The organism is Micromonospora phaseoli, from assembly GCF_900109115.1.
Taxonomy (GTDB): Bacteria; Actinomycetota; Actinomycetes; order Mycobacteriales; family Micromonosporaceae; genus Micromonospora; species Micromonospora phaseoli.
Window position 1 is genome coordinate 511,332 of record NZ_FNYV01000004.1, and the last position, 57,671, is coordinate 569,002.

Genomic DNA, 57,671 nt, shown 5'->3' on the forward strand with positions numbered 1-57,671 from the left:
CTGTTAACCGGGGGCCCCTGCTCTACCCCAGACGTTAAGAGGGGGCCCTTCCTTACTCCTGACGGCAAACCAGTACCACCACCAATAGCAAGGAAGGTGAGACGAGGATGAGACGACCAGTCACCCTGCGACTCCTGGCGACACTGGCCGCGACGGCCATGGGAGCCACGGTATGCGTGGCCCTGACGTCGCCCCAGGCATCGGCGGCGGTCGGCAGCGCCACCGGCTTCGCGACCCGTAACGGTGGCACCACCGGCGGGGCGGGCGGGCAGACGGTGCGGGCCACCACGGGTACCCAGATCCATGCCGCCCTCTGCAACCGGGCCAGCAGCAGCACCCCGATCATCATCCAGGTCGAGGGGACCATCAACCACGGCAACACCACCAAGGTGTCGGGTTCGAGCTGCAACACCGCCGCCGACGTGATCGAACTCAAGCAGATCAGCAACGTCACGATCCTCGGGGTCGGCAACGGGGCCGTCTTCGACCAGTTGGGCATCCACATCCGCGAGGCCAGCAACATCATCATCCAGAACGTGACGGTGCGGAACGTCAAGAAGTCGGGCTCCCCGACGTCCAACGGTGGCGACGCCATCGGCATGGAGGCCGACGTCCGCAACGTCTGGGTCGATCACGTCACCCTGGAGGCGTCGGGCGGGGAGTCCGAGGGCTTCGACGGCCTCTTCGACATGAAGGACAACACCCAGTACGTGACCCTGTCGTACAGCATCCTGCGCAACTCCGGCCGGGGCGGCCTGATCGGCTCCAGCGAGAGCGACCGATCCAACGGCTTCGTCACCTACCACCACAACCTGTACGAGAACATCGACTCCCGGACGCCCCTGCTGCGCGGCGGCGTCGCGCACATCTACAACAACCACTACGTACGGCTCAACGAGTCCGGCATCAACTCCCGGGCCGGCGCCCAGGCCAAGGTGGACAACAACTACTTCCAGAACTCCAAGGACGTGCTCGGCACCTTCTACACCGACCAGGCCGGCTACTGGCAGGTCAGCGGCAACATCTTCGACAACGTGACCTGGTCGAGCCGCAGCGGCGACAACAACCCCGCCGGCCCCAACCCGACGTCCAACACCAGCGTCAGCATCCCCTACTCGTTCAGCCTCGACTCGGCGAGCTGCGTGCCCAGCATCGTCAGCCAGACGGCCGGCGCCAACAAGGGGATCCGGACGTCGAACGGCAACTGCACCCCGCAGAGCCCGACCGCGGGCCCGACCACCCCCACCCCGGGCCCGACCACCCCCACGCCGGGCCCGACGAGCCCCACCCCGACGCCGAGCCAGCCCAGCGGAACCAACCTCAGCATCGGTGCCGGCTCCGACGGATCCAGCAAGGCCAGCGGCACGAGCTACGGCGACGTGCGGGACGGCAACATGAGCACCGCCTGGTCACCGAGCGGCTCGACCGGCTCCATCTCGATCAAGTGGGGTTCCGCCACCAGTGTCTCCCGGATCAACATCCGTGAGGCCTCCGGCGCCACCGGCAACATCCGCAACTGGCGGGTCGTCAACCACGACAACGGCGCCGTACTGACCTCCGGAACCGGGGCGGGCGTCATCACCTTCGCACCGACCTCACTGCGCAAGATCACCTTCGAGATCACCAGCTCGTCCGGCACGCCGAGGGTCGCCGAGTTCGAGACCTACGCCGGGTAGCACCTACGCCGGTCAGCGACGGTCTGCCGTCCCGACAGAACCGAAGTGACCGCGGAACCGCACCCGTGGGTGGGGCCGTCGAGGCTGACGGCCCCACCCACTGCCGTCGCCGTGCCGTCGGAGGGGGAGAAATTGGGTGGCCAGCCACCGGCCTCTGGCGCAACGATCCCGGCGTGACGTTGCACCAGAACGAGGTCCCGGTCGACGAGGAGACGATCCGGTCGCTGCTGACCGAGCAGTGCCCGCAGTGGGCTCGGCTGCCGCTGTCGCCGGCCGGCGCGGGCACCGACAACACCATGTACCGGCTGGGTGACGAGCTGCTGGTACGGCTGCCGCGTACCGCCGACAAGGCGCGGTCCCTGCACAAGGAGCAGACGTGGCTTCCCCGGCTGGCGCCCCTGCTCGGCTGCCGGATCCCGCAGCCACGGCATGCCGGCCGACCCACCGCCGCGTTCCCGCTGCCCTGGTCGGTCTACCGGTGGATCGACGGCGACGAGGTCAGCCCGGACACCGTCAGGGACTGGGCGGCGTTCGGCACCGATCTGGCCGCCGTCGTACGGGATCTGCACCGCGGCGACCTGATGGGTGCGACCCGCACGGGCGACCTGAGCTGGTACCGCGGCGGAGAGCTGCGCGCCTGCGACGAGTGGGTCAGCGGGGCACTCGCGGACTGCCGGGCCACCGTCGGCCAGGAGATCGACGTCGACACCCTGGAACGGATCTGGCGCGCGGCGCTCACCCTACCCGAGCCCAGCGCACCGCACGGGTGGCTGCACGGCGACCTCAGGCCCACCAACCTCCTGGCGCGACACGGCCGGCTGCACGCGGTCATCGACTTCGGCGCACTGTCGGTCGGCTCGCCCGACGCCGAGCACGCCCCGGTCTGGGACCTACCGCCCGCCGCCCGACACGCCTACTGGGCGGCGCTCGACCTCGACGACCAGACCTGGCACCGGGCCCGCGCCTGGGCCGTCGCGGTGGGCGCGGCCGGCATCTCCTACTACTGGCACACCTACCCCGCGTTCGTCGCCGAATGCCGGAGCCGCCTGACCGCGATCGTCGCCGACGCCGCGCGCTGAACCTCCACGATCAGCACAGGTGCCCGGTTCCGGTCGGCGCCCGGCCCACCTCGGCGGAGCACGACCAGAATTTCCGGTCTAGGAACTGCCCCACTGCCCTCGGTGGATGACCGCGCCGACGTCGCGCCGACGCGCCGCGACGGCGGGATTCTGCGGCGGCAGGTCCTCGGCGCGGTAGCCGACGCAGATGCCGCCGATCGGTGCGTACTCGTCGGGAATGCCGAACTCGGCCTTGAAGGCGGCGGTGTGCGCGGGTACGTCGACCTCGGGCTCGAAGTCATCACCCGCCGCCGGCGTGATGCCGAAGAAGCAGGCGCCGAGGCCCTCGTCGACGGCGGCGAGCAGCATCATCAGCGCGGCCATGCCGGTGTCGACGTACCAGTACGGTGCCGGCCAGCGGGCAACGGACCGATCGGTCCAGCCCTTGTCGGTCTCGGCGTACCGGGCGAGGTAGGCCGCCTGGTGCGCGAGCGGCACCACCACCAGCGGCGCGTACTGCATGGTCGGCGTCTGCGCGACCCGGGTCGGGACGAAAGGCCAGAACCTGGCCCGGTCCGCCGGCTCGGTGAGGGCCAGGAAGGCCCAGCCCTGCGAGAAGCCGGCCGACGGTGCGCGCAGCGCGCTGGCCAGGATCTTCTCGACGGTCTCGGCGCTGAGCGGCCGGTCGGCGTAGTGCCGCACCATCCGACGGCGACGGATCACCTCTGCGAACTCCATGCGATGGATCTTGCCATTCGGGCAGCGGCGGCGCGATGTCGGGCGCTACCACCGACGACCGGCGCGCTGGTGAACACCAGGCGGTCGATCGCGACGTCCTGGTCCGGAGCGTCGGCCATCCCGACGCCGACGCTCCAGACCAGCACGCCAGTCACGGTGGGCGGGGAACCAACCCGAGCACCGTCAGCGGAGCGCCGCAACGGCGTGCCGCTCGCCGAGGATCAGCGCCATGGCCTCGCGCACCAACCCGACCGCGTCGTCGCCGGCCACGAGGTGCGTCCCGGCCCGCAACTCGATCGCCAGCCCGGACGCGCCGATGCCGACGTGGAAGTCGAGACCGAGGCACGGCGAGTCCACCTGACCGGCCCAGACCGCCGGACCGTCGCCGGTCGACAACCGGGGCACCGGCGCCGGCGGCAACTCGTCGACCGGTACGACGTTGACGCTGGGCGGTACGACGGTCGCGTGCCGGCGGCCGCTGTCGAGGGCCGGCATCCGTTCGGAGAGTTCGTCGCCGTCGTAGTAGGCGTGCCGCATCGCGTGCAGCGTCGCGGACCAGGCGGCCGGCGCCACGCCGGCGAGGTCCCCCGGGTCGGTGACGGGCACGACGAGCAGCCCGCTCTGCGCCAGGGAGCTGACGCTGCGGGCGTACCCGGGCCGGTGCCGGTTGGCGATGCGCATCGTCATCGGCACGACCTCACGGTCGAGGTGCCGGGCAAGGGTGCAGGCGACTGCGGCGACCGCGACGGCGACGGCGCTGGCCTGGGTGGCGGCGCCCAACTCGGCCAGTCGCGAGGCGCCGCCGTCCACCACCACCCGGGTGAGATGCAGCTGACCACTGGGCGGCCCGGCGCCGGCACGCAGCCTGGTCAGCGACTCGCCGAGATCGTCGTCGTGGCGCAGCCAGTGTCCGAGCGCGCGTTCGGTGACCTGCACCCCGACCGTCGACTGCTCGAAGTTCGCCAACTCGACCGGCTGCCGGTCCGCTGGCGGCAGCGGCAGGCACAGCTGCCGTACGGCGGCGCGTACCGCGTCCAGCAGCTCGGCGCAGAGCAGGTCGAAGGCGTACTGGTCAGCGGCGATGTGATGGACGACGAGCAGCACGCCGAGGACTCCGGGCCGGACGGGCCCGACGGCCGCCCGCAGCGGCCACTGCGCGGCGATGTCCAGGTCGCGCCCCTGCGACCAGGTCCGGGCGTGCGCCGCGTCGTCGAACGCACCGAGCTCGTACCGGGCGTCCTCGGCCGGCCACACGGTCTGCAGCGGTACGCCGCCGGACGCCGGCACGGCGAAGGTGCTGCGCAGTACGGTGTGCCGGGTCACCAGCAGTTGCAGGGCCGCGCGCACGTCATCGGTACGGGCACCGTCGGGCAGCTCGACGAGGCGGACCAGGTGCAGGCCGGGCGACCGCTGCCCGGCCGGCAGCTGCTGCTCGTGCCAACTCCACCGCTGCCCCCAGCACAACGGGGCCTGCCGGTGGGCCCCGTCGACGAACTGCCCGCCGTCGAGCCGCGCGACCTGAGTCCGCAGACCCTGGATCCGTTCCCGCATGAGCACCTCGACCGTCACCATCTGGGAAAGATCACCGATTCGGCGGTGATGGTACGGTCGCCGCCGTATCAACCATGCACAATCGGTGTACAAGTGAGTGATGCAGCTCCGCTTCGATCTCCTCGGCCCGCTGACGGTGTACCGGGACGGCCAGCCGCTCGATCTCGGTTCGGTGAAGCAACGACTGCTACTCGCCTTCCTGCTGGCCCGCCCGGGCGAGGCTGTCCTCGCCGATGAGCTGGTGAACGCGCTCTGGGGCGACCAGCCGCCGGCATCCGCCGGGGCCAACATCCGCACCTATGTGCGTGGTCTGCGGCAGGCGCTCGACCACGACGGGCGGATCGTCACCACACCCGGCGGCTACCTGCTGCGGTTGGCACCGGACGAGCGCGACCTCGACCGGTTCGACGCCGCAGCCGGACGCGGGCGGGACGCCCTCGCCAGCGGCGACCCCGAGCGGGCCGAGGCCGATTTGGCCGAGGCACTGGCCCTGTGGCGTGGCCCCGCGCTGGCCGGGCTGCCGCTGCCCAGGCCGCTGTCCCGCTGGGTCGAACAGCTGGCCGAGCGACGACTGCTGGCCGAGGAGGACCACGCCGGCACGAAACTCGCGCTCGGCGCGTCCGCGCAGGTCATCCCCCGGCTCCGCACCCTGGTCGACCGGCACCCGCTACGGCAGCGCGCCTGGGGGCACCTGATGACCGGTCTCTACCACAGCGGTGACGTGGCCGGAGCGTTGGCGGCGTTCCGCCGGGCCCGGCAGGTCCTCGCCGAGGAGACCGGGATGGACCCGGGGCCCGAGCTGACCCGACTGCACGACGACATCCTGCACCACCGTTGTCCGCCCGCCGTGCCGGCACCGCGCTCCGACCGACCGGCTGCCGGCGCGGCCCGCCCCCGACCGGAGCAGCTGCCGATCGCCACGCCCGGCTTCGTCGGCCGGCAGGCGCAGCTCGCCCGCCTCGACGCGGCGGTCGGCGTACCGGCCGACGGACCGACGACGGTGGTCATCTCCGCGGTGTGCGGGATGGCGGGTATCGGCAAGACCGCGCTGGCGCTGCACTGGGCGCACCGCGTGGCGGACCGCTTTCCCGACGGCCAGCTGCACGTCAACCTGCGCGGGTACGACGGGGTCGAGTCCGTCTCCCCCGCCGACGCTCTGCTCGGCTTCCTCGAGGCGCTGGACGTGCCGCTGGGCCGCATACCGAGCAGCCTGGACGCCCGGATCGGCCTCTATCGAAGCCTGCTGGCGAACCGCGAGATGCTCATCGTGCTGGACAACGCCCGCGACGCCGACCAGGTACGTCCGCTGCTGCCGGGCGCCGGCCGGTGCGTCGTCATCGTGACCAGCCGCGACCAGCTCAGCACCCTGGTCGCCAACGAGGGCGCCCGACTGCTGACCCTCGACGTGCTCACCGACACCGAGTCGATGCACCTGCTGCGCAGCCGGGTCGACGCGGACCGGCTGGAGGCCGAGCCCGCCGCCGTCGCCGAGATGATCGAGGCAGCCGGCCGCCTTCCGCTCGCCCTGTCGATCGTGGCAGCACGGGTGGCCACCAGACCGACCTTCCCGCTCGACGCGATCGCCGCCGAGCTGCGTCCACCGGGAACCCGACTGGAGGTGCTGGCCGACGGCGACGTGCGGCGGGTGTTCTCCTGGTCGTACCAGGCCCTGAGCCCGGACGCGGCACGCCTGTTCCGCCTGCTCGGTCTGCATCCGGGGCCGGAACTGAGCGGCGCCGCCGCGGCCGCGCTGCTCGGCTGGCCCCGTGCCGCGGTCACCCCGGTGGTCCGCGAACTGACCCGGCTGCACCTGCTGACCGAGCATCACCCCGACCGGTACGCCTTCCACGACCTGCTGCGCTCGTACGCCGCCGAACTGGCCCAGCGGGCCGAACAGGCCGACGAAGGACACCAGGCCCACCGCCGCCTGTACGACCACTACCTGCACAGCGCCCACCCGGCCGCCCGCCTGGTCCAGCCGCAATGGACACCCGTGACGCCGTTGCCGGCACTTGCCGGCAACATCCACCTGCCGATGGCCGACCAGGATGCCGCGCTGGCCTGGTTCGCGGCCGAACGTCACGTGCTGCTGCGGGTGATCCGGCAGGCGGCCGCGACCGGCTTCGATGCGTACGCCTGGCAGCTGGCCTGGGCGCTGACCACCTTCCTCGCTCCCCGGGGACTCTGGCAGGACCAGTTGGCCGCCCAGCAGGCCGCGCTCGACGCGGCCGAACGCCTGGGCGACCTCGACGCCCAGGCCACCGCCAACCGGTTGCTCGGGCGGGCCGCCTCCCGGCTGGGCCAGCACGACGCCGCCGGCAGGCGGCTGATGCGGGCGATCAGCCTGTACCGGCAGCTCGGCGACCAGGGCGGACTGGCGCAGACCCTGCACAACTACACCGAGCACTGCTTCCTGCTCGGCCGCCGCGACGAGGCGCTGACGCACGCCCGCGAGGCCCTGCGGCTGTGCCGGCTGGCCAGCAACCGGGCCGGCGAGGGGCGGGCGCTGAACGCGATCGGCTACATGCACGCCGTCGCCGGCAACCATGCGCAGGCCATCGCCGACTGCACGGCGGCGCTGACCCAGCTACGGCTGATCGACGACCGCAACGGCCAGGCGGCGACGCTCGACAGCCTCGGCTTCGCCTACCACCGGCTGGGCGACCACCACCAGGCGGTGTCCTGCTACGAACAGTCCATCGAGCTGTTCCGCGACTCCGCCGACCGCTACCACCAGGCCGAGACCCTCACCCGACTCGGCGAGACCCGGGCCGTGATGGGCGACGTCGCCGAGGCCGCCGAGGCCTGGCACCTGGCCTCGGCGATCTACGACGAGTTGGGCGACCCGGCCGCCGACGACGCCCGGCGCAGGATCGCCGAACTCGACCTCGAACCGCAGTCATGATCTAGGACGGCGACGGTCGTAATAGCATCGTCGGGTGCAGACAGCGACCGGGTCCGGCGGCCAACGGACGCTGCTCGACGTCCTCCTCGACGCCGCGGACCGGAGACCCGACCAGGTCGTCGTGCACCTGCGCGAGGACGGCACGGAACGAACGGTCACCGTCCGCGAGCTGCGCGACGAGTCGCTGCGGGTGGCCGGCGGCTGCCACGCCGCGGGGATCGCTCCCGGCACCCCCGCGATCCTGCTCGCCGACGCCGGGGACGACTTCCAACCGATGTTCTGGGGAACGCTCGCCGCCGGCCTGATCCCGGTGCCACTGCCGCCCGAGCCGTCCCGGGTACGGGCGGTCCGTGACCTGCTCACCGACGCGGTCGTCGTCACCGACGACGCCACCGCCACCACCGTCGACGGACTGCCCGGCCCGGTGCTGCGGCTGGCCGCCCTGCGCGCCGGCACGCCACCGGACGAACTGCCCAGGCGCACCCCGGACGACGTGGCCTTCCTCCAGTTCTCCTCCGGCAGTACCGGCGCCCCGCGCGGGGTGGAGCTGACCCACGCCAATGTGCTGTCCAACGTGGAGCAGGCCCGGCTGGCCAGCGGGGCCCGGCCCGACGACGTCCTGGTCACCTGGATGCCGTTCTTCCACGACATGGGGCTCATCGGTACCCACCTGACCCCACTCGCCATCGGCTGCAAGCAGATCCGTATCCCACCGCTGGCGTTCGCCAAGCGCCCGGCGTTGTGGTTCACCGCCGCACACCGGCACCGCGCGACCCTGCTGTCGGCGGCGAACTTCGCGTTGGCGATGGCGGTCCGCCGGGTACCGGCGGACACCCTCGCCGCCCTCGACCTGAGCCGCGTGCGGTGCCTCGTGGTGGGCGCGGAACCGATCTCGGCGGCGGTGTGGCGGGCCTTCCTGGACCACACCCGCGCGGCCGGGCTCGACCCGGCCGCGCCACGGCCGGTGTACGGGCTGGCGGAGGCTACCCTCGCGGTGACCTTTCCCCCGGCCGGGGAGGTGGCGGCGCCGCTGGTGCTGGACCGGGCCGCCCTCAGCCTGGGACGGGCGGTGCCGACCCAGCCGGGTGGGCACGCGGTGGAGTTGATGGACCTCGGTCATCCGGTGCACGGCTGCGAGATCCGTGTCGTCGACGACCGGCACCGACCGGTGGTCGAGAACCGGGTGGGCCTGATCGAGGTGCGCGGCCCGAACGTGGCCCGCGGCTATCATCGGGCACCACAGGCCAGCCGGGAGACCTTCGTGGACGGTTGGCTGCGTACCGGTGATCTGGGTTTCCTGCGCGCCGGCCGGCTCTGCGTCACCGGCCGGGCCAAGGACGTGGTCTTCGTCAACGGCCGCACCTTCCACGCCCCCGACCTGGAGGCGGTGGCCGCCGCCACCCCCGGCCTGCCCACCGGGGTGACCGCGGTGGTCGGCTGCACCGACCCGGACTCCGGCGGCGAACGGATCGTGGTGTTCGTGGCGTGGGCCCGCCCACCGGCCGGCGCGGCCGGCGTGCTCGACGCGACGCGGGCCCGGGTGGCGGAGGCGGCCGGACACCACGACGTGCGGGTGCTGCCGCTGCCGCCGGGCGCGTTCGCCCGGACCACCAGCGGGAAGTTGCGACGGCGACGGATGCGCGACCGGTATCTGGCCGGCGACTTCGCCGACCGGGAACACCGCTGGCATCCGCCGGCCCCGGTGACCGTCCCGGCGCCGGCAAGCACGGCGGCCGAGCCGCCGGCAACTACGCCGGCCGGGCCGCCGACCGGCGACCCCTGGCGGTTGCCCCGCCGGGAGGTGGAGCGGATCGTCCGGACGGTCTGGGCCGGTGTGCTGGACCGGCCGGCCGACACGATCGGCCTGGACGACCGGTTCCTGGCCATCGGCGGGTCGTCGCTCAAGGCGATGGAGGTGCTCGCCGGGCTGGAGGACGCCCTGTCCACCACGTTCGCCCCGGCCGATCTGCGGGACTGCCCGACCGTCGCCACGCTGACCGACCGGATTCTCGCCGGCCCGGGCGTGGCACCGACCCGGCCGGCGGCCGCCCCGACCGGTGGGTACGCCGCACCGATGGCAGTGATCGGGATGGCCTGCCGGTTTCCCGGCGCGGACGACCCCGACCAGTTCTGGCGTCGCCTCGTCGACGGCGTCGACGAGGTCCGGCCGGTCCCCGCGCACCGGTGGACCCCCCAGGGCGACCACCCCCGCTGGGGTTCCTTCCTCGACGACCCGATGCTCTTCGACGCCGAGTTCTTCGGGCTCACCGAATCCGAGGCCCGGCTGACCGACCCGCACGCCCGGCTGTTCCTGGAGATCGGGTACGAGGCGCTGGAGCGCGCCGGATACGCCGGCCCTCGCCGGCAGGGCCGCCGGATCGGCGTCTTCGCGGCCGTCGGCGACAGCGCGTACCCCGAACTGCTGGCCGCCGACGGACCGGTCGCCGCGCCGGCGGCGCTGGTCGGGAACCTGCGCAATCTCGTCGCGGCCCGGTTGGCGCAGACCCTGGACCTCACCGGTCCGGCGATCGCCGTGGACACCGCCTGCTCCTCCGCGCTCGTCGCGCTGCACCTCGCGGCGCGCAGCCTCGCCGCCGGCGAATGCGACATCGCGGTGGTCGGCGGGGTCAACCTCAACCTCACCGAGACCGCCTACCGGCTGCTCGACGCCGCCGAAGCGCTCTCCCCCACCGGACGCTGCCGCGCCTTCGACGCCGACGCCGACGGCTTCGTCCCCGGCGAGGGCGGCGCGGCGCTCGTGCTGTGCCGCCCCGCCGACGCCCACGCCGCCGCAGACCCGGTGCTGGCCCTGGTCACCGGCACCGCGGTCGGCAACGACGGCCGGTCGCTGAGCCTGCTCGCCCCGAACCCGCACCGACAGTGGGAGGTCATCGCCCGGGCGTACGCCGACGCGGGCATCGACCCGGCCGCCGTCTCGTACATCGAGGCCCACGGCACCGGCACCGGCATCGGCGACCCGGTGGAGGCGCGGTCGCTGGCCGCCGCGTTCCCGCCCCGCCCCGACGGAACACCCCGCTGGCTGGGCTCGGTAAAGACCAACCTGGGCCACCTGCTCAACACGGCCGGCATGCCCGCGCTGCTGAAGGTGGTGCTCGCCCTGCGGCACCGGCAGCTGCCACCGTCGCTGCACCACGTCCGGCCGTCCACCCGGTACGACCTCGACGCGACCGGCTTCGCGGTGGTCACCGCGACCCGCCCGTGGAGCGCGCCCGGACCGCTGGTCGCCGGGGTGAACGCGTTCGGTTTCGGCGGCACCAACGCCCACGCGGTACTCAGCGAGGCGCCGCGCCGGCCGCCCACACCGGCACCGGCCGACGGCCACGTCGGCGGCCAGCTGGTGACGCTCACCGCGCACTCCGCGCCCGCGCTGCGCCGCAGCGCCCGCGACCTCGCCCAACACCTGCGCGCCCACCCGGAGCTGGCCGCGGCCGACGTGGCCGCCAGCGCCAGCACCGCCCGCGACGACGCCCCGTACCGGCTGGCCCTCGTCGCCACCGCCGACCTGGCCGACCGGCTGGAGGAGGCGGCGGACACCCTCGCCGACGCGCCGGTCCGCCGCCGCCCCCGCACCGTGTTCGTCTTCCCGGGCGACGGCACACCGGTACCGGCGCCGGTCGTCCGGGACCTGCACGCTCGGCTGCCGGTCTTCCGGGGCCTGCTGACCGATGCCTGTGCCGCAGCCGGCCCGCTGGCGGGGCGACCCCTGCTGTCCTGGTGCCTGGCCGAGGACACCCCGGCCGACCGGGACCGGCCCGACCGGCAGGTCACCGCGACGGTGGGCGTGGTGGTCGCCCTGGCGCTGGCCGGGCAGCTCACCGCGTGGGGGGTACGGCCCGACGCGGTACTCGGACACGGGGTGGGTGAGTTGGCGGCGGCTGCGGCCAGCGGGACGCTCAGCGTCGCCGAGGCGGTCCGGCGGACCGTCGCGCTGACCGGCACCGAACCGGGCGGCCCGGCCGACGAAACGGTGCGGGTAGAGATGCGGGCGGCGCTGCGCCGGTTGCTCGACGACGGGTACGACACGGTCGTCGAGCTGGGTCCGGCCGGCGATGCCGCCCGCAGCTTCGACGGCAGGGCTGCCGGACCGGTCCGGGTGGTCACGCTGCTGGACGCCCCCGCGCATCCGGCCGACGCCGGTGCCACCTCGCTGCTGACGGCGGTGGGAGGGCTCTGGTCCCGGGGTGGGCCGCTCGACCGGCTCGCCCTGCATGTCGGCCGGCGGCGGGTCCCCGTGCCGACCTACCCGTTCGAACGCCGCGCCTACCCGCCCCCGGCGGCAGCGGAGGCGGCCGTACCGCTGTATCTCCCCGCCTGGCGGGAGGTGCCGCCGGTGGCCGGCGACCGGCCGCCGACGGTCCGGCTGCGCGGCCCGGGGGTCGACGGCCGGTTCGCTGCCGCGTTGACCACCGCGCTCACCGCCGACGGGATCGAGGTCCACACCGGAGAGCCGGAAACGGCGGTACCGCCGACCGGTCGCGGGTCGATCACGGCCCGCCCCGGCGACGGCGCGTCGACGGCGGAGGTGACCGTGCTGCTCGCCGGGGCGGCGGTCGACCCGCCCGACGCGACCGCCCTCGACGCCGCCGTGGCCGACCAGGTACGCGCCGTCCGCGCCCTGCTCGACGAGGGGCTCGACCACCCGGGACGGCTGCTCGTGGTCACCGAGGACGTACACGTCACCGGCTCGGCCGCCGAGCGGCCCCGCCCGGTGCAGGCCGTACTGGCCGGGCTGACCACCGCGCTCGCCGACGAGCGTCCCGGCCTGCTGGTTCGCCCGGTGGACCTGTCCAGCCTCGACGGCGAGGCGGCCCGGGTCGACGCCGTCCGCAGGGAGGTGCGCGGGTTCGTCGACAGCGGGACGTCCGACACCGGTCGACGTGCCGGCGCCACCGGGCCCCAGGGCGCCCCGCCCGGCCCGGTCGCGGCGATCGGCGTGGCCTGGCGCAACGGGCGCCGCCTCGCCCGGTTCCTCGACCCGGCACCGACATCCACCGACCCGACGTCCGACGGGCCCGGCATGACGGGCGATGCCCGACGGCCCGGGGCGGGTGGCGTCCACCTGATCGTCGGCGGCGCGGGTGGCGTGGGCGCCGCACTGGCCCGTACCCTCGCCCGCGCCGACCGGCCGACCCTGCTGCTGGCCGGCCGGTCGGACCGGGCACCGGCCGAGCTGCTGACCGAACTGACCGAGCTGGGCGCGGCGGTGACGTACCACCGCTGCGACGTGACCGTCGCCGCCGACGTCGACGCGCTGCTCGCCGGGGCACCACGGCTGGACACCGTGTTCCACGCCGCCGGCACGGTCCGGGTCGGCACCCTGCGGGTGAAGTCCACCCGGGACGTGCTCGCCGTGCTGGCCCCGAAGGTACGCGGCAGCTACCTGCTCACCGAGGCGCTGCGCCGGCACCGCCACGACCGCGCGGCGCTGGTCGGGTTCTCGTCGGTCAGCGCGGTGCTGCCCGGCCTGGCCGGGGCGATCGGGGACTATGCCGCCGCCAACGCGTTCCTCGACGCGTTCGCCGCCGCGCACCGGGCCGCCGGCCGCCGCGTCCAGGCGGTCGGCTTCGCCGCGATCACCGACATCGGCATGGCGGCCCGCACCGGCGGCACCGGCACCGGGGCGTTGCCCGTGCGCGACGCGTTGCGCGCGCTGGCCCTCGCCCGCCGCCTCGACGCCGCCCACCTCGTCGTCGCGGACCTGCGCCGCCGAGCCGATCCCCACGCTCCAGCATCCACTGCCCCGACGTCCACTGCCCCGACGTCCACCACCCCGGCGTCCACCGCCGTCGCCGGCCGCACCGCCGGCCGGCCGCGGCCCGACGCCGCCCACGACGGGCCGAACCGGGACGAGGTGGCCCGGCTGCTGCGACGGCTGCTCGCCGAACCGCTGCACCGCCGGCCCGACGAGATCGCCGACGACGCGTCGTTCCTCGCCCTCGGCCTGGACTCGCTGGCCGCGGTGGACCTGGTCAAGCGGTTGGAGGAGGAGATCGGCCGTGATCTGCCGGTCACCCTCTTCTTCGAGTACACCACCGTCGCCGAGCTGGCCGCCCACCTGACCGCGACCACCGACGCCGCGTCACCACCGGCTGCCTGCACAGTGGAACAGCCGGCACCGGTACACGAACCCGGGCCGCGACCGTCGGCGCACGGCGAGCCGTTCCCGCTGACCGCCGTGCAGCGGGCGTTCCACGTCAACGAACGGCTGCACCCCACCGTCGCCAGCTACGCCTTCGTCCAGCAGACCATCACCGGCACCATCGACGCGACGTTGCTCGGCCGGGCCCTGGCCCACCTGGAGACACAGCACCCGATGCTGCGCGTCCGGTTCGTGCCGGGCACCGGGGCCGGTACGCCCCGCCAGGTGATCCTGCCGCCGACCGAACAACCGGCGCCGGCCTGGTACGCGGTGCAGCCGCTCACCGGCCCGCTGGGCGCCCTTGCGGAGCGGCTGTGCAACACCCCGGTCGACCTCACCCGGCAGCCGCCGCTGCGGGCGGTGCTCGTCCGGGAGACCCCCGACCGGGCCCACCTGCTGCTGGTGCAGCACCACGCCGCCGGGGACGGGTTCAGCCTCAACCTGCTCAGCGAGGAGCTGTGGTCCGGCTACACCGCGCTGTGCCACGGCCGGACACCGCCACCATCACCCGCGCCCGGCTTCGACGCGTACGCCCGCGCGGTCACCCCACCAACGGCGCAGGACCTGTCGTACTGGCAGGACCGCCTCTCCGGGGACGGCTGGACACTGCCGCTGCCGTACGACGGCGACCGGGCTGCGCCCCCCGCACCGCCGTACCTGACCCACCAGGGTGACCTGGACGCGGACCTGGTGGCAGCGCTGCGCGACCGGGCAGCCGCCGCCGGCGTCTCCCTGTTCCATCTGCTCCTCGCCGGGTACGTCCGGTGCCTGTCCCGGTGGAGTGGGCAGCAGTCGGTGCCGGTGACCGTGGCCCGGGCCGGTCGCGACGCCCGGCTGCCCGCTATCGGGCGGATCGTCGGCCCGTTCGCCGACACCCTGCCGCTACGCATCGACACGGACCCGGACGAGCCGACCGGCCAGCTCGCCGACCGGCTGCGGGTGGCCTGGTCCGCCGCGCAGCGGCACGGCTCGGTCACCAGCCTCGACCTGGCCCGCCTGCTCGACCGACCCGGGGCCGGCCCGCGCACCGCGAGCCCGGCCGGCTTCAGCTTCGCCCGGTTCCCGGTCACCCGGGATCCCGACTGCCCCGTCACCGTCACCCCGACGGCGGCCGGATCCGCGTCCGCCGCCACCCGACTCAGCCTGCTCTGCTGGGAGTCGGGCGCGGGCCTCGGCCTGTCCTGGAACTTCCCGCTACGACTGTTCACCCGGGCGACCGTGGCCCGGCTCGCCGCCGAACACCGGCAGGAACTCGTCGCGCTCGCCGCCGGGCGGCGGCAGCCCGCACAGCCCGGTGCGGCCGCCGGTGGCGATGTCACCGCGCGGATCCGGGCGGTCTGCCGGCGTACCCCCGACGCGGTGGCGGTCGACACCGGCGACGGCAGCCTGACCTACCGGGCGCTGGACCTGGCCGCCGACCGGGTGGCCGGGCTGCTCACCCGCCAGGGGGTACGCCCCGGCGACCGGGTCGGCCTGCTCACGGCACCCGGACCGCAGACGGTCGTCGGGGTGGTCGGGATCCTGCGGGCGGGCGCCGCCTGGGTGCCGCTGGACGCCGCGCACCCGCCGGCCCGGCTCACCGACCACCTGGTTCGCGCCGGGGCCGAGCTGCTGCTGCATGACGACGAGTGTGCCGCCACCGCGGCCGGCCTCGTCCACGCGGCCCGGCCGATCCGGCTCGCCCCGCCCACCTCCGACAGCGCGGCGGACGCGACCACGGACAGCGGGACCGGCCCGCAGGCGCCACCGCCGGCACCGGAGCACCCGGCGTACGTGATCTTCACCTCGGGGTCGACCGGTCGACCGAAGGGCGTACCGGTCACCCATCGGTCGATGTCGACCTACCTCGACTGGGCCATCGCCAGCTTCGGCTACCGGCCCACCGACCGGCTCGCCCAGACCTCGTCGAGCTGCTTCGACGCCTCCGTCCGACAGATCCTGGCACCGCTGCTCGTCGGCGCCACCGTGGTCACCTTCACCCGATCCCTGCTCCGCGACCCGCAGGCGCTGCTGTCCCGGATCGAGCGGGACCGGATCACCGTGTGGAGCTCGGTACCCACGCTGTGGGAGCGGATCCTGCACGCCGCCGAGGAGCACGTGGCCCGCCACGGCGTCGCGCCGGACCTGACCGCGCTGCGTTGGGTGCATGTCGGCGGGGAGGAGTTGTCGCCGGTGCCGGTCCGGCGCTGGTTCGACCTGTTCGGCGACGACTGCCGGATCACCAACCTGTACGGCCCGACCGAGGCGACCATCAACGCCACCTGGCACCTGATCGACCGCCGCCCGGACGACGCGGTACGCCGGCTGCCGATCGGCCGCCCGGTCGGCGCGGCGGTGGTGCACGTCGTCGACCCCGCCGGGCGGACCTGCCCGCCCGGCGTGGCCGGCGAGCTGTACCTGGGCGGCGTCGGCCTGACCGCCGGCTACCTCGGCGAGCCGGAGCTGACCGACGCGGCGTTCGTGGTCCGTGAGGGCCAGCGGTTCTACCGCAGCGGTGACCGTGGCCGGGTCGCGGCGGACGGCACCCTGGAGTTCCTGGGCCGGCTGGACGACCAGGTGAAGATCCACGGGTACCGGGTGGAGCCCGGCGAGATCGAGGCGGTGCTGCGGACGCATCCGGCGGTCGCCGCCGCCGCCGTGCTGCACCAGGCCGATCCGCACCCACGGCTGCACGCCTTCGTGCTGCCCACGTCGCAGTCCACCCCGACCGTGGCCGACCTTCGCGCCCACCTCGCCGCCCGGCTGCCGGAGCACATGGTTCCCGCCCGCCTCCAGTTGCTGGACAGCCTGCCGCTGACCGCCACCGGCAAGATCGACCGCGCCCGGTTGCTGGCCCACACCGGCACCCGACCGGCGACCGCCCGGGAGCACGCCGCCACCACGACCGGCCCGCACCCCGCCACCACGACCGGCCCGGTCACCGGCCCGGTCAGCGGCACCGAGGCGAGCCTGGCCCGGATCTGGGCCGACCTGCTAGACGTACCGGCGGTCGGCCCGGACGACGACTTCTTCGCCCTCGGCGGCGACTCCATCCTGATCCTGGAGGTCTTCGCCCAGCTCCGGGAACGGTTCCCCACCGCCCTGCGCCCGACCGCCATCTACGAGCACCGGACCCTGGCCGCCCTCGCTGCCGCGATCGACACCGCCGCCGATCCAGCCTCCGGTTCCGCCGGCCCGGCTGCGGGCCTGTCCCCGGCGCCGGCCACCCCGGGCCCTTCCTTCTGCGCACCGGCTGCCGGCCAGCCCGCCCCGGACACCAGCCCGGCCGGCCCGTTTCCGGTGACGGCCACCCAGCGCGGTTTCCTGCTCGCCGACGCGGTCGTACCCGGCGCCGGCACGGCCTGGCTGGCCCGCCTCCGGCTGCACGGACGACTGCGCCGCGACATCTTCCAACGCGCCGTGGACCTGCTGGTCGCCCGACACCCGATGCTCCGGACCGTCTTCCCCGCCGGCGCCCGGCCGCCGGTACAGCAGGAGCTGCCCGTCTCGATGCGGCTACCGGTCGAGTACGAGACCCTTGCCCAGCACAGCGACGTGGCCGCCCGGGTGGCCGAGGAACGCCGCCGACGGTTCGAGCCGTGGGCGTGGCCCCTGCTCCGGCTGCGCCTGCTGACGGTCACGCCGGACGAACACGTCCTGCTGGTGCACGCACACCACCTGATCGGTGACGGTTACAGCGCCGCCCTGCTGGGCCACGAACTGCTGGCGGCCTACCACCGCCAGGCCGACGGATCGCCCGACCCACTTCCGCCGCTGCGTACGAGCTTCCGGGACTACGTGACGCTGCTGGAACGCCGCTCCACCGCCGCGCCGGACCCGGCAGCCCGGGCCTGGTGGGCTCGGCGATTCGGTCCGCCGTACCGGCCACCGGTCCGGCGCGCCGACACCGACCGCAGCCCGGACGCGGACCGCCCCGAGGCCGACGGCGCACCAGGGCAGCGGACCCGATCGGCCCCGGTACGCGGCTTCACCCTCGACCTCACGGTCGTCGCCGGACTGCGCCGGCTCGCGGCCGAAGCGGCGAGCACCCTGTACGCCCCCGTACTCACCGCGTACCACCGGGCGCTGGCCCGCCTCACCAGCCAGGACGACCTGGTCGTCGGGCTGGCTGTCACCGGACGCGACCACCCGCTGCCGGACCTGCACCGCGTCTTCGGTCCCTGCGCGGCCATGCTGCCGCTCCGCCTGACCGGCACCGCCGCGTTCCCCACCCACCTCGCCCACGTCGCGGCCGAGGTCGCCGCCGCCCGGCAGCACGCCGATCCACCGTCCATCGCGGCGGCCGTGCCCACCGGACGGCCCGACGGCGCGCCGACCGGTGCCCAGTTCTTCTTCAGCTTCCTGGACTTCGACGCGCTCGACCCGGTCCTGGCGCTGGGGTCGGCCGACGACCCGCCCCCGGCCGCCCCGTCCGGCCACACCGGCTCCGCCGCGCCGACCCGGCTGCGCCTGACCTGGGACGAGGAGACCGAACTCGCCCCGCCACCGATCGGCACCGACCTGTTCCTGACCGCCCGGCCCGGACCCGACGGCCTGCGGGTCACCCTGCGCGGCTCCCCCACGGCGGTGTCCCCCACCGACCTGGACCGCCTGGTGGACTGGCTTCGTACCGACCTCACCACGGCAGCGGCCGAACAGTCGCGCCGCGGCACCCCGGAGCGCCCCGACCCGAACCTCGCCACCGCGCCTGCCGTGGTGCCGTCGACCAGGTTGACCGCAGCCATCGTCGGATACCTGCCACCACCCGCGCAGCTCGCCGCCATCGCCGGCCTGCCCGCCGGCAGCCTGCCCCGCGAACAGCTCCGCGAACTGCTCTTTCCCGCCGGTCGGCCCCGCCTGCTGGAGGAGCTGACCACGCCGCTGGGCACCTCCGGCTTCGTCTGCCTGCCCCGCTTCTCCGACGAACTGACCGCGGCCGGGGAGACACTGGCCGCCGAGACCGCCGCCGCGGTCGATCTCGCCGCCACCCTCGGCGCGGCCTGCGTCTCACTCGCCGGCCTGATTCCCGCGCACACCGGCTACGGCATCGGCGTGCTCCGGCGTACCCGCACCGCCACGGCGATCACCACCGGCCACGCCGCCACCGTCGTCTCCGTGGTCCTGACGGTCGAGGCCGCGCTGGCGGCGAGCGGGCGGCACCTGGCCGGCAGTACCCTCGCCGTCGTCGGCCTCGGCTCGATCGGCTTCTCCTCGCTACGGCTGCTGCTGGCGCGCGCACCCCGGCCACCGGCACGGCTGGTGCTCTGCGACATCCCCTCGGCCGCGCCCCGCCTGCGAGACCAGGCCAACCGGCTGCGGTCCGACGGATTCGCCGGCACCGTCGAGATCTGCGCGACGACCTCGACGGTGCCCGACCCCGGCTACGCCGCTGACCTGATCATCGGTGCCACGAGCGCGGCCACCGAACCACTCGACGTCGACCGGCTGCGCCCCGGCACGATCGTGGTGGACGACTCCTTCCCGCACGCCCTGAACCCGGTCCGGGCGCTGGCCCGGATGCGACACGACCGCGACGTCCTCGTCGTCGGCGGCGGCCTGCTGCACGTCGCGGAGACCACCCGGACCGTACCGGCGGACCTGCCACCGGCCGCGATCGCCGGGCACGCGGCAGGCTTCGGCCTGCCCGGCGCGGTCGCCTCCTGTCAACTCGAATCGCTGCTGCGGGCCGCCAGCCCGACCCTGCCGGTGGTGCACGGCCTGGTGGACGACTCGACGGCGGCGACGTACGCACAGGCGCTGACCGAGGCGGGGATCGGCGCCGCACCGCTGCATCTGCTGCACCAACTCGTTGATGCGGACCTACCCGCAGCGTTACCAGCCGGACCACCGGCGTAACGGAGCTTCGGTGGATTATGCGGCTGGCCCGGAACACGGACGCCAAATCGTTCGACTGGACCAGGCGGCGAACCAGATCCGGAACAGGTCACCGACGAACTGCCGGGCGCCCTGATCCGGGTTCGTGGCGCAATAATCGGGGAGCAGACCTACGGACGAACCTCGCTCCGGAGCCCGTACGAGCAGCGACGATGTTCCGCTGCCCGACCTTCGACATCGCCTTCGAAACGGTCCGCGGCACACCGTTTGCCGGCAAGCAAAGTAAGACTGACCTAACAAAGGTTAGGCTAATCTTCGTTAATACCGAAACGTGACGTGAATGGCGTCGAGCGCAGCGCGCGCGGCGTTCCGCTGTTAGAGTGATATTCGGACGCGAATTGCACGACACCAAGCGGTGGCGGGGTTTACCTTGCCACCCGAGCGGCAAATAACGACCGACATACGAGCACACCGAGCCGATGCGTTCCACTGCTCCGTCGGCGTCAACAGTTGGGAGACACCATGAAAACTCTGCTGCAGTCGCCCCCGGTACGCGAGTGCGCCGCCACCGCGTGCAGCTTCAACGACAGCGGCTGTCACGCTCCGGCGATCACCGTGGCTTCGGCCGGTGATGCCGCGTCCTGCGCGACGTTCGTGGAGTCCTCGGTGCAGGGCGGGATCGCGGAGGTGACCGGCGCCGTGGGTGCCTGCGCGCGCTCCGAGTGCGTCTACAACACCAACCTCGCCTGCAAGGCCGAGTCCATCACCGTCGGCCCAGGCGCCACCGTCAGCGACTGCCTCACCTACCAGCCGGCCTGACCCTCGCCCGCGCCCGCGCACCGGATGACGGCACCGTCGAGGCGCCGACACGGTGACGGAGGCGGCACACGACCGGACCCCGCCTTGGCAAGGTAAGCCTTGCCTATTAAGGTCAGATCCCTAGGCCACACCACCTCCACTTCATGGCCGAGGGGATCGAGATGGCGTTTCACCCAGCCGGGCCGGCGGAGCTGACGGGCGTCCCGTCCGCCGCAGACGCCAGCGCGTCAGCGGCGGACGGGGACATCGCGGCGACCGGCCCAGGCGCCGTAATGGCACGCTCTGTCCTGTCCACCGCCACCTCCCTGCGGCTGCGGCTCGGCGACGTCGCCGTCGACCTCATCGAATCGCACGTCCTCCTGCCCGACGGCACCGTGGTCCTCGCGGTCGACGCGATGAGCCGGGCCGGCGGCCTGCTGGTCGCCGTGCGCGGTCGACCGGGTGCGGTACGGCTCGACGTGACGCAACTCATCCCGGTCGCCGTACGATCCCGGGTCCGGGCCAGAGTGCGGGTGCTGGGTACTGCCCGCCGATTCGACCCGGCCAGCCTGGAGTCGTGCGACGGCGACACCCTGCTGTCCCTGCTCGACCTGCCGCCCGTCGCGCTGTGGGTGATCGAACCGGTCGAGCTGGGCCTCACCCGTGACGGCGGCGAGACCACGGTCGACATCAGCGCCTACCGCGCCGCACGCCCGGATCCGCTCGCCGCCGACGAGGCCGTACACCTGCAACGCCTCGCGCAGCAGCACAGCGACGTCCTCGACCAGCTCGCGACGCTGGTCGACCCGGCGTTGACCACCGGTACGGCGCGGGTCGTGCCGATCGCCCTCGACGCCGACGGCATCGTGCTCCGCACCGAGGCGCCGGACCGACACACCGACCTCCGGCTGCCGTTCGCCCGTCGAGTCACCGCGGGCGCCGGCCTCGCCGACGAACTTCGGGCGCTCCTCGCCGAGGCCGCCCGACACGGGATCCCCGGCTGCGCCCGACCGCGCTAGACCTCATGACTTCTCACCTCGTCGCGCTCTGCTTCGACGCGAACGACCCGGGTCGTCTCGCGCACTTCTGGGCCGGCGTCCTGGGCTGGGAGATTGCCGACGACCCCGCCGGCGTCGCGCTCCTGCCGAACGACGACACCGGCTTCCGGATCCGATTCCTGCCGACCCGGCAGCGCAAGGTCGGCCAGAACCAGATGCACTTCGACCTCACCAGCACGTCCCTCGACGACCAGCGGCAGACGGTGGCGAGGTCGCTCGGGCTCGGTGCCCGGCACATCGACATCGGCCAGCGCCCCGAGGATGATCACGTGGTGCTCGCCGACCCCGAAGGCAACGAGTTCTGTGTCATCGAGCCGGGCAACAACTTCCTCGCTGACTGCGGATTCATCGGAGCGCTCGCCTGCGACGGTTCGCAGCAGGTCGGGTACTTCTGGAGCGAGGCGCTGGGCTGGCCGTTGGTCTGGGACCAGGACCAGGAGACCGCCATCCGCTCGCCGCACGGCGGCCCGAAGATCACGTGGGGCGGTCCGCCCTTCATACCGAAGACCGGAAAGAACCGGCTGCACTTCGACCTCGCTCCACCTCCCCACGGTGATCAGCAAGCGGAGGTCGACCGGCTCGTCTCCCTCGGGGCGACTCGACTCGACATCGGCCAGGGCGAGGTCGACTGGGTGGTGCTGGCTGATCCCGACGGCCACGAGTTCTGTGTGTCGACCCCTCGATAGCGCGACCAGCCCCGGTCCGCGGCATCCCTGACCGGATTCCCGCGCCGGTCAGACGGCGCGGGCGATGCAGATGCGGGCGTCGAGTCGGGGACCGGCCTCGTAGACCATGTACGACACTCCCCCGTCGGTGCCGAAGGCCGGCGCGGCCACCCGACCGTTATCCGAGGCGATCGGGGCGTGGAACACCCCGAGGTGCACCTCCCGGTCGAAGTTGTTGCCGACCTCGGTGAGCCGGATCCGACCGTCGTTGCCGTGGTACGCCACGTAGCTGGTGCCGTTGCGCTTGAGCAGGTGCGGGCTGGAGATGTCGGTCAACCCGTCACCGGCCGGCGAGATCAGCGGGTTCGGAGCGAACTGCCACTGGTCCCAGCCGTTCGGCGACCAGCCCCAGAAGATCTTGCGGGTGCCCGGGCCGATGGTGTGCGCGCCCATGAAGAGCATGACGTACTTGTTGCCCCTGCCGGCCACCTGGTGCTCGAAGACCCGGGCGTACGAGGTCTCGGTGGTGTTCGGCACCAGGCGGGTGCTCAGGATCGGCGTCTCGTTGGTGAAGGTGATGCCGTCGCGGGAGCGGGCCACCCGGGTGGTGAAGTTCTCCCCGTGGAAGTAGAGGAAGAACTCCCTGCTCGCGGCGTTCCAGACCACGTGCGGCGAGGAGACGTGGCTGACCGTGGTGGTGGGCAGCACCCGGTCGACGATCGGGTTGCCCGGGTGCTCGGTGTAAGGGCCCTCAAGCCGGTCGGCGTAGGCCAGGCAGACGCCGCCGGGCGCGTCGTGCGGGGCGTAGTACAGGTAGTACCGCCCGCGGGCGCCGGAGATCTTGTCATAGACCCCGCGTACGCACGGAAAGATCATCTCGCCGGTGGGGTTGTAGGCCAACGGCCCGGCGAACGCGTCGCGGACGTACCGGTAGCTGGGGAAGCCGGCCGGACCGGCGAGGGCGGGACCGGCGGCCACGGTACCGCCGAGCGCGGTGCCGGCCGCCGCGGCGGTGCCGATCAGGGTCGCGCCGCGCAGCAGGCTACGGCGGCTCAGCGCGGCAGGTCGGGGCAGAAGTCGGTCGTCCATGGGGTCTCCGATCTTCGGGGACGCTCGTCGGTGACGGATGGCGGCGCAGCGGGATGGTGGCGCGACGGTGGCGGAGCGGGTGGACGGCGGGACGCCGACGGCAACCCACGACCGTCAGTGACCGTCTGTGAGATCGCACTCCACGAGGGAGTGTGCCTCGTGGTCGATGAGTCTGCTGCCGGAAGCGGACGAGCGTCAAGGCGCTAATACGAATTATCACGGCCGTCCGCCGGAGAAGTTTTCCGTCGACGGGGGTTGACGCCAGGCCGTCGGGGGTCGCAGGATTTCACACCAACGTAGCTAATGCGTATTAGCGCAGAAACGAATGGACACGGAAAGTGACCGGATCGCGTAGGCGGGTGACCCAGCAGGACATCGCCCGGATGACCGGCGTCAGCCAGGCGACCGTCTCCCTGGTGCTCAACGGCCGCGACGACGGCGGCGTCCGGATCGCCCCGGAGACCCGGGAACGGGTGCTGCACGCGATCCGGGCCACCGGGTACGTGGCCGACCCGGTGGCCCGGCGGCTGGCCGCCCGACACAACCGGATCCTCGGCGTGTTCACCTACGAGCCGGTCTTCCCCGTCGGCACCGGCGACTTCTACCACCCGTTCCTGGTCGGCATCGAAGAGTCCGCCGAACGGCTCGGTTGTGACCTGCTGCTGCTGACCAGCGCCCCGGTCACCGACGGCCGGCGGCGAATCTTCCACGACGACAACCGGCTGCGGCTGGCCGACGGCTGCGTCCTGCTCGGCCGCTCGCTGGACCAGGACGAGTTGGGCCGGCTGGTCGCCGAGGGACACCCGTTCGTGTCGGTCGGCCGACGCGACGACGCCGGCGGGCCGGTGCCGTACGTCGGCGCGGACTACTCCGCCGCCACCGCCGCCGTGGTCCGCCGGGCCCTCGATGCCGGACACACCAGGCTGGCGTACCTCGGCCAGGGAGCCGGACCGGAGTCGCACGCCGACCGGTTCGCCGGCTACCGGAGCACCCTCGACGCGGCCGGGCTGCCGACCCGGCACGAACCCACCGACCGCTCCCCCGCCGACGTGCTCGACGCGCTGCTCGCCGCCGAGGTCACCGCCGTGGTGGCCGAGGAGTACGCCGACGGGGTCGCCCTCGCCGGCATCGCCCGGGACCGCGGCCTGACCGTGCCCGCCGACCTGTCCATCCTGGCCCTGGGTGACCCGACCCGGCCGGCGACCAGCGACCTTGAGTTCACCGGGTTCCGGATCCCCCGCCGGGAGATGGGGTGGCAGGCCGTCGAGGTGCTCACCGGGCTACTCGCCGCGGTGCCCCACACGGTGACCCAGCGGCTGCTGCCGTGCCAGCCGGTCGACGGCGGCACCCTCGCACCGCCCCGCCACTGACCACCATCCCCGGTCGCCGCGCTCCCCGCCCGGCGGCCCCGACCAACCCCTGAAAGGACGGACCGTGCCGGAGATGCAGGCCGAAGTACTGATCGTCGGTGGTGGGCTCGGTGGCGTGGCCGCCGCCCTGGCCGCGCTGCGGGCCGGCCGCACGGTGCTGCTGACCGAGGAGTACGTCTGGCTCGGCGGACAGCTCACCAGTCAGGCGGTGCCGCCGGACGAGCACTCCTGGGTGGAGCACTTCGGAGTCACCGCCAGCTACCGGTCGCTGCGCGACCGCATCCGGGACTACTACCGGAGCTGGTACCCGCTCACCGAGCGGGCCCGGCGCGCCACCGCACTCAACCCGGGGGCCGGGCACGTCAGCCGGCTCTGCCACGAGCCCCGGGTCGCGGTGGCGGTGCTGGAGGACATGCTGGCGGCGTACCGGGGTTCCGGGCGGCTGCGGGTGCTCCAGCCGTACCGGCCGGTGGCCGCCGACACCGACGGCGACCGGGTCACCGGAGTCACCGTGGCACACCGACACACCGGTGAACGGGTGCACCTGAGCGCGCCGTACGTCCTGGACGCCACCGAGACCGGCGAACTGCTGCCGCTGACCGGCACCGAGTACGTCACCGGCTTCGAGTCCCGGGCCGAGACCGGTGAGCCGAGCGCGCCGGAGCAGGCACAACCGGCCAACATGCAGGCCGCGTCGGTGTGCTTCGCGGTCGACCACGTCGACGGGAACCACACCATCGACAAGCCGGCGGCGTACGACTTCTGGCGGGCGTACCGGCCGCCGTTCTGGGGCGACCGGATGCTGTCGTTCCGCTCCCCCAACCCACGCACCCTGGAGATCTCCGAACGCAGCTTCACCCCGAACCCGGACGACGACCCGTGGCTGGTCCAGGCCGACCAGCGGGTCAACCCCGGCGACGGCAACCTGTGGACGTTCCGGCGGATCGCCGCCCGGCGCAACTTCACGCCCGGCGCGTACGACAGCGACATCTGCCTGGTCAACTGGCCGATGATCGACTACTTCGAGCAGCCGGTGATCGACGTACCCGATCCGGACGCGGGCATCGCGGCGGCCCGGGAACTGTCCCTGTCGGTGCTGTACTGGCTGCAGACCGAGGCGCCCCGCACCGACGGCGGCACCGGCTTTCCCGGGCTGCGGCTGCGCGGCGACGTCACCGGCAACGGCACCGCCGCGACCGGCGGGGACGTCACGCACAGCGGCCTGGCCCAGGCACCATACATCCGCGAGTCACGCCGCATCCGCGCCGAGTACACGGTGGTCGAGCAGGACCTGTCGCTTCAGATCCGGGGCGACAAGGGCGCGGTCACCTACGCCGACTCGGTCGGCGTCGGCATGTACCGCATCGACCTGCACCCCTCCACCGGCGGCGACAACTACATCGACGTGGCCTCCTGCCCGTTCGAGATCCCGCTCGGCGCTCTGATCCCCCGGCGGGTGGAGAACCTGCTGCCCGCCGGCAAGAACATCGGCACCACGCACATCACCAACGGCTCCTACCGCCTGCACCCCGTGGAGTGGAACGTCGGCGAGGTCGCCGGCCTGCTCGCGGACTTCTGCCTGGCCCGGCGGGTCACCCCCCGCGCGGTGCGCTACACACCCGGCCTGCTGGCCGACTTCCAGAACCGCCTCGCCGACGAAGGCGTCGAGCTGCGCTGGCCCGACATCGCCGGCTACTGAGGAAGGACATACTCCATGAAGATCCGGTTGACGGCCGCCGTCGCGCTCACCGCGCTGCTCGGCCTGACCGCCTGCGGCGGCGACTCCGCCGAGTCCGACGGCCCGGTCACCCTGCGGATGACCACCTGGTCGGCGAACGAGGCACACCTGAAGCTGTTCAACGAGATCGCCGCCGAGTACACCGCGGCCAACCCGGACGTCGCCGGGATCACCTTCGACCCGATCCCGTTCGAGAACTACACCACCACGCTGACCACCCAGATCGCCGGCGGCAACCCGCCCGACCTGGCCTGGGTGCTGGAGAACTCGGCACCCGACTTCGTCAGCTCCGGCGCGCTGGTGCCGCTCACCGACACCCTCAAGAACACCGAGGGGTACGCCTACGACGAGCTGGCTCCGGCCGCCACGAAGCTGTGGCAGGCCGACGGCGAGCTGTACGCGTACCCCTTCTCCACCTCGCCGTTCGGGGTGTTCGTCAACACCGACCTGCTGAGCGCAGCCGACACCGAGAGCCCGGCCGAGTTGATCGCCGCCGGCCGGTGGAGCTGGCAGAACGCGCTGGCCGCCGCGTCGACGGTGCAGGCCAAGACCGGCAAGGCCGGCCTGGTGGTACGCGACTTCGACTACAAGGGCTGGGACTTCCTCTCCACCGTGTGGACCGGCTGGGGCGCGCAGGCGTGGAGTGAGGACGGGAAGACCTGCGGCTTCAACTCGCCGGAAATGGTCGAGGCGATGACCGCACTGCACCGGGGGATCTTCGTCGACAAGGCGCTGCCCGGGCCGGGCACCACCGCCGACTTCTTCGCTGGCGAGGCCGGCATGACCATCACCCAGATCTCCCGCGCCTCCCTGCTGACCGACCAGAAGTTCGACTGGGATCTGGTGCCGCTGCCGGCCGGCCCGAAGGGCGAGTACGCGGTGATCGGGCAGGGCGGCATGGGCGTGCTCAAGCAGGGCCGCAACGCCGAGACCGCCGCCGACTTCCTGGCGTACCTGACCAACCCCACCAACTCGGCGAAGCTGGCCCAGTTCTTCCCGCCGCCGCGTACCTCGCTGCTCACCGCCGAGACTCTCGCCAAGACCAACCCGCTGCTGAGCCCCGAGCAGTTGCAGCAGGTGGTGATCGACGGGATCGCCGACGGCGTGGTGAAGCCCAGCCACACCGGCCAGGCCGAGCTGAACCAGGCGGTCCGGGCTGGGCTGGACCCGCTGTGGCAGCCGAACGCCGACGTCCGCGGCGTGCTCGACGGCGTCTGCTCCTCGATCAACCCGCTGCTGGCGAAGTAGGCGACGTTCGATGTCGGTCCTGACCAGGGACGCGCAGGGGCGGGCCGGTGGCCGGTCCGCCCCTGCGGGGGCCGCCGCAGCGCGGCGGCGCGGCTGGTGGACGACCCGCCGCCGTGACCAGCTCGCCGGTCTGCTCTTCGTCGCCCCACAGCTCGTCGGCTCGGTGCTGTTCGTGCTGATCCCCCTCGGACTGGTGTTCTGGTACAGCCTGCACGAGTGGAACGTGCTCGCCGGCACCTTCGAGTTCATCGGCACGGACAACTACCGGAGCATGGCGCAGGACCCGAACCTGCCCTCGGTGCTGCGGGTCACCGGGCTGTTCTCGGTCGGCCTGGTGGTGTTCAACCTCAGCCTGGCCCTGCTGCTCGCGGTGCTGCTCAACCAGCGGCTGCGCGGCACCATCGTGTTCCGGACGCTGTTCTTCTCCCCGGTGGTCGTCTCGCTGGTCGCCTGGACGATCGTCTGGGGTTTCCTGCTCCAGGACAACGGCGGCGTCAACGGGACGCTCGGCGCCGTCGGCGTGGACGGGCCGAACTGGCTGCGCGGCGACTGGACGGCTCTGCTGTCGGTGATCGTGGTGCAGGTGGTCAAGAACGTCGGCCTGAACATGGTGCTGTTCCTGGCCGCCCTCCAGGGCGTTCCCGCCGAGTTGTACGAGGCGGCCCGGGTCGAGGGAGCGAACGCCTGGACCCGGTTCCGGCGGATCACCGTCCCGCTGATCAGCCCGACCATCCTGCTCACCTCGATCATCACCGTGGTCGGGTCGTTGCAGGTGTTCGCCCAGATCGCCGTGCTCACCCAGGGCGGCCCGGGCACCTCGACCACGGTGCTCGTCTACTACCTGTACCAACGGGCGTTCCAGTTCCACCAGTTCGGATACGGGGCCACCCTGTCCGTGCTGCTCTTCCTGATCGTGCTGGTGCTCACCGTCGTGCAGTGGCGGATGCGCAGGAGGTGGGTCTTCCATGAACAGTAGGCTCCCCGCGCGGGCAAAGGTCGCGCTGTACGGCGCGCTCTGCCTGCTGGCCGTCCCGTTCGTCTTCCCCACCTGGTGGATGGTCACCTCGTCGGTGAAGCCGATCAACGAGATCTTCGCCTTTCCGCCGTCGCTGATCCCGACCGACGCCAGCCTCTCCGCGTACCGGCGGGTCTTCGAGCTGCAGCCGTTCGCGCAGCAGTACTTCAACAGCGGGTACATCGCGGCCGTGGTCACCGTCGGCACCCTGGCGGTCTCCTCGCTCGCCGGGTACGCCTTCGCCCGGATCCGTTTCCGGGGACAGCAGGTGCTGTTCGTGGTGGTGCTGGTCGGGCTGCTCATCCCGAGCGAGGTGACCATCGTGCCGCTGTTCCGGATGTTCAACTCGTGGGGCATGGTGGACACCCACTGGCCGCTGATCCTGGTGCCGATCCTCGGCGCACCGAGCGTGCTGGCCACCTTCATCATGCGACAGTTCTTCATCACCCTCCCCGGCGAGTTGGAGGAGGCGGCCCGGGTCGACGGGCTGGGTCGCTTCGCCACCTTCTGGCGGATCGCGTTACCCCTGGCCCGGCCGGCGCTCGGCGCGGTGGCGATCTTCACCTTCCTGCACAGTTGGAACCTGTACCTGGAGCCGATCGTCTTCCTCTCCTCACCGGAGAAGTTCACCCTGCCGCAGGCGCTGACCCAGTTCGTCGACGCGTACGGCGGGCCGATGTGGGACGTTCAGCTCTCGGCGGCGTCGATGACCGCCATCCCGATCCTGGTGATCTTCGTGATCGCGCAGCGGCAGTTCATCGAGGGGCTGGCCCACACCGGCCTGAAGGGCTGAGCGTCGGTGGTCAGCCGGGCTGTCCCGGCTCGCTGCGGTGGGCCCGGACCACCACGTCGTGGAAGCTCGTCCGGCTGGCACCGGGCGCGAGAAGACGGGTTCGGGATTCCGCCACGCGCACCTCCCACATCGCGTCGGTCAGGGCGGCGGTGACGGTGTCGAGGTCGATCGAGGCCCGCTGGGGAGCGTGGGCCGCCGAGTGGTGGTCAGCATGATCGTGGCCGACCACCAGGAGTGCTCCGCCGGGGGCGACGGCCCGGGCCAGCCGGGCAACGAACTGACCGAAGGGCATGTCGGGGTGGACGTACTGGCTGACCACCAGGTCGTACTGCTGCGCGGGCTCCCAGACCGTCAGGTCCGCCACCGTCCAGGAGATGCGCGGCGCGACCTCGGGCGCCTGGCGCGCCGCGAACTCCTCGGCGGCGCGCACGGCCGTCGGCGAGACGTCGATCGCCGTTACCTGCCACCCCCTCCGGGCGAGCCAGACCGCGTCCGTCCCGCGTCCGCAGCCCGCGTCGAGCGCCGTCCCGGCGGCAAGATCCGTCACCTCGGCGACCAGTTGAGGACTTGGCGCATCGTGTGCCGCCGGGTGGCCCTGGTAATGGTGATCCCACCATTGCGGGCTGAACGCGGGATGGTCCGCGTGCGACTTGTTGCTCATGCCTCGACGGTACGGAGCCTTTCGCGGATCGAAAGGTGCCATGCGGTTTCCGCAAGATCTGGCCGTTCCGCCCATCAAACCGCGCGTCGGGTCCCGGCCCCGACCGCCACCGGTCAGGCAGCGCGCCACATAGCATGAGGACGTGTCGGAGGTTGATCTTTCTGAGGTGGTCCGGCAACGGATCCGCGGACTACGGCAGGCGCGCGGGTGGAGCCTCGACTCGCTTGCCGCTCGATGCCACCTCAGCCCCTCCACGCTGAGCCGGATCGAGACCGGCCACCGCCGCATCGACCTCGATCAGCTGGTCGTCCTCGCCCGGGCGCTGGACACCACGATCGATCAGCTCGTCGAGCCCGTCGACGACGCCGACGTGATCATCCGACCGATGCGACACCAGGAACCCGGCCTGGCCACCTGGGTGCTCTCGCGCGAGCCGGCGCAGCGTGGGGGCAACCTGGTGGCCAAGATGCGCATCACCCCCGAACGACGCACCGGCCCTGGCCACCTGAGCGTGCACCCCGGGCGGGAATGGTTCTTCGTGCTCAGCGGCAGCGCGTTGCTGCACCTCGGTGCGCGGCAGATACCGGTCGGCGCGGGAAACGCGGCCGAGTTCTCCACCATGATCCCGCATTCCATCGGCGCACTGAACGGGCCGGTCGAGATCCTCACCATCTTCGACCAGGACGGCGAGCGGGCGCACGCGCAGTCCAGCGACCCTTCGGCCGGAGTGTGACCGGCAGAATCCGGCGACAGCCGTGCGGACACCCCGACGCCCCCGCGCGGGGATGGATATCTTCCCGACGGGTGGGGCCGTGCCCGGCTCGGCACGGCCCCACCCACCCGTGGTGTGTCAGCTACGCGGGTTCCACTGCTGGTTGGTGCCGCCGTGGCAGGCCCAGAGGTGCACCTTCGAACCGTTGGCGGTGCCGTAGCCGCTGACGTCGAGGCACAGCCCGGACTGCGCGCCGGTGATGGTGCCGTTGGCGTTGACGTTCCACTGCTGGTTGGCCTGGCCGTTACAGTCCCAGATGATCGCCAGGGTGCCGTTGGCGGTGCCCTGCCCGGAGGCGTCCAGGCACTTGTTGCCGTACACCATCAGTTGTCTGCTCGCGGTGTACGTCCACCGTTGGTTCGTCCCGCCGTGGCAGTCCCAGATCTGGGCCTGAGTGCCGTTGGTTGTGCTGGATCCGCCGATCTCCAGGCAACGCCCGGACTGGGCACCGACCAACTGCACGTTCTGCTGACCATTGCCGCTCTGCGGCCCGGCCGCCGCCATCACGGCCTGGGCGCCCGAGGGCCAGTTGCCGTTGGTCACCGTGACGTTGCCGGAGACGACGTTGCCCCGGTCGCCGTTGGTGACGTTGGTGCTGCCGTTGGTCGACCAGTTGTTGGTGACGGTGAAGTTGCCCATGTTCTCGGCGTACCAGTAGTTGGCGGTGGCCCAGGTGCCGGTCGAGGAGAAGACGTTGTTGCGGGCGGTGAAGTAGCGGGAGCCCTCGTCGAAGTAGACCCCGAAGTAGCCGTTGGTCCGCAGGCAGTAGTTGTCGCTGATCAACCCGCCCGGGTTCGCCGACAGGGTGTAGATGCAGCCGCCGTCGTTCATCTGCTGCATGACGTCGTGCACGTAGTTGCCGATCAGCCGGTTGTTCGACGCGGTGGTCGCGGTCGTGTACCGCGGCTGGTAGTTGTACAGACCACGGCCGGCGTAGTGCTCGCTGCCGCCGGCGTCGTTGGCGCCCCAGCCGTACCCGATCGACATGCCGGTGTACGGCATGTTGTAGACCTCGTTGTACGAGATGGTGGCGTTGGTGACGTAGGTGGTCAGGACCGAGACGATGCCCCGGTACTCCACCCCGAGGTCGTGCAGCCGGTTGTTGCTGATGGTGACGTCCCGGTTGACCATACGCTGATCGCTGGGGTGGTGGGCGTCGGCGCGTACGCCACCGACCAGGATGCCGCCGGCCGAGTTGCGGGCGAACTCCGACCGTTCGACGGTGATGTTGCGGGTGCCGAGACCGACGCCGCTGAGGTGGGCGTTGGCGTCGTTGCCGATGCCCAGCGCCGTCTGCCCGAGGTTGACGAACGCCGAGCCGCTGAAGGTGATGTCGTTGGCGGCGGAGACCTGCACGGCGGCGGGCATCTGCAGCCAGTTCGGGCGGGTCGCCTCGAACTGTGGACAGCCGTTGTGGCAGGAGGTGAAGCTCGGCCAGCTCCAGTTGCCGGCGATGTAGGAACCGGTCTGCTGGTCCACGTAGCCCTGGTTGCTGCTGGCGCCGAGCCAACTCGTGCCGGTGAACGTGACGCCACTGAACGAGATGTGGTGCGCGGGCGCGTCGTAGCTGCCGCCGACGCTGACCAGGGACTGCAACGTGGGCAACTCCACGCTGACGGAGTTCATGTTCTGCCCGGCCAGCGGGATGTAGGACAGCGCGCCGCTGGCCGGGTCGAGGTACCACTCGCCCGGCGCGTCCAGGAACTCGTACGCGTTGGTCAGGTAGAGCGGTCCGGCCCGGTGTGGGCTGGTGAAGGTGTCGTAGCCGAAGTTGTTGTTGCTCCAACCCGGCTGCTGCATGGTGATCAGGTTGCCGCTGATGTTCTGCACCGACACGTACCGGTCGGTGAACGAGTTGACGCTCTCCATCTGCACCCGGTTCTTGTTCGCCAGGTTGTTCAGGTAGCTCAACGCGCTGCTGGTGAACCTCATGCCGGTGCTGTCCGCGGTGAAGTCGGCCCGGTTCACCTGGGTGCGCGCCCGGGTGGCGATGGCGCCGTCGACGTAGAGCTGCCGGCTGTCGAGCCCGGCACCGACGTTGGCCCGCCAGATGTTCCGCCCGGCGTCGACGAGGGACCAGCCGGTGACCGCTCGGGCGCCGCTGAGCACGGGACGCGCCGACGGGGCCGCCTGCCACACCACGCGGTAGCCGTTGGTGCCGGAATCGGCGGCGGTCAGCCGCAGCGGTGACGAGAGCCGGTACACCCCGCCAGCCAGCTCGACGACGATGTCGCCGGACATCGAGGCGGTGCGGGAACGCACCGCGGCCTGCGCGGCGGTCAGCGAGCACGGCTGGGCGGCGGAGCAGCTGGTTCCGCTGCCCGACGGCGAGGCGTAGAGGGTGGTGGTGGCCGCGAACGCGGGGGTGGCCGAGGCGGCGACGGCGGTCATGGTGGCCACGGTGGCCACCACCGCCGCCGCGGCTGCGGCCGTCACCCGCTTTCGGGCAGCGGAGGATGACGGTACGGACACGGGACGGTCTCCTTACCTGGGTGGGGTGGTAGTGGTGTGCCGGGGTGTGCCTGTGCTGGCCGGGTCTGACGCTCGGCTGTCAGCGGAGGATCCTGCGGAGATAGGTCAGGCCGTCCAGGGCGAGCCGGTCCTGTGACGGGGCGAGCGGACGCCAGATGGAGGCGGCGGTGGCGATGGTCTCGTTCTCGCCGGTGAACGACTCGATGCAGACCGCGCCCCGGTAGCCGGTCGCGCGAAGTGCCGTGAAGAACCGGGGCCAGTCGAAGTGGTCCGCGCCGGGAGCACCCCGATCGGTACCGCTGACCTGGACGTGCTTGAGGTACGGGCCGGCGGCGGCGAGCGCCGCGTACGGGTCGGCCTCCTCGATGTTGAGGTGATAGGTGTCGACCATGATGCCGACGGTCGACGGCAGGCCGTCGATCAGCTCGATGGTCTGCGCGATGGTGTTGACGACGCTCGTCTCGTACCGGTTGAGCGCCTCCACGCCGATGCTCACCCCCCGTTCGCCGGCGTGGTCGGCGACCGGCGCGAGCGCCCGGCGGAAGTCCGCGTAACAGGCCGCCCGGGCCGGCCCCGACATGCGCCAGGTCCGGCCCACCGACGCGTAGACGGGGCCGCCGACGCAGGGCGCGCCGACGGTCGCCGCACTGTCCACACAGCCCCTGAGGTACGCCACGGTCGCCTCGACGACCGCCGGGGCGGCGGCCACGAGATCACGCCCCGGCGGGGTGACCGCGCAGACGCCGGCCGCGACCAGACCGTGCGCGGCCAGCAGCTCCCGGGTGCGGACCGGGTCCCAGTCACCGGGTTGCTCGATCGGCAGCTCGACCGCGTCGAAGCCGAACCGGGCGATCCGCGGGATCAGCTCGGCCAGCGCCTCGTCGTCGACCGGCGAGGTCCACACCCAGGGGTTGACGCCGATGGTGTACACGGACTTCCTACCTCCAGCGCTGCGGATACCCGGGCAGGTCGGCGCAGCCGCACATCGCGTAGTGCAGCGGCGGCATGCTCGGGTCGAGGTAGCTGTCCAGGTTCTCCCGGGTGATCGTCGGCTGTGGCAGCTTCCAGGGGTTGGACACCTGCTGACCGTCGAGGATTCGCAGCGCGGCGATGATCGGCGTACGCCACTGGTAGGTCGGGTAGGTCGGCGCGATCGCGGTGAGGTCGTTGTCCTTCCAGATCTTCAGGAAGTCGAGCTGGTCCTCGCCGTTCATCGGCGGCACCGGCTTACCCGCGTCCTGGAACGCCTCGACCGCGGCGACGGCGACTGCCCCGGCGTCCATCCAGACGCCGTCGATGGTGCCGTGCCGTTGGAGGTAGTCGTCGACGATCTTCTTGGTCTTGGCCGGGTCGCCGTCGGTGAACTCGACCCCGACGACGTCGACCTGCGCCTTGTCGAAGGCGACCTTCGCCGCGGACCAGCGGGTCTCCAGGACGTCGACACCGGGCAGGATCCGCAGGGCGAGCACCTTGCCGCCGGGCTGCATCCGCTGGCTGACGAACTCGGCACCGACGTGGCCGAAGCCGTAGCCGCCGATCGGGTTGATGAACGTCACCGGGCACCTGGTGTTCACCCCACGGTCGAAGACCACGACCGGTAGACCCGCCTGGCAGGCCGCCTCGACGGCCGGGGTGAGCGTGGCGGTGGTGTTCGGCGAGACGATGAGCGCGTCGCAGTCCTTGCCGAGCAGGTCGTTGATGTCCGCGATCTGCTTCTGGTCCTTGCCTTCGGCGTCGACGTGCACGAACTCCTTGATCCGACTCAGCTGCGCCTCGACCTCGGCCTGCATGGTCTTGAACCCCACCTGCCGCCACGGGTTGTTCAGCGCCGCGTTGGAGAAGCAGATCTTGTACGGTCCGGCCTTCTTGAACTTCGTCGTGTCCACCATCGTCGGGTTGAGCACCTGCTCCCACGGCTTGTCGGCCGGCCCGGTGGGGGCGGCGTCGAGCAGTGCGAGTTCGGCGTCGTACTCCGCCTGCACGAAGAACTTCGACTGTTCCCCGGTGCCTGATCCGGAGGCGGGAGCACCGCCCGAAGGGTTCGCGGCCGGCTCGTCGGTGGCACAGCCGGCAAGGGAGAGCAGGGTGATGGCGGCCAGCGCCGCCAGTGGACGTCGCACTATGGTTCCCCTATCTCGAAGAAGATCGTGTTGCGGAGACCGCCACGGCGAGCAGGATGATCGCGCCCTGGACGGTTGACCTGAGGGCGCCGGGGACGCCGTAGAAATTCATGAGGGCGAACAGGAGTTCGAGGGTCAGCGCACCGAGCATCGCGCCGACGACCGAGCCGCGTCCCCCGCCCAGCGCGACACCGCCGAGCACGACCGCGGTGATCGCCCCGAACTCCAGGCCGGCACCGGCCTGGAACGACACCCCGCTGTAGCCACCCAGGAGGATCGCCGCCACCGCCGCCGCGACTCCGCTGAGGACGAAGGCGATCGTCCGGACCCGCCAGACCCGTACCCCGCTCAACTCGGCGGTGCGCGGATTGTCGCCCGCGGCGACCAGGGTCCGGCCGAAGTCCGATCGCATCAGCAGCACGGCCCCCGCCGCGAGTAGCAACAGCACGACCAGGGCGTACGGGAGTCGGCCGAGCAACGGCACGTCCTCGAACGCCCGTCGGCCGAACTGACGGAACTGCTCGGGAAGCCCGCCCTTCGGAGCACCGTTGGACCAGAGGTACACCGCACCGACGAGGATCAGGTACATGCCGAGGGTGGTGATGAACGACGGCACCCGCAGTCGCGTCGTGATCAGACCGTTGACCAGCCCGACGAGTGCGCCGCCGACGAGCAGCACCAGCACTACCGGCCAGGTCCGGGACGGATCGTTGTCGATCAGCCGGGCGGCGACGACGACCTGGGCGGTGACCAGTGAACCGACGGACAGGTCGAACTCGCCGGAGACGATCACGAAGTACTGGCCGGCGGCGAGCAGGATGATCGGCGCCGAGCGGCCGAGGAACGACATCAGCGACGGCGGGGCCAGGAAGCTGGGCTGCCGGACCGCCACGAGGACCAGCAGCACCGCGAGAATCGCGAGAATCGGCAGGACACCCCCGGGGCGTACCCGCCACAGCCGTGGTGACAGCGGACGACGCTGGACGGTCTGCATGGTCAGGACGCCGCCTTTCGCATCGCCCGGCGTGCGTAGATGGCGACCGCGGCGATGATGATGGCGCCCCTGATCACCTGTTTGAAGAAGGCGTCCACTTCGAGCTGGTTGAAGATGGCGTCGATGCTGGCCAGCAGCAGCACGCCGCCGACCGTGCCGATGACGCCGCCGCGCCCGCCGGCCAGGGCGGTCCCACCGATCACCACCGCGGCGATCGACTCCAGGTCGTAGAGGCCCTCGGTGCCCACCCGGGGCGCGCCGGAGCCGAGCCTGCTGGCGAGGTAGATGCCGGCGAGCCCGGCGCAGAGCGCGCACAGCACGTGCGCGGTGACAAGCACCCGGTCGTTTCGGACACCGGAGAGTCGGGCGACCTCCGGGTCGCCGCCGACGGCCACCAGGTGGTGGCCGAAGCGGGTCCGCGAGAGCGCGAACCAGGCCGCTCCGGTGACGGCGACCAGCAACAGGAAGGACAGCGGTATCGGACCGACGCGCTGGTACCCGAGGCTCTGCACCAGCGCGGGTGCGGTGGTGCCGGAGGGACCGTCGTAGCCGCTGTCGAGGTACCCCTTGAGCAGCAGCCCGACGCCGAGGGTCGCGATGAAGGCGTTGATTCGCAGCTTGGTGACGAGCAGCCCGTTGAGCAGCCCCACGCCGGCGCTGACGGTGAGCGCCAGGCCGATCGCCGGCAGCAGCGCGCCGTCGCTGCCGTTCATCGTCTCGGCCGCCACGAGCGTGCTCAAGCTGATCACGTACGCCACGGAGAGGTCGAGCGAGCCACCGAGGATGACCAGGGTCTGGCCGACGGCGACGAGCCCCAGTCCGGCGGCGACGTGCAGCAGGCTCACGGTCGTCGGCTGGTTGAACAGCTGACCGCCGTCGATCATGACGACCGTGCCGCCGATCGCGAGGGTGAGGGCCAGGGCCACGAACACGCCCGGTACGGGCCGCCGGGCCGGCAGCAGCGACCGGGCGTTCACGCGACCGCCTCCCGCGCGGTGCCGACCGCCAGGGCCACGACCTGCTCCTCGGTGGCGCCGCCGGGCAACTCCCCCGCGATGCGACCGTCGCGCATGACGACGATCCGGTCACTCATTCCCAGCAGTTCCGGCAGGTCCGACGAGATCATCAGCACGGCCGCCCCGTCTCGGGCCAGGCGGCGGACGAGGTCGTGGATGGCCGACTTGGCACCCACGTCGATGCCCCGGGTCGGCTCGTCGAAGAGCAGGATCAGCGGGTTGAGCGCGAGCCATCGGGCCAGTACGACCTTCTGCTGGTTGCCGCCGGACAGGAAGCGGATCTCCTGGTCGTCGCCCGCGGCGCGGACCTCCACGGCGGCGAGCAGCTCACGGATCCGGACGGTCCGGGCGGCGCGGCCGGACCGAGCGGCGAAGACCGCGCGGCTGGCGAGCAGCGCGTTGTCGAGCACCGACTGCCGGCCGACGATGCCTTCGCCCTTGCGGTCCTCGGTGACGTAGGCGATGCCGGCCCGCATCGCGGCGCGCGGCGAGCGCAGCCGGATCGGTGTGGCGTCGAGCCTGACCTCGCCGGTCGTGAACGGGGACACCCCGAAAAGCGCCCGGGCCAGCGCCGACCGGCCGGCGCCCTGCAGCCCACCGACACCGAGCACCTCGCCTGCCCGCAGCTCCAGGTCGACGCCGTGCAGTTTCCCGTTGCCCCCGGCGCGGACGGTGAGCCGGACCGGACCGAGGTCGTCGGCGCGGGCCCGGTCCGGGTAGTAGCTGGACAGCTCCCGACCGACCATGTGGCGCACCAGTTCGTCGGCGGTGGTGCCCGCCGTGGGTACGGTGGTCACCCGACGCCCGTCCTTGAGAACCGTGATCCGGCTGGACAGATCGAAGACCTCGGTGAGCCGGTGCGAGACGTACAGCAGACCGATGCCCCGATCCTGGAGCCGACGGACCAGCCCGTAGAGCAGCTCGACCTCGTGGTCGGCCAGCGACGCGGTCGGCTCGTCCATGATGAGCAGCTGTGCGTCCAGGGCGAGCGCCTTGGCTATCTCGACGACCTGCTGCTGGGCGACGCCGAGCCGTCCAACCCGGGCATCGGCCGGCAACTCGGTCTCCCCGATCGAGACAAGCAGTTGCCGGGTGCGGCTGAGCATCTCCCGCCGGTCGACCAGCCCGCGGCGTACCGGCTCGTGTCCCAGGTAGACGTTCTCCGCGACGGTGCGCTCCGGCAACAGGTTGAACTCCTGGTGGATGATGCCGATGCCGGCCCGCTGCGCGTCGCGTGGACTGCGGAACGCGCGCGGCTCGCCGCCAAGCTCCACGGTGCCCTCGTCCGGGTGGTATCCACCCGAAACGATCTTCATGAGGGTGGACTTCCCCGCCCCGTTCTCACCGACGACGGCGTGGATCTCGCCCGGCGCGACATCGAGGTCGACACCGTCGAGGACTCGCACCCCGAGGAAGGACTTGCCGATGCCCCGCAGGGCGAGCAGCGGCGCCGGCCGCGGATCTGACATGCAGGAGTCCTTACATCTAGTAGTCGTCGGCTGGGTAGCACTGGGCACCCGAGCCATCTTCTGACCGGCAAGCCGGCAAGCTTTCACTCCCGATCGGCGTACTTGATGTTCTCGTGCCCAAACTTTCGCTTGACACGAACGAAACATCACACGTATGAACATAGATGTTCGGGTATTGGTTCGCAATCCCTCGGCGTACAGCGACTTCAACCTCGGCTTCTCGATCGGCAGCGCCGCCGGGCGAGGAGCGAGACAGGGGACGCTCACGCCTGCGGCACCAGATGATGTGAGCGAGAACATCGACGGGCATCGGTGTTCAGTTCATCCCATGACCCCTGCCGACCACGGGACGGGCACAGCGCCAGATCACGCTGTGTGACTTCCTGCGGCGCTGACTGCCGTTGCGGCGGACGGCACGACGACCGACCTGACACTCGTGCCTGCGTGTCGCGAGACGCGACTGGCCCGTGGCCGCACACCCCCGTTGCTCCGCCCTGACTAGGAGACGGCATGCGTCGCAACACAATGCTCATCGGAGTGATCGCGGGTCTGCTACTCGCGCTCGCGCTCGTCCATCCGGCATCGGCGGCTCCGGCCTTCCGGGCCCTGCTGTTCACCAAGACCACCGGCTACCGGCACGACTCGATCCCCGCGGGGATCTCGATGTTTCAACAGCAGGCGGTGAGCGACAACTTCGAGCTGGTGCACAGCGAGGACTCCGCCGTCTTCACCCCGGCCAACCTCGCCACCTTCGACGTCCTCATCATGTTCCAGACCTCGGGCATGGTGTGGACCTCGGCGGCCCAACGCCAGGCCGTGGAGGGCTTCCTGGCCAGCGGGAAGGGCATCGTCGCCATCCACAACGCCACGGACATGGGCATCGAGGCCGAGTACCCCTGGTGGGACCAGACCGTGAACGCCGGCGCTCACATGCCAGAGCACTCACCCGGTGTGCTGCCCGGCACCGCCATCGTCGCGGACCGGAAACACCCGTCGACGGCCAGCCTGCCGGACCGCTGGAACCGCAGCGAGGAGTGGTACAACTTCGACAAGAACCCGCGCGGCGAGGTACACGTCCTGGTGACCGCCGACGAGCGCACGTACAACCCGGGCTCCCGGGCGATGGGCCCCGACCACCCGATCTCTTGGTGCCGTAACACCGGCGGCGGTCGGGTCTGGGCCACCGCTATGGGTCACGCGATCGCGTCCTACAGCGAGACCCACTTCCGCAATCACGTCCTCGGCGGGGTGAAGTGGGCCGCCGGCAACCAGCCGGGCGACTGTGGCGGCACCGTCTGGGGCAACTTCGAGAAGCGGACCCTCGACAGCAATACCGTCGACCCGATGGCGCTGGCCGTGGCACCCGACGGCCGGGTGCTCTACGTCCAGCGTGGCGGCCAGGTCAAGATCTTCAAGCCGAGCACCAGCAGCACGGTCACCGCCGGCACGCTGAGCGTCTACACCGGAGGTGAGGACGGGCTCACCGGGCTGGCGCTCGACCCGAACTTCGCCAGCAACGGGTACGTCTACCTGTACCACTCACCGGCCAGCAGCTCGACCGACGTCAACCGGGTCTCCCGCTACACCCTCACCGGTGACACGTTGAACATGTCCAGCGGGGTCACCATCATCGACATCCCGGCGTACCGGGACCGGACGTACCCCGAGCCCGGCCACACCGGTGGGTACATCGACTTCGGGCCGGACGGCAACCTCTACATCGGCACCGGCGACGACGTGGCACCGAACCTCGACCCCAACTGGCAGGGCTACGCCCCGCTGGACTGGCGCTCGGGCAAACACATGCTCGACGCGGCGCGTACCGCCGGCAACACCAACGACCTACGCGGAAAGCTGCTGCGCGTCCGGCCCTCCGCCAGCGGCGGCTACACCATCCCGTCGGGCAACCTCTACCCGCAGGGTACGGCGCAGACCCGGCCGGAGATCTACGCGATGGGCTTCCGCAACCCGTTCCGCTTCTCGATCGACCCGGCCAACGGCTGGGTCTACCTGGCCGACTACGGACCGGACCGGAACCCACCGACCACCAACCGGGGCCCTGAGGGTCTCGTCGAACTCAACGTGATCAAGGCGCCGGGCAACTACGGCTGGCCGTTCTGCCATGGCGACAACCAGCCGTACGCGCCGTACAACCCGGACACCGGCGTGGTCGGTGCCAAGTTCAACTGCGCCGCGCCGGTCAACAACTCGCCGAACAACACCGGCCTGACCAACCTCCGGCCGGTCGTCGCGCCCAACATGTGGTACGGCTACGGCAACTCGCAGACCTTCCCCGAACTCGGATCCGGCGGCTCCGGACCGATGGGTGGGCCGGTGTACCGCTACGACGCCGCGAACCCGTCCGCGACGAAGTTCCCGCCCTACTACGACGGCGTCCACTTCTTCTACGAGTGGTCGCGCAGCTACATCAAGGAGGTCCACTTCGACTCGGCCACCGCGGTCACCCGCACCAACCCGTTCCTGCCCACCAGCAGCTTCAACAAGCCGATGGACCTCGAGTTCGGCCCGGACGGCTCGCTCTACCTGCTGGAGTGGGGCACCAACTTCGGTGGTGGCAACAGCGACTCGGGCCTGTACCGGATCGACTACGTCCAGGGCGGCCGGTCCCCGATCGCCAAGGCCACCGGCACCCCCACCAGCGGCAACGCCCCGCTGACCGTGCAGTTCTCCAGCGCGGGATCGATGGATCCCGACCCCGGTGACACGATCAGCTACCAGTGGACGTTCGGCGACGGCACCACCTCGACGGCGGCCAACCCGTCGAAGGTCTACACCAGCAACGGCAACTACACGGCGCAGTTGAAGGTCACCGACAGCTCGGGCAAGACCGGCTTCGCCAACGTGCAGATCACCGTCGGCAACACCGCTCCGGTGGTCACCATCACCACGCCGGCCAACGGTGGCATGCTCACCTTCGGCGACCGGGTCTCGTACCAGATCACCGTCTCCGACCCGGGCGGCGCAGCGATCGACTGCAGCAAGGTCTTCCTCAACCCGGCCCTCGGGCACGACGACCACGCGCACGAGACCACGGACTACGCCGGCTGCTCCGGGACCATCCCCACCGACCTGCTCGGCGGGCACCCGGACGGCGCCAACCTGTTCTACGTGCTCAACGCGCGCTACACCGACAACGGTGGAGCGGGCGGCGCGGCCCCACTCACCGGCCGGGCCCAGGTGATCCTCCAGCCCAAGCACAAGCAGGCCGAGTACTACAGCAGCCAGTCCGGCACCCGGATCATCGACCAGGCCGGCGCCCAGAGCGGCAAGCGCGTCGGGGACATCTCCAACAACGACTGGATCGCCTTCACCCCGATGAGCCTGTCCGGCATCAACACCGTGAGCTACCGGCTGTCGTCGCCCTCCGGCGGCGGATCGATCGAGCTGCGGGCCGGCTCGCCGACCGGCACGGTGCTGGCCACCACGCCGGTGCCGAGCACCGGCGGTTGGGACAACTACCAGTCCACACCGCCGGTGAACGTCACAGCCCTCGCCGGTACCCACACCCTGTACCTGGTCTTCAAGGGCAGCGGCAACAACTGGTTCGACCTCGACTCGCACACCTTCGGCGGCCCCGGAGTGGGCGTCGGTGACACCGGCGGCAGCGGTATCGCCGGCCGGACGTGGACGATCACCGCGCAACACAGCAACAAGCTGATGGACGTCAGCGGTGTGTCCACCGCCGACGGCGCACAGATCCACCAGTGGGCGGCCACCGGTGGCAACAACCAGAAGTGGCAGGCGGTCGACGCCGGCGGCGGTGCCGTGTACCTCAAGGCCGTGCACAGCGGCAAGTGCGCGGAGGTGATCGGCGGCTCCAGCACGCCGGGAGCCTTCCTCCAGCAGGCCACCTGCAACAACAGCAACCAGCAGAAGTTCACCGCCACGGCGACCGGGACCTCCGGGGTGTACACGGTGCGGAGCGTGCCCAGCGGGCTCTGCCTGGACGTCAACACCGCCGCCACCACCGACGGCGCCCGGCTGTTGCAGTGGAACTGCCACGGGGCGACCAACCAGCAGTGGCGGTTCGCCCTGGCATGACACACCGCGTCTACCCCACCCGCGGTGCGGGCAGACGCCCGATTCGTCGATGAGCCCCGGCGGCGCGGCAAGCCCATCGACAGGTGGCCTCCGACCGGCCGACCAGCCGGTCGGAGGCCACCGGTAACCACCAACCCCACACCACCGCGGCACCCCCGCCACGACCCCGGCGCACCCTCGCCGGCCTGGCACCAGCAGTCAGGAAGGAACACACACCACCATGTCTGTACTCCACACGACGTTCGGCCGGCGGATCTCGTCGGCCGGCTCCGCGCTGCTCATGGTGGCTGCCGCCGGTGCGATCGCCGTCGCCGGCAGCCCCACACCCGCCGCGGCCGTCATCAACGCCGCGGACTACCAACAGGTCACCCTGGCCAAGGGGCTCGCCGAGATGGGCGAGCCGATGAGCCTCGCGGTGCTGCCCGACCGCTCGGTGCTGCACACCGCCCGCAACGGCACGCTGCGGCGTACCGACGCGGCCGGCAACACCGCCGTGATCGGCACCCTCGCCGTCTACTCGCACGACGAGGACGGGCTCCAAGGCGTCGGGGTGGACCCGAACTTCACGTCCAACCGGCACATCTACCTCTACTACGCCCCGCCACTGAGCACACCCGGCGGGGACGCCCCGGGCACCGGCACCAACTGGTCCTCCTGGCAGGGCGTCAACCGGCTCTCGCGGTTCACCCTCAACTCCGACTGGAGCCTCAACCGGACCAGCGAGGTGACCATCCTCGACGTGGCGGCCGACCGAGGCCAGTGTTGCCACGCCGGTGGGGACATCGACTTCGACGCCGCGGGCAACCTCTACCTGTCCACCGGCGACGACACCAACCCCTTCGAGTCGGCCGGGTACTCGCCGATCGACGAACGGACCAACCGCAACCCGGCGTACGACGCGCAGCGCAGCGCCGCCAACAGCAACGACCTGCGCGGCAAGATCCTCCGGATCAAGGTCAACGCCAACGGGACGTACTCGATCCCGGCCGGCAACATGTTCGCCCCCGGCACGGCGCGGACCCGTCCGGAGATCTACGCGATGGGATTCCGCAACCCGTTCCGGATGAGCGTCGACAAGGCCACCGGAGTCGTCTACGTCGGTGACTACGGCCCGGACGCCGGGGTCACCAGCAACCGGGGACCAAGTGGGCAGGTCGAGTTCAACCGGGTCACCGGGCCCGGCTTCTACGGCTGGCCGTACTGCACCGGCACCAACACCAGCAGCGAGACCTACGCGGAGTGGGACTTCAGCAGCAACTCCGCCGGCCCCAGGTACAACTGCACCGGCGGCCCGACGAACAACTCGTTCCGCAACACCGGCCTGTCCACCCTGCCCGGGGCGAAACCGGCCTGGATCAGGTACGCGGGCGACGCCGGCAGCCCGTCGGAGTTCGGCGGCGGCTCCGAGTCACCGATGGCCGGGCCGGTCTACCGGTACGACCCGAACAACCCCTCCACCACCAAGTTCCCGCAGTCGCTGCACGGGCAGTTCTTCGCCGGGGAGTTCGGCCGAGGCTGGATCAAGCCGATCCAGATCAACGCCGACGGATCCCGGGGCGCCATCGACAACTTTCCCTGGGTCGGCAAGCAGGTCATGGACATGGCCTTCGGTCCGGACGGCGCGCTGTACGTGCTCGACTACGGCACCGGCTTCTACAACGGCGACGCCAACTCGGCGCTGTACCGCTTCGACTACGTCGGTCCCGCCGGCAACCGCGCGCCGACCGCCGTGGCCAGCGCCGACAAGACCTCCGGCCAGGCCCCGCTGACGGTGAACTTCTCCTCGGCCGGATCGTCGGACCCGGAGGGCGGGGCGCTGACCCACTCGTGGAACTTCGGCGACGGCACCACCTCGACCGCGGCGAACCCGAGCAAGACGTACGCCACGAACGGCACCTACAACGTCACGCTCACCGTCCGGGACCCGCAGGGCGCCACCGGCACCGCCAACGTGCAGATCGGCGTCGGCAACACCGCCCCGACGGTGACCATCACCAGCCCGGTCAACGGCACGCTCTTCTCCTACGGCGACACGGTGCCGTACACCATCACCGTCAGCGACCCGGAGGACGCGGCGATCGACTGCGCCCGGGTCAAACTGACCTACGTGCTCGGCCACGACCAGCACGGCCACTCGATCACCTCGAAGAACGGCTGCTCCGGCTCGATCACCATCCCGGTCGACGGTGAACACGACGACGCGGCGAACATCTTCGGCGTCTTCGACGCCGAGTACACCGACAACGGCGGGTTGACCACCCACAAGCAGCACACCCTCCAGCCACGCAAGCGGCAGGCGGAGCACTACAAGACCTCCTCCGGCGTCGCGACCTTCGGCAAGGCCACCGCCGAGGGCGGCACCACGGTCGGCAACATCGAGAACGGCGACTGGATCGCGTTCGAACCGTACCGGCTCGACAACGCCACCTCGTTCACCGCCCGCGTCTCCTCCGCCGGCTCCGGCGGCACCCTCCAGCTGCGGGCCGGCTCCCCCACCGGCACCGTGCTCGGCTCGGCGACGGTGCCGAACACCGGTGGCTGGGAGACCTTCACCACCGTCACCGGCAACCTGACCGGAGCGCCGGCCGGCACCACCACGCTCTACCTGACCTTCGCCGGCGGCACCGGTTTCCTCTACGACGTCGACACGTTCACCATCAACACCGGTACCACGACACCGCCGCCGACCGGGGTGGGGCGGATCCTCGGGCTCGGCGGCAAGTGCCTGACCGTGTCGAACGGCTCCAGCGCCGACGGCACCCAGATCCAGATCTCCACCTGCACCGGCGGCACCAACCAGCAGTGGACGGTGACCCCCAACAGCACCATCAAGGCCCTCAACAAGTGCCTGGACATCAACGGCAACTCCTCGGCCGACGGCACCAAGATCCAGTTGTGGACCTGCAACGGCGGGCCCAACCAGAACTGGTCGACACAGACCGACGGCTCGCTGCGCAACCCGCAGACCGCCAAGTGCCTGGACGTCTCCGGCAACAACTCCGCCGACGGCACCATCGTGCACCTGTGGAGCTGCAACGGCGGCGCCAACCAGAAGTGGACCCTGCCCTGACCCGTCAGCAACGGTGGCCCCTGTCGACGTCCGAGGCGCGGCAGGGGCCACCACCTCATCCCGTTCCATGAGAGGGCGACCATGCGAAGACTCATCAGATCCACTCTCGGCGCGGCCACCACAGTCCTGGCGGCTCTCGCCCTGACCACCATCGCCACCCCGGCCAGCGCCGCCGACGCCCCGTACGACGTGCTGGTCTTCTCCAAGACCGCCGGCTTCCGGCACGACGCCATCCCGGTGGGCATCCAGACCGTCCGGGATCTCGGCGCGGCGAACAACTTCACCGTCACCGCCACCGAGGACGCCGCCCAGTTCAACACCACCAACCTCGCCCGATTCGAGGCGGTGATCTTCCTCAACACCACCGGCGACGTGCTCAACAGCAGCCAGCAGACCGCCTTCGAGTCGTACGTCAACGGCGGTGGCGGCTACGTCGGCGTGCACTCCGCGTCCGACACCGAGTACGACTGGCCCTTCTACGGCAACCTGGTGGGCGCGTACTTCTCCTCGCACCCGGCGATCCAGCAGGCCACCGTGCGGATGGAGAACCGGGCCCACCCCAGCACGGCGCACCTGTCGCAGAGCTGGACCCGCACCGACGAGTGGTACAACTTCCGGTCCAACCCCCGCTCGACGGCCCGGGTGCTGGCCACCCTGGACGAGTCGTCGTACTCCGGTGGGTCGATGGGCGGCGACCACCCGATCGCCTGGTGCAAGACGGTCAGCGGCGGCCGGTCGTTCTACACCGCCGGTGGGCACACCCAGGCGTCGTACTCCGAGCCGGCGTTCCGGGCACATCTGCTGGGCGGCATCCGGTACGCGGCCGGCCGCGCCAAGGCCGACTGCCGTCCGGAGACGGGCTACACCGCCCTCTACAACGGCTCGACCACCGGCTGGTCCCAGGCCGGGCCGGGCGGCTTCACCAACTCCGACGCCACCCTCACCTCGTTCGGTGGCATGGGCATGCTCTGGTACAGCGCCAAGCAGTTCGCCCCAAGCTACTCGCTCAAGCTGGACTGGAAGATTGCCGGCGACCACAACTCGGGGGTGATCGTCGGCTTCCCCGCGACGAACGACCCCAACGCCGCCCTGAACACCGGCTACGAGGTGCAGATCGACGCCACCGACGCGGTGGACCGCACGACCGGCTCGATCTACGCCGTCAAGGCCCCCGACACGGCGGCCCGGGATGCCGCGCTCAACCCGCCGGGCGAGTGGAACACCTTCGAGCTACTGGTCGAGGGGGAACGACTCCAGGTCTTCCTGAACGGCCTCAGGATCAACGACTTCACCAACACCGACCCGAACCGGCAGCTCGACGGCCACATCGGCATCCAGAACCACGGTACGGGCGACGAGGTCAACTATCGCAACATCCGGATCAAGGAGCTGGGCGGCACCACCCCGCCGCCGAGCGGTGACGTCACGGTGCAGGCCGAGTCGTACGTCTCGGGCAGCGGGGTCAGCCGGTTCTCCAAGGCTGCCGCGATCGGCGGGCAGGTCGTCGGCAACATCGAGAACGGCGACTGGGTCGGCTACCAGGCCCTGCCCCTGACCGGGGCGACCTCGCTGCGGGCGCGGGTCGCGTCCGCCGGCTCCGGTGGCACCCTCCAGGTCCGGAGTGGTTCTGCCAGCGGCCCGCTCCTCGGTCAGGTCGCGGTGCCGGTGACCGGCGGCTGGGAGACGTTCACCTCCGTCACCGCCACCCTCGCCGGGGTCCCGTCGGGCACGCAGCCCCTCTACCTGACCTTCGCCGGTGGCCAAGGGTTCCTCTACGACGTGGACGAGTTCACCCTGCTCAAGTCGGGCACCCCACCGCCCACGACGGGGGTCGGGCGGATCGTCGGGCTCGGCGGCAAATGCCTCGCCGTACCCAACGGCTCGACCACCGACGGCACCCAGATCCAGATCTCCACCTGCACCGGCGGCACCAACCAGCAGTGGACGGTGACCCCCAACAGCACCATCAAGGCGCTGAACAAGTGCCTTGACGTCAACGGCAACTCCTCGGCCGACGGCACCAGGATCCAACTCTGGACCTGCAACGGCGGACCCAACCAGAACTGGTCCGCCCAAACCGACGGCTCACTACGCAACCCACAGACCGCCAAGTGCCTGGACGTCTCCGGCAACAGCTCCGCCGACGGCCAGCCAGTCCACCTGTGGAGCTGCCACGGCGGCGCCAACCAGAAATGGACCCTGCCCTGACCCGCTGAGAACACGGTCCCCTCGCCGTCGTGGTCACGGCGGCGAGGGGCCGCGGTCCACTCCGGTGGGCGAACCGCCGCCACCGCACCGGACGGGCCTGGTCGGGGCCGACGCCCGCGTTTCCCTATCCGGGCGGTGGCGCCGCGAGCAGCCGGGCCGCCGCCAGCGCGGCCCAGAGGCCGTCCGGCACGCCGGCCGACGACCGGCGCACGGCCTCGGCCGCCTGAGAGCCGTCGCGGACACCGACCACGGTCGAGACCACCGCCGGGTGCCGGCGGACGAAGGCGAGCGCCGCCTGCGGCAGGGTGGCGCCGTAGGTCTCACAGACCGCGGCGATCCGCCGCGCCCGCTCGATCAACTCCCCCGGGGCCTGCCGGTAGTCGTAGAGCGCGTCGGCCGGCGGCCGGTCCCGGGACAGCAGCCCCGAGTTGTAGACACCCGCGATCACCACGCCCACCCCACGACTCTCGGCAGCGGGCAGCAGGTCGTCGGCCGCGCCCTGTTCGAGCAGCGTGTACCGCCCGGCGCACATCACCACGTCGATGTCGGCCTCCGACACGAACCGAGCCAGCATCGCCGACTGGTTCATGCCGGCACCGATGGCACCCACGACGCCCTGATCGCGCAGTTCGACCAGGGCGGGCACGGCCTCGTTCGCCGCCTGTGCCCAGTGGTCGTCCGGGTCGTGCAGGTAGACGATGTCGATTCGGTCCAGGCCCGTTCGATCGAGGCTCGCCTCGATCGAACGGCGGACACCATCACGGCTGAAGTCCCACACCCGCCGGTGGCTGGCGGGAACATCGAACCCGTCGGTATCCCGCAGGTGCGCGTCCTCCGGCGACGGCACCAGGAGCCGCCCGACCTTCGTGGACACCACGTACTCGTCGCGCGGCCGGTGCCGTAGCGCGGTCCCCAGCCGCCGCTCGGACAGCCCGAGCCCGTAGTGCGGCGCGGTGTCGAAATACCGGACACCCGCCTCCCACGCGGTGTCGACCGCCGTGGCGAACTCCTCGTCGGTGGTCACCCGGTGCAGGTTGCCGCCCTGCGCCGCGCCAAAGCCCAGCTCGGTGAGGCGTACCGCCGGACGACGCGGCAGCGGTCGCGCCCTCACGACGCACCCAACCGGTAGACACGCCGCGCCGTCTGCCCCCAGATCGGCGCCCGGTCGGCCCGTTCGGGGCCGCCCAGCAACTCTGCCAGGACCTCGACCCACCGCAGGTACGAGGTGGCGAGCAGACACACCGGCCAGTCCGAACCGAACATCAGCCGGTCCGGCCCGAAGACGTCCAGCGCCTGGTCCACGGCCGGTCGCAGGTCATCCGGCGTCCATGGCGACCGCTGCACCTCGGTCACCAGGCCGGAGAGCTTCGCTGTCGTGTTGGGCGAGGCCGCCAGCCTGCGCAGGTCCCGGGTCCAGTCCGCCAGCTCCGGACGGCCCAGCGCGGGCTTGCCCAGATGGTCGAGGACGAACCGCACCTCGGGCAGCTCGCGCGTCAGGCGGCTGGCCATGGCTAGCTGGTGTTGACGGACCAGCAGGTCGAAGACGAGACCGGCGGCTCCCACCGCCACGATCCCCCGGCGGACGTCCGGACGGTCCAGGTAGGCCGGGTCGGCCTCGCCCTGCACCAGGTGGCGGATCCCGACGAGCCGGTCTCCGCCCGGTGCCGCCCGCAGCCGGTCGATGCGGTCGGTGACGTCCCGGGCCGTCAGGTCCACCCAGCCGACAACCCCAAGGACGACGCTGTCCTCGGCCGCGACGCCCAGCAGGTCCACGGTCTCCGCCGCCGAGGCGATGGACTGCACCACGACTGTGCCGGTGACGCCGGCGGCGCGGGCCAGCGGCGCGAGGTCGGCAGGGGTGAAGTCGGCGTCGATGGCCGCCATGGTCACCGGGTCGATCCACGGCTGCGGGTGCCGTGACCGCACCCACAGGTGGTGGTGCGCGTCGATGATCCCGCCCGGTCCGGGCATCTGCTCGCCCGTCATCGGCCCAGCCAGCCGCCGTCGACGGGCAGCACGATCCCGTTGACGTAGTCCGACGCCGCCGACGCCAGGAACACCGTGGCACCGCCGAGGTCGTCGGCACGACCCCAACGGCCGGCCGGGATGCGGGTGACGATCGCCTGTGCCCGGTCGGGGTCGTCGCGTAGCGCCTGGGTGTTGTCGGTGGCTATGTAGCCGGGCGCGATGGCGTTGACGTTCACCCCGTGGGCCGCCCACTCGTTGGCCAGCGCCCTGGTGAGACCGGCCACCCCCGACTTCGACGCGGCATAGCCGGGGACGGTGATGCCACCCTGGAAGCTCAGCAGCGACGCGGTGAAGATCACCTTCCCCTGACCACGCTCGACCATGGTGCGACCGATTTCGCGGCTCAGCACGAACTGGCTGCTCAGGTTGACCTCGATCACGCGGTCCCACATCTCGTCGGAGTGCTCGGCGGCCGGGGCACGGGCGATCGTGCCGCCGTTGTTCACCAGGATGTCGACGGGCCCGAGCGCGGTGATGTCGCGGGCCAACCGGTGCACGGCCGCCCGGTCCGCGAGATCCGCCCGCAGCGCGGTGAACCGGCGGCCGGCGGCCCGCACCCGGCGTTCCACCTCGCTGCCGTTCGATTCGAGTTGGGCGGAGACGCCGACGACGTCGGCGCCGGCCCCGGCCAGCGCCTCGGCCATGGCCAGGCCGATGCCGCGCCGGGCACCGGTCACCACGGCGGTCCGTCCGGACAGGTCGAACATGCTCGTCACCGGAGGTCCTCCCGCAGGTCGAGCAGCACCTTCATCACACCGCCGCCCGCCAACGCGTCGAACGCGGCGGCCACCGCCTCCACCGGCTCGACCCGGGAGATGAGCTGTCGCGCCGGGATAACGCCGGAGGCGACCAGCCGGATCGCCTCCGCCATGTCGTCGCGCTGGTACAGGCGAGCACCGAGCAGCTCCAGTTCACGCCAGAAGAACCGGTGCAGGTTGACCTCCCGAGGCTGGGGGTGGATCGCCACCAACACCAGCCGGCCGCGGGTGGTGAGCACGTCGACCGCCGTCGCGACTCCGGCGGCGGAGCCGGAGACCTCGAAGGCGACGTCGGCGCCCGCGCCGGCGGTGCGGTCGTCGACCAGCGCCACGACGTCGGTCTTACCCGGGTCGACGGCCTCGATTCCGATCTCCCCCGCCAACGCGCGCCGGAACGCGTCCGGCTCGACGAGGAGTACCCGCGCACCCCGGCCCTGGGCGACCACGGCGATGAGCACTCCGACCGGCCCGCCGCCGACCACGACCACCTGCTCGTCGGCGGTCACGTTTGCCCGTCGCACGTCGTGCACCGCCACGGCGACCGGCTCGACGAGCGCCGCGTGGTCGAGCGGCAACCCCGCGGGCAGCGGCAGGACCAGCTCCGCCGGCACGTTCCAGAGGGACTGCATGGCGCCGGGCGAGTCGATGCCGAGGAAGTTCATGGCGTGGCAGATGTGGGAGTTGCCGTTCCGGCAGGCCGCGCACCGCCCGCACGCCCGGGTCGGCATCACGGTGACGGCCTGGCCGACGGACCAGCCGGTGGCGCCCTCGCCGACGGCGGCGATCCGCCCGGACATCTCGTGCCCGATGATCGCGGCGGCGCCGACCCGGGCGTCCATGTCGCCATGGTAGATGTGCAGGTCGGTACCGCAGATCCCGGTGTAGGCGACCGCGATCCGCAGCTCGCCGTGACCCGGTGGTTGCGGATCACGTTCCTCGATCCCGAGGTGCCGCGCACCCCGGTAGACCACTGCCTTCATCGATCCTCCGTCTCGACGGTCGGTACGCCGGTCCTACCCACCGGGTGTGACCGTGGTACGTCCCCGTTCAGTGGCCCGCGGTGGGCGACACCTCGTTGTGGGAGTTCAGCCGCGCGACGGGGAGTTGCCGCGCGGGGTCGACGCCGACCTCGGCCAGCAGCCGCCGCCCGGCCCGCTCCGGCCGGACGTTGGGGCTCTCGGACGAATGCGCCGCCGATCGCCGGATGGCCGACCGGATGCGGTCCTCGTCGACCCGGACGCCCAGCCCGGGCGAATCGCCGAGGATGAACGCACCGTCCTCGACATGCAGGTCGACGGAGAGGCCGACCGGTGGATGCAGGTCCTGCAACTCGCTGGTCAGGTGGTTCGGCACCGAGGTCGCGGCATGCAGCAGGCCGACCGGGCTGTTGCCGATCGGGCTCACCGGCAGGTCGTGGGCGTGCGCCAGGGCTGATGCCCGCAGGAAGTGGGTGACTCCCCAGACGGCCGCCATCTGGACGATGTCGACCGCGCCGGCGGCGATCAGCGGACGATACTGTTCGAGCCCCGTCAGGTTCTCCCCGGTGGCCACCGAAGCGCGGACCCCTCGGCCGACCGCCGCGAGGCCCTCGGCGTCCCAGCGCCGGACGGGCTCCTCGATCCAGATGAGGTCCAGGGTGCGTTCGATCTCGCAGACGTGCCGGACGGCCTGCTTGCGGGTCCAGACCTCGTTCACGTCGAGCATCAGACCGGGCCGCAGTCCGTGCCCGGCCTCGGTCAGCAGCTCCCTGACCAGGCCGAGGCGGCGTCGGTCGTGCTCGATGTCCAGGCCGCCCTTGAGCTTGGCCGCCCGTAGGCCGTGCCGGGCATAGACCTCGTACGTCGAGACGAGTTCGTCGTCGCTCAGCCCGATGTCGAGGCCGGAGGCGTACGCGGGAACCCGCCGGTCGCGCCCGCCCAGCAGCCGCCACAGCGGCTCGCCGGCGGCCTGCGCCTTGATGTCCCACAGCGCGGTGTCGAGGGCGCCGATGGTGCCGAACACCGGACCGGCGTGGCCCGCCTTGAACGTGTGCCGCAGCATGCGGTCGTAGAGGGTGGTCACGGCGCGGGGGTCCTCACCGTCGATGGCCGCGAAGATCCGCTCGATCTCGACGTACGGCCCGAGACCAACCCCCGAGATGCCCTCGTCGGTCTCGACGATGACGATCGACACCGGGACCACCCCGTCGGCGTAGACGCCGTTGGCGTCGCCGACCGGCCGTCCCCATTCCTGGACGGTGGTCAGTGTCCGATATCCGGTGATCCGCATGTCAGCCCTTCGTGGAACCGGCGGCGACGCCGTCGGCGATCTGGCGCTGGAGAAAGAGGTAGACCACCAGGACGGGTATCGCGGCGATCAGCACTCCTGAGGCGAAGGTGGGGATGTCGTCCGAGTACTGCCCCCGCAGCGAGGTCACGCCGACCATGAGCGTCCGATGGTCGGCCGAGGGCATCATCACCAGCGACATGAGGACGTCGTTCCAGCAGAACAGGGCGTTGAGGATGCCGACCGACAGCAGCGCCGGAGTGCCCAGGGGCAGCATGATCCGGCGGTACACGCCGTACACACTGTTGCCGTCGATCCTGGCCGCGTCGACGATCTCCGACGGAATGGTCTTGTAGTAGCTCGTCATCAGGAAAACGGTGAAGGGCAGGAACTGCGCCACGTAGACGAGGATCAACCCGGGATAGGTGTCGATGAGTCCACTGTCGGCCATGGTCCGGGCGAGTGGCACCATGATCACCTGGAACGGGACGAACAACCCCGCCAGGCACGCCAGGAAGAGCGCCGACGAGCCACGGAACCGCAGCTGACTCAGGGCGAAGCCGGCCATCGACCCGAACAGCAGCAGCAGTGCCACCGAGCACGTCACCACGAGCACCGAGTTGACGAAGTAGCGACCCATGCCGACGCTGTTCCACGCCGTGCTGATGTTCTCGAAGCGGAGGGCGTCGGTGAGGGAGAACCGGTCGAGGATGTAGTCGCGCCGCGTCTTCATCGCGACATTGACGGTGAACAGCAGGGGGTAGATCGTCGCCAGCGCGAGCAGCGACATCGGGATGGCGACCACCCACCGGCCCAGCGGAACGCGAGACATCAGGCCTCCTTCCCCGCGCGCCTGAGCAGGTTGATCTGCAGCAGCCCCACGACGAGCATGATCACGAAAAGGACGGTCGACGCGGCCGACGCGAGGGCCGGCCGGTTCATCTGTCCCTGCTGGATCCAGATGTAGTACTCCGGCAGGTAGGTAGACCCCTCCGGGCCGCCGCTGGTCATGACGAAGAGCAGACCGAACATGGAGGTCAACATGCCGATCATGGTGGTCACGAAGACGAACTGGATGGTGCGGGTCAGGCTGGGGATGATCACGTGCCAGATGACCTGGGGCAGTGACGCACCGTCCACCCGGGCGGCATCCAGCAACGCGGAGTCCAGGGTGGCGAACCCGGCGAGGAAGACCACCAGGGCCATCCCGAAGGTGGCCCAGATGTGCACGCCGACCACGATGAACATCGCCAGGTCCGGGTCGCCGAGCCAGTCCACCGGACTGACGCCGACCGACCCGAGCACGGCGTTGAGAGGGCCGTCGAAGGCGAGCAGCAGATTGAAGATCGCACCGACGATGACCGGGGAGAGCACTGCCGGGAAGAAGTAGACGCCGCGGTACAGCCGGTGGCCGGGCACCCGGAGGTAGATGAACGTCGCGAGCAGACCGGGGATCGCCACCGCCACCGGAAGCAGCAACACCAGCAGACCGACGTTGCCCAGCGCGGTCCGGAACAGCGGATCCTCGAACAGCTCCCGGTAGTTGTCGAGACCCACCGCCATTCCGTTGCGCGCACCGTCGCCGGTGAAGGAGAAGTTCACGCCGAGCAGCAGCGGATAGAGCCGCAGCACCACGATGATCAGGACGGCCGGAGCGACCAGGACGAGAGGGGCCAGGCGCTCGGACCAGACGCCGCCACCGGTACGCCGGGACCGGGCACCGCCACGGCGGACGGACGATCTGGCTACCGCCCCGTCGGTCCGTCCGGCCTGAGCCGGACGGACCGACGGCTGTACGTTTCCGATCGGCACGCGCTCAGCCCGCCTGGTCCGAGGCGGCCAACTGCTTCACCACCTCGTCGACGGTGACCGAACCACCGAGCAGTTGCTGGGAGAGCCGCCCCATCAGGTCCAGGGTCTTCGAGGAGAGCGCCACGTGCAGGGCGGGCTTGCCGCCCTTGATCTCGGAGACGATCGTGGCGACGGCCGGGCCACCCTGCGACACGTCGATCGTGGTGTCGGCGGCGATCGCACCCGCCTCGGCGTAGAAGGCCTTCAGCGCGTCGGTCGAGGTCAGGGAGCGCACCAGGTCGGCGGCCACCTTCGGGTCCTTCGTCCACCTGGCCACCCCGTAGCCGATGCCGCCGTCGTAGGGCAGGCTCGGGGTGGTCCCCGCGGTGACGACCGGAGCGTCCATGACGCCGAGCTTGTCGGCGGTCAGGAACTCGTTGAAGTCCTTCCAGTGCCCCACGTCCGACATCAGCCCGATGACGTGGGCGGCCTTACCGGACTGGAAGAGCGCGAAGGAGTCGTTGAACATCGCGGTCGAGTTGGCCCCGTCGTTGTTGAGACCGGCCTCGCCGGCCTCCTGCCAGAGCTGGAAGACACGCTTGACGTTGGGCGAACTCCAGTCTCGCTTCCCGGCGATCCAGTCGTCGTACTCCTGGGCGGTGAGGACGCCCGACGCCAGGCTCGAGAGCCAGAACTGGATGCCGACGCCCTCCTTGTTGCCGAGGGCGAAGCACTTGGCGCCGGCCCGGGCGATGGCGGCGCAGTCGGCGACGAACTCGCTCCACGTCGTGGCCGGGCTCGCCGGGTCCAGCCCAGCGCTCTCGTAGAGCGCCTTGTTGTAGTAGATGGGATGGCCCTGCAAGGTCACCGGGCCGGCGTAGATCCGGCCGTCCTTGGTGAACGCGTCCCAGCCGGCGAGCCGCTGCTTGTCCTCGGCGAGGTACTCGTCCAGTGGCGCCAGCGCGTCCACCCGGTCGCGGATCTGACCGCCGCCGTTGAACAGGATGACGTCCGGGCCCTTGCCGGACTGGATCGCCGCGCCGAGCAGCGTGTAGTACTGGTCGAACGGCTGTGCCACGAACTCGACCGTGACGTCGGGGTGCTTCTTCGCGAAGTCGGCCTTCGCCCTGTCGATGTACGGTGCCGCGGAAGCCTCACCGGACTTCCAGTCCCACACCACCAGCTTGCCCTCCGAGCCGCCCGAGGAGGAGCCGGGACCAGTGGCACTTCCACAGCCGGCCATTGCCAGTCCCACAACGAGGGCGGCAGACCATATCGCTCGCTTCTTCATCGTTGTTCACCTTCGAGAGGGGAGGGTGGCCGACGGACCGGCCGCCAGGCCATCGATAATCGGAACGTAACTCGTATGACGTATAACGTCAATACTCGGTCGTAGACTGGCCCACGGACGTCGTGCCGCGGCGAGCCACTCGGAGGGGGACATGACGCCATCGCAGGAGAAGGCCCTGAGCGCCTTGGCCACCCCGGCCTGGACGCGACGACCGACCAACCTCGCCCGAGCCGTCACCGCCGAGCTGGTGGAACGAATCGTCCGCGGGCTGCACCCCTCCGGGACGCCGCTACCGCCCGAGCCGATCCTCTGCGAGACCTTCGCCGTGAGCCGGACCGTGGTCCGCGAAGCGGTGAAGATCCTTCAGGAGAAGGGGCTGGTGCAGGTCCGCCAAGGTGCCGGCACCATGGTCACCCCGGAATCGATGTGGGACATGCTGGACGAACTCGTCCTCGCCGCCACCATCGCCCAGGACGACAGCCTCGCGATCCTCGATGACCTCGTCGTCACCCGGCGGCTGCTGGAGTCCGACATGGCGAACGTCGCCGCCCGCCTCGCCGACCAGGAGACCATCGACGGGCTACGGGCCCAGGTGGACCGGATGGACGAGCTCGTCGACGACCACATCACCTACCACGAGCACGACCGGGCCTACCACGACACCATCATGCAGACCTCCGGGAACCGCATCGCTCGCGGCGTCGTGCGGGCGCTGGAGAGTCAGGTCGTCAACACCGCCCGCTACATGGGCCGGACCGAACGCTCCCTGTGCGTGGCGTCCAACCGCGGACACCGACGCATCTACGAGCGCATCGCCGCCCACGACCCGGACGGCGCCGCCGAGGCGATGTTCACCCACATCACCGAGGCATGGCTGGTCCGGCGCAGCGGCTCGGGCAAGCCGGTTCGACTGAAGCGCTGACGTACGCGACCGGCAGTGCCCACTGCCGGGAAGTGGGCACTGCCGCCTGACCCGGGCGTCGGCCACGCCACCGCCCGAGGTCACGAGAACTGCGCG

At 71.3% G+C, this 57,671-nt stretch carries 36 protein-coding genes (1 of these 36 only partly in view); 17 read left to right on the plus strand and 19 right to left on the minus strand.

The genetic code is table 11. The features are described from left to right. Positions 1 to 107 precede the first annotated feature (107 nt). Positions 108 to 1,676, plus strand: coding sequence for a pectate lyase family protein (locus BMY89_RS13925; RefSeq protein ID WP_092380213.1), 1,569 nt, complete (start codon positions 108 to 110; stop codon positions 1,674 to 1,676). Positions 1,677 to 1,849: 173 nt separating this feature from the next. Next, positions 1,850 to 2,755, plus strand: a complete 906-nt coding sequence (locus BMY89_RS13930; protein ID WP_092380215.1) for an aminoglycoside phosphotransferase family protein — start codon at positions 1,850 to 1,852, stop codon at positions 2,753 to 2,755. Positions 2,756 to 2,833: 78 nt separating this feature from the next. Here BMY89_RS13930 and BMY89_RS13935 read toward each other — a convergent pair whose 3' ends face one another. Both BMY89_RS13935 and BMY89_RS13940 read right to left on the minus strand, forming a co-directional pair. Next, complete coding sequence (locus BMY89_RS13935; protein ID WP_092380217.1) at positions 2,834 to 3,472, minus strand: nitroreductase family protein; 639 nt, start codon at positions 3,470 to 3,472, stop codon at positions 2,834 to 2,836. Positions 3,473 to 3,655: 183 nt separating this feature from the next. Beyond that, on the minus strand, positions 3,656 to 5,044 hold the full coding sequence (locus BMY89_RS13940) for a condensation domain-containing protein (protein WP_092380218.1): 1,389 nt from the start codon (positions 5,042 to 5,044) through the stop codon (positions 3,656 to 3,658). A 79-nt stretch (positions 5,045 to 5,123) separates the two neighbouring features. On the opposite strand from BMY89_RS13940, the gene BMY89_RS13945 reads away from it, so the two are divergent. The 5 genes from BMY89_RS13945 to BMY89_RS13965 all read left to right on the plus strand — a co-directional run bounded on the left by BMY89_RS13945 (position 5,124) and on the right by BMY89_RS13965 (position 22,444). Beyond that, on the plus strand, positions 5,124 to 7,928 hold the full coding sequence (locus BMY89_RS13945) for an AfsR/SARP family transcriptional regulator (RefSeq protein ID WP_092380219.1): 2,805 nt from the start codon (positions 5,124 to 5,126) through the stop codon (positions 7,926 to 7,928). 34 nt (positions 7,929 to 7,962) lie between these two features. Further along, positions 7,963 to 19,923: a hybrid non-ribosomal peptide synthetase/type I polyketide synthase gene (locus tag BMY89_RS13950; RefSeq protein ID WP_092380221.1), complete on the plus strand. Its 11,961-nt coding sequence runs from the start codon at positions 7,963 to 7,965 to the stop codon at positions 19,921 to 19,923. Positions 19,924 to 20,424: 501 nt separating this feature from the next. After that, a complete protein-coding gene (locus BMY89_RS13955) occupies positions 20,425 to 20,721 on the plus strand; it encodes a DUF1540 domain-containing protein (protein WP_092380222.1) in 297 nt (98 codons plus the stop codon). A gap of 272 nt (positions 20,722 to 20,993) precedes the next feature. Continuing rightward, positions 20,994 to 21,719, plus strand: a complete 726-nt coding sequence (locus BMY89_RS13960) for a DUF2470 domain-containing protein (RefSeq protein ID WP_372433275.1) — start codon at positions 20,994 to 20,996, stop codon at positions 21,717 to 21,719. A 5-nt stretch (positions 21,720 to 21,724) separates the two neighbouring features. Then, positions 21,725 to 22,444, plus strand: coding sequence for a VOC family protein (locus BMY89_RS13965; RefSeq protein ID WP_092380224.1), 720 nt, complete (start codon positions 21,725 to 21,727; stop codon positions 22,442 to 22,444). Positions 22,445 to 22,492: 48 nt separating this feature from the next. On the opposite strand, the gene BMY89_RS13970 is transcribed toward BMY89_RS13965, so the two are convergent. Next, entirely contained in the window at positions 22,493 to 23,512 is a 1,020-nt protein-coding gene (locus tag BMY89_RS13970) for a hypothetical protein (RefSeq protein ID WP_198414000.1), read from the minus strand. A 359-nt stretch (positions 23,513 to 23,871) separates the two neighbouring features. Here BMY89_RS13970 and BMY89_RS13975 point away from each other — a divergent pair, with 359 nt between their 5' ends. The 5 genes from BMY89_RS13975 to BMY89_RS13995 all read left to right on the plus strand — a co-directional run bounded on the left by BMY89_RS13975 (position 23,872) and on the right by BMY89_RS13995 (position 29,676). Then, the gene (locus tag BMY89_RS13975; protein WP_232521304.1) at positions 23,872 to 24,882 is read left to right on the plus strand and encodes a LacI family DNA-binding transcriptional regulator; all 1,011 of its coding nucleotides are present in this window, start codon (positions 23,872 to 23,874) and stop codon (positions 24,880 to 24,882) included. Positions 24,883 to 24,955: 73 nt separating this feature from the next. Continuing rightward, entirely contained in the window at positions 24,956 to 26,581 is a 1,626-nt protein-coding gene (locus BMY89_RS13980; protein ID WP_092380225.1) for an FAD-dependent oxidoreductase, read from the plus strand. A 15-nt stretch (positions 26,582 to 26,596) separates the two neighbouring features. Then, entirely contained in the window at positions 26,597 to 27,868 is a 1,272-nt protein-coding gene (locus BMY89_RS13985; RefSeq protein WP_092380227.1) for an ABC transporter substrate-binding protein, read from the plus strand. Between the two features lie 10 nt (positions 27,869 to 27,878). Next, complete coding sequence (locus tag BMY89_RS13990; protein WP_092380228.1) at positions 27,879 to 28,844, plus strand: carbohydrate ABC transporter permease; 966 nt, start codon at positions 27,879 to 27,881, stop codon at positions 28,842 to 28,844. Next, positions 28,834 to 29,676, plus strand: coding sequence for a carbohydrate ABC transporter permease (locus BMY89_RS13995; RefSeq protein WP_092380229.1), 843 nt, complete (start codon positions 28,834 to 28,836; stop codon positions 29,674 to 29,676). Before BMY89_RS13990 ends, BMY89_RS13995 begins: the two co-directional genes overlap by 11 nt. 10 nt (positions 29,677 to 29,686) lie before the next feature. Here BMY89_RS13995 and BMY89_RS14000 read toward each other — a convergent pair whose 3' ends face one another. Continuing rightward, on the minus strand, positions 29,687 to 30,337 hold the full coding sequence (locus BMY89_RS14000; protein WP_092380231.1) for a class I SAM-dependent methyltransferase: 651 nt from the start codon (positions 30,335 to 30,337) through the stop codon (positions 29,687 to 29,689). A 142-nt stretch (positions 30,338 to 30,479) separates the two neighbouring features. On the opposite strand from BMY89_RS14000, the gene BMY89_RS14005 reads away from it, so the two are divergent. Further along, the gene (locus BMY89_RS14005; protein WP_198414001.1) at positions 30,480 to 31,070 is read left to right on the plus strand and encodes a helix-turn-helix domain-containing protein; all 591 of its coding nucleotides are present in this window, start codon (positions 30,480 to 30,482) and stop codon (positions 31,068 to 31,070) included. Between the two features lie 117 nt (positions 31,071 to 31,187). Here the strand turns inward: BMY89_RS14005 and BMY89_RS14010 are convergent, their stop codons facing one another. From BMY89_RS14010 to BMY89_RS14035, 6 genes are all read right to left on the minus strand, one after another. Then, entirely contained in the window at positions 31,188 to 33,581 is a 2,394-nt protein-coding gene (locus BMY89_RS14010; protein WP_092380234.1) for an RICIN domain-containing protein, read from the minus strand. A gap of 79 nt (positions 33,582 to 33,660) precedes the next feature. After that, positions 33,661 to 34,512 carry a sugar phosphate isomerase/epimerase family protein gene (locus tag BMY89_RS14015; RefSeq protein ID WP_092380235.1) on the minus strand — a complete coding sequence of 284 codons (852 nt, stop codon included), beginning with the start codon at positions 34,510 to 34,512 and terminating at the stop codon, positions 33,661 to 33,663. A 7-nt stretch (positions 34,513 to 34,519) separates the two neighbouring features. Then, positions 34,520 to 35,701 (minus strand): substrate-binding domain-containing protein, encoded by a 1,182-nt coding sequence (locus tag BMY89_RS14020; protein WP_232521308.1) that lies wholly within the window; start codon positions 35,699 to 35,701, stop codon positions 34,520 to 34,522. A 10-nt stretch (positions 35,702 to 35,711) separates the two neighbouring features. Next, entirely contained in the window at positions 35,712 to 36,695 is a 984-nt protein-coding gene (locus BMY89_RS14025; RefSeq protein WP_092380237.1) for an ABC transporter permease, read from the minus strand. A 2-nt stretch (positions 36,696 to 36,697) separates the two neighbouring features. After that, the gene (locus BMY89_RS14030) at positions 36,698 to 37,672 is read right to left on the minus strand and encodes an ABC transporter permease (protein ID WP_092380238.1); all 975 of its coding nucleotides are present in this window, start codon (positions 37,670 to 37,672) and stop codon (positions 36,698 to 36,700) included. After that, positions 37,669 to 39,180 carry a sugar ABC transporter ATP-binding protein gene (locus BMY89_RS14035; protein ID WP_092380240.1) on the minus strand — a complete coding sequence of 504 codons (1,512 nt, stop codon included), beginning with the start codon at positions 39,178 to 39,180 and terminating at the stop codon, positions 37,669 to 37,671. Before BMY89_RS14035 ends, BMY89_RS14030 begins: the two co-directional genes overlap by 4 nt. A 510-nt stretch (positions 39,181 to 39,690) precedes the next feature. On the opposite strand from BMY89_RS14035, the gene BMY89_RS14040 reads away from it, so the two are divergent. The 3 genes from BMY89_RS14040 to BMY89_RS14050 all read left to right on the plus strand — a co-directional run bounded on the left by BMY89_RS14040 (position 39,691) and on the right by BMY89_RS14050 (position 48,520). Then, entirely contained in the window at positions 39,691 to 43,242 is a 3,552-nt protein-coding gene (locus tag BMY89_RS14040) for a ThuA domain-containing protein (RefSeq protein ID WP_092380241.1), read from the plus strand. A 220-nt stretch (positions 43,243 to 43,462) separates the two neighbouring features. After that, entirely contained in the window at positions 43,463 to 46,312 is a 2,850-nt protein-coding gene (locus BMY89_RS14045; protein ID WP_092380243.1) for a PQQ-dependent sugar dehydrogenase, read from the plus strand. An 81-nt stretch (positions 46,313 to 46,393) separates the two neighbouring features. Continuing rightward, on the plus strand, positions 46,394 to 48,520 hold the full coding sequence (locus BMY89_RS14050) for a ThuA domain-containing protein (protein ID WP_092380245.1): 2,127 nt from the start codon (positions 46,394 to 46,396) through the stop codon (positions 48,518 to 48,520). 124 nt (positions 48,521 to 48,644) lie between these two features. On the opposite strand, the gene BMY89_RS14055 is transcribed toward BMY89_RS14050, so the two are convergent. From BMY89_RS14055 to BMY89_RS14090, 8 genes are all read right to left on the minus strand, one after another. After that, positions 48,645 to 49,631, minus strand: a complete 987-nt coding sequence (locus BMY89_RS14055) for an aldo/keto reductase (protein WP_092380246.1) — start codon at positions 49,629 to 49,631, stop codon at positions 48,645 to 48,647. Beyond that, positions 49,628 to 50,506 (minus strand): amidohydrolase family protein, encoded by an 879-nt coding sequence (locus tag BMY89_RS14060; RefSeq protein WP_092380248.1) that lies wholly within the window; start codon positions 50,504 to 50,506, stop codon positions 49,628 to 49,630. Before BMY89_RS14060 ends, BMY89_RS14055 begins: the two co-directional genes overlap by 4 nt. Then, positions 50,503 to 51,255: an SDR family NAD(P)-dependent oxidoreductase gene (locus tag BMY89_RS14065; RefSeq protein ID WP_092380419.1), complete on the minus strand. Its 753-nt coding sequence runs from the start codon at positions 51,253 to 51,255 to the stop codon at positions 50,503 to 50,505. Before BMY89_RS14065 ends, BMY89_RS14060 begins: the two co-directional genes overlap by 4 nt. A 5-nt stretch (positions 51,256 to 51,260) precedes the next feature. After that, positions 51,261 to 52,286, minus strand: a complete 1,026-nt coding sequence (locus BMY89_RS14070) for a zinc-dependent alcohol dehydrogenase (RefSeq protein ID WP_092380249.1) — start codon at positions 52,284 to 52,286, stop codon at positions 51,261 to 51,263. A gap of 67 nt (positions 52,287 to 52,353) precedes the next feature. Continuing rightward, the gene (locus BMY89_RS14075; protein WP_092380250.1) at positions 52,354 to 53,574 is read right to left on the minus strand and encodes a mandelate racemase/muconate lactonizing enzyme family protein; all 1,221 of its coding nucleotides are present in this window, start codon (positions 53,572 to 53,574) and stop codon (positions 52,354 to 52,356) included. Position 53,575: 1 nt separating this feature from the next. Continuing rightward, the gene (locus BMY89_RS14080; RefSeq protein WP_092380252.1) at positions 53,576 to 54,403 is read right to left on the minus strand and encodes a carbohydrate ABC transporter permease; all 828 of its coding nucleotides are present in this window, start codon (positions 54,401 to 54,403) and stop codon (positions 53,576 to 53,578) included. After that, positions 54,403 to 55,383: a carbohydrate ABC transporter permease gene (locus BMY89_RS14085; protein ID WP_170147651.1), complete on the minus strand. Its 981-nt coding sequence runs from the start codon at positions 55,381 to 55,383 to the stop codon at positions 54,403 to 54,405. The genes BMY89_RS14080 and BMY89_RS14085 overlap by 1 nt, the downstream gene beginning before the upstream one ends. A gap of 4 nt (positions 55,384 to 55,387) precedes the next feature. Beyond that, a complete protein-coding gene (locus tag BMY89_RS14090; protein WP_092380253.1) occupies positions 55,388 to 56,653 on the minus strand; it encodes an ABC transporter substrate-binding protein in 1,266 nt (421 codons plus the stop codon). A gap of 151 nt (positions 56,654 to 56,804) precedes the next feature. Here BMY89_RS14090 and BMY89_RS14095 point away from each other — a divergent pair, with 151 nt between their 5' ends. Beyond that, positions 56,805 to 57,575 carry a FadR/GntR family transcriptional regulator gene (locus BMY89_RS14095; protein WP_092380254.1) on the plus strand — a complete coding sequence of 257 codons (771 nt, stop codon included), beginning with the start codon at positions 56,805 to 56,807 and terminating at the stop codon, positions 57,573 to 57,575. 80 nt (positions 57,576 to 57,655) lie between these two features. Here the strand turns inward: BMY89_RS14095 and BMY89_RS14100 are convergent, their stop codons facing one another. Next, positions 57,656 to 57,671: the end of an RICIN domain-containing protein gene (locus BMY89_RS14100; protein WP_092380256.1), read on the minus strand. It continues 1,373 nt past the right edge of the window; 16 of the gene's 1,389 nt are visible here — the last part of the coding sequence; its start codon lies beyond the right edge, outside the window — the gene reads right to left on this strand; it ends in the stop codon at positions 57,656 to 57,658.

Coding starts and splice junctions, on each gene's coding strand:
- BMY89_RS14025 (WP_092380237.1), bottom strand. CDS start 36,695: ATGCAGACCGTCCAGCGTCGTCCGCTGTCACCACGGCTGTGGCGGGTA.
- BMY89_RS14040 (WP_092380241.1), top strand. CDS start 39,691: ATGCGTCGCAACACAATGCTCATCGGAGTGATCGCGGGTCTGCTACTC.
- BMY89_RS14075 (WP_092380250.1), bottom strand. CDS start 53,574: ATGCGGATCACCGGATATCGGACACTGACCACCGTCCAGGAATGGGGA.
- BMY89_RS14045 (WP_092380243.1), top strand. CDS start 43,463: ATGTCTGTACTCCACACGACGTTCGGCCGGCGGATCTCGTCGGCCGGC.
- BMY89_RS14095 (WP_092380254.1), top strand. CDS start 56,805: ATGACGCCATCGCAGGAGAAGGCCCTGAGCGCCTTGGCCACCCCGGCC.
- BMY89_RS13990 (WP_092380228.1), top strand. CDS start 27,879: ATGTCGGTCCTGACCAGGGACGCGCAGGGGCGGGCCGGTGGCCGGTCC.
- BMY89_RS13985 (WP_092380227.1), top strand. CDS start 26,597: ATGAAGATCCGGTTGACGGCCGCCGTCGCGCTCACCGCGCTGCTCGGC.
- BMY89_RS14080 (WP_092380252.1), bottom strand. CDS start 54,403: ATGTCTCGCGTTCCGCTGGGCCGGTGGGTGGTCGCCATCCCGATGTCG.
- BMY89_RS13955 (WP_092380222.1), top strand. CDS start 20,425: ATGAAAACTCTGCTGCAGTCGCCCCCGGTACGCGAGTGCGCCGCCACC.
- BMY89_RS14065 (WP_092380419.1), bottom strand. CDS start 51,255: ATGTTCGACCTGTCCGGACGGACCGCCGTGGTGACCGGTGCCCGGCGC.
- BMY89_RS13965 (WP_092380224.1), top strand. CDS start 21,725: ATGACTTCTCACCTCGTCGCGCTCTGCTTCGACGCGAACGACCCGGGT.
- BMY89_RS13940 (WP_092380218.1), bottom strand. CDS start 5,044: ATGGTGACGGTCGAGGTGCTCATGCGGGAACGGATCCAGGGTCTGCGG.
- BMY89_RS14035 (WP_092380240.1), bottom strand. CDS start 39,180: ATGTCAGATCCGCGGCCGGCGCCGCTGCTCGCCCTGCGGGGCATCGGC.
- BMY89_RS13995 (WP_092380229.1), top strand. CDS start 28,834: ATGAACAGTAGGCTCCCCGCGCGGGCAAAGGTCGCGCTGTACGGCGCG.
- BMY89_RS13945 (WP_092380219.1), top strand. CDS start 5,124: ATGCAGCTCCGCTTCGATCTCCTCGGCCCGCTGACGGTGTACCGGGAC.
- BMY89_RS13980 (WP_092380225.1), top strand. CDS start 24,956: ATGCAGGCCGAAGTACTGATCGTCGGTGGTGGGCTCGGTGGCGTGGCC.
- BMY89_RS13925 (WP_092380213.1), top strand. CDS start 108: ATGAGACGACCAGTCACCCTGCGACTCCTGGCGACACTGGCCGCGACG.
- BMY89_RS14000 (WP_092380231.1), bottom strand. CDS start 30,337: ATGAGCAACAAGTCGCACGCGGACCATCCCGCGTTCAGCCCGCAATGG.
- BMY89_RS14070 (WP_092380249.1), bottom strand. CDS start 52,286: ATGAAGGCAGTGGTCTACCGGGGTGCGCGGCACCTCGGGATCGAGGAA.
- BMY89_RS14050 (WP_092380245.1), top strand. CDS start 46,394: ATGCGAAGACTCATCAGATCCACTCTCGGCGCGGCCACCACAGTCCTG.
- BMY89_RS14060 (WP_092380248.1), bottom strand. CDS start 50,506: ATGACGGGCGAGCAGATGCCCGGACCGGGCGGGATCATCGACGCGCAC.
- BMY89_RS13935 (WP_092380217.1), bottom strand. CDS start 3,472: ATGGAGTTCGCAGAGGTGATCCGTCGCCGTCGGATGGTGCGGCACTAC.
- BMY89_RS14090 (WP_092380253.1), bottom strand. CDS start 56,653: ATGAAGAAGCGAGCGATATGGTCTGCCGCCCTCGTTGTGGGACTGGCA.
- BMY89_RS13960 (WP_372433275.1), top strand. CDS start 20,994: ATGGCACGCTCTGTCCTGTCCACCGCCACCTCCCTGCGGCTGCGGCTC.
- BMY89_RS13970 (WP_198414000.1), bottom strand. CDS start 23,512: ATGGACGACCGACTTCTGCCCCGACCTGCCGCGCTGAGCCGCCGTAGC.